This window comes from Chryseobacterium viscerum, from assembly GCF_002899945.2.
GTDB lineage: Bacteria > Bacteroidota > Bacteroidia > Flavobacteriales > Weeksellaceae > Chryseobacterium > Chryseobacterium viscerum.
In genome coordinates this window covers 1-57,671 of sequence record NZ_PPEG02000013.1, presented here as the reverse complement: position 1 = coordinate 57,671, position 57,671 = coordinate 1, and the positions used below count along the sequence as shown (strand labels likewise).

The following is a 57,671-nucleotide window of genomic DNA, read 5'->3' as shown; positions in this document are numbered from 1 at the left end:
AAAAGCCAAGTGTTGCACGAGAGATCGCACAATTGTTAAATGCCAACGAAAGAAAAGACGGTTACCTGGAGGGCAACGGTTACTGCATAACCTGGGCATTAGGTCATTTGGTGTCATTGGGAATGCCGGAAGATCATGGTATGAGAGGCTTTGACAAAGCCTCTTTACCTATCTTTCCCGATCCATTCCTGTTGATCTCAAGACCCATTAAAAAACAAAACCACAAAGGTTACCAGCCTGATCCTTCCGCACTCAAACAATTAAAGATCATACAAAATATCATCAATAGATGCGACAGCATTATTGTAGCTACCGATGCGGGAAGGGAAGGAGAGCTGATATTCCGATACATCTATCAATATCTCCGATGCAACAAACCATTTGAACGATTGTGGATCAGTTCCCTTACTGAAAAAGCCATACAAGACGGTTTCAAAAAGCTTCAGCCGGGTTCAGCGTTCGAAGGTTTGTATCAGGCTGCAAAGGCCAGAAGCGAAGCCGACTGGCTGGTTGGGATCAATGCCACCCAGGCATTGAGCATTGCTGCTAACCAAGATGTGTATTCTTTAGGCAGGGTACAGACCCCGACACTGGCTTTGATCTGCAAGAGATTTGAAGACCATCAAAATTTCAAACAGAAGAAATACTTCCAGATCCAGTTAAAGCACCGAAAAGAATACCTGGATTTCACCAGCCAGTCAACTGAACAATGGGAAGACAAAAAACAGGCAGAGCATATCCTAAGATCCATAGAAAGAGAGGGCAGGGCTACTGTTGAAGATGTCTCTGTTAAAACTTTAACAGAACAATCGCCCTTACTTTTTGACCTGACAGAACTTCAGAAGGAAGCCAACAGAAAGCTATGTCTGTCAGCCGATGAGGTTTTGCAGACCGCACAAGGACTTTATGAAAAGAGATTCATCACCTATCCACGAACCGGAAGTAAATACATTCCCGAAGACCTTTGGGCAGAGATCCCGGAGCTGGTCAGAATTCTGAATACCGTCGATCAATTCAAACCTGCCATTTCAAACCTGAAATTCGGCAATTTTAACAAGCGTATGGTCAATAATCTCAAAGTAACTGATCACCACGGACTGTTGATCACCACAAAAATACCATCTGCACTCACTGCAACCGAGAAAGCCATTTACGATATGATTGCCTACCGTTTACTGGAATCCCTTTCGGAACATTGTTCCAAACAAGTCAGCCAAATCACTATTAAAGTTCATCATTATGAGTTCAGCATCAAAGGATCAAAAATACTGACTAAAGGCTGGCGAGCCATCAAAGGGATTCTTTCCGAGCAGAACAATAATACATATAAAAACGAAAACTGCAACAGCAATGACAACATCAATAACGTCGAAGAAAGACTTATTGAACTTCCTGAATTGAAAATCGGGGATGAGCTGAAAATTTCGCAAGCTGATCTAAAAGAAAAAACGACCCAAGCGCCCAAACTGTACAATGAGGCAGATTTGTTGTCAGCTATGGAAAATGCAGGAAGATCAATCGAAGACAAAGAAGCGCAGAAAGCCATTGCAAATATCGGTATCGGAACACCCGCCACCAGAGCTTCGATCATTGAAACGCTGCTCAGCAGAAACTACATTACCAGAAAAAACAAAGCTTTAGTACCAACCGAAAAAGGAATCAAAGTTTATCACCTTGTCAAAGACCAAAAGATCGCCAATGTACAGATGACCACAGAGTGGGAGATGGCATTGGACAAGATTGAAAAAGGCGAGCTCAGCTCAAAACAATTCATCACCGATATCAAAAACTACACAAGAGAAATTACTAAAGAACTATTATCACTATCCATCCTACAAGAAAATATCCCCGAACTCAAATGCCCAAAATGCCAGAAGCTGAACCTCATTATCAAAGACAAAATAATCAAATGTCCTGATGACCAATGCAACTGGATGCAGTTCAGAACTGTTTGTGGAATACAGCTCAGCATACAGCAGATTACTTCACTCATCAACAATGGAAAAACCCCGCTCATTAAAAATATGAAGGCCAAGAACGGCAAAAAGTTCAGTGCCTATATTGTTTTGAAAGATGACCACAAAACCATATTTGAATTCCCGGATCACTAAATTTATTTTAAAAATTAGTATCTTAGAAATAAAAATCATGAAAGTGTTTTTATGTTACCAGCACGGATCGGTAGTGATCAAATGGAACCTCCCATTCTTTCCCCGTATAGGAGAATATATTTCAACCACTGAACTTTTATCGGAGAAAGAATTCAAACAGCTGGGTACAAAAAAAGATTACCTCAAGATCATCAACATCTCATGGTTTCTTTATAAAGATAGCAAGCAGTCTGCAGTGGAAATTCTATTAGAGTAATAAGCTACCTCGAGTACTTTAATTTTGGTTGTGGAAATATATTTATCCGGATATTGTAAAATTATTACATCATATGATCTGCAAATATTATCATTAAAGATACCCCCTTAAGATAACAGATCGCTCAACATTTTTAAATAATGATCTTGATTTTGCTCAGCAACGAAGAATATTATAAATTCATGGAGTGCTGTCTCAAAATTATCTTTGTTGGCGGCAAATAATTCCTGTACAGTCGTATCAGAGTCGATGATACAAATGATACCGTCAAAATCAGCGATTTTATAGTCCAAGATATTCGTGACAGGATTAACACGAAAGAAAAATGCATCGACATAAAGCGATAATTTAGACTTGGAGGCACTCATTAAGTCATCAAGCATTCCTTTGGTGAACTCTTCAAAATTTGCTATCTCATTAATCTTGGAATCATAAACAAATCGTTCCGCTTCACTATGGATTAATTTTTTTTCGCGCATTTTATCATTGTTAATCCTTGAGGAATCAGCCACAAGAGTGTCAAATTCAAAATCCTTGCAAAATTCCAATTCCTGATCAGTAACATCTTCTTTATTAATAACCTTCATTAATATTGAGCCGCAATGAGGTGAAGACCGGACTGTATTGGGACTGACGAAGTAGCCATCATCAGGGTTAGAATTTAAATTTTCAGTTTCAAGGGTATTTTCATCGTACAAGTCAAGAAACGATAATGTTTTCATCGTTGATTGCGACAATGATTCGTAAATCTTAACAATCCTTGGTGCTGCACGAGGATGTATTGATCTTTTATGAATAACGTTTCTGACCTTGTTGTTTGTAGATAAAGTGACTTTAAATACATTCCAATGGTTACCGTTACCGATTTTTTCTTCTTTGATAATCATGTTATTCTAGCTTGGTATATTAATTATACTTTTCTTTATTAATAAGTAAACAAAAATACATAAGTCCTCAATATCAATATTCAGTATTTTCACTACACCTTCTATCGGGGAAACTTTTCCAGAGCTTTATACAAGTGCTCTATCTTTGACTATTAACAATAAAAAATTTAAATTATGTCAAAGAAACCAATGACCAAAGAGGATGCTGCTAGAATTCAGTCAGCAGAAGCCAAGAAATCAGGAGGCGCAGTCAAGAAGGATAGTTTTGCGGCAAGAGCGACCAGCTCGGCCAGTAAAAATTCTAAAAAGTAATTGAAAAAGGGTTTATCTTTAGGTAAACCTTTTTTATGTATCAGCTACTTCTGGAAAAATTGGATGCCAACAGTCATTCAATGGATGATCCGAAATTTAACCATTACAGCTCGGAGCTGTACAATATATTTTTAGAAGGGGAGTGGAAGACCTTCCGCCCCATTTTTCCTGAAAGTTTCAGGCAACTGCAACACGATCTGAATGCTGCCTTTAATCACATGGAAAATTCCGTACCTGACAACTCTATTGATATAAGCTTAGATATGAAACATCTTTCTGCAATCATAGAGCAGTATGACAATTTAAAAACAATTCTATCAAACTATCATCAATATGCCAGTCTTTTTATACAGATGATCCTCTTTCAGAAAATCTGCCTATTAGGCATCATATCTATACAGAATAAAAAATTGACGTATCAATCACAAGATGTTCTCAATTTCCTGGATAAGAAGATCCGATTCAGTCAGAGCTTTATCGCTAAAGAATGGGAAGTTGACAATGATACGCTGTCCAAATGGTTTGAAATTCAGTATGGCACCAATATTTTTGCCAACAGAAAAAAAATTAAACTCTCCGAATACATTTCGATCTTTAAAGATCTTTTTATCCTTGAAGAGCATATGACTGATAGCACATCTGGCCACTTGATCGAAGCTGATCTTATGGATTTTTACAATTCACTGGCATTAAAAGGCAAGACTTATAGTAAGAAAGATATTATCGAAGAATGCTTTAATCCTGAAGAAAAACTATCGACGCATCAATATGAGCAGGCTAGAATTGCGCTTGAAAAAAGATTCTCTTTTTATTCGCACGTCAATAAATATCCTGTATCTATAGCTTTTCAAATGATATCAGAACTAAAAAAGATTTGCTAATTATCATTTTCTACTTGCAGAATTAAGGTTTTCCGGATCTTTTTTTGATTTCCAACATATGAGTTTCCCAGTCCGTATATTCCAGTTCTGATCTCAATTTCTCAATATAATCAACTCCGTCCTGTGTCAATCTACCTACAAAATCCAGCTGTTCAAATTTTACTTTTTTTAATAGAAAAGCAGGTACGAAATAAGATTCCGGATAATCCGCAGATTTGCCATAGCCAATTTCGTGACCAGGTTCAAAATGATTCTCTTCAAAACGCTTATTGTCGTACATCGGATTATCAGAGCAGGTGATCATAATACCATTAATATCAATTCCCGAGTCCTCCCAAAATACAAACGAATGATTAAAAGATTTTTTATGATAATCTTTTTGGAACTCTTTCTTTAGTCTGTAAATTTCACCTCTTTTCATATGTATTAGCTTTAGTGTCCTTGTTGGTTAATTTTAGCTTTCGTATAAAATGATTTAACTGCCTAAGTAAACTACTTTGGTAAGTGTGCAACCAATTCCACTTCCAATTTAGAATCCGGCATATATAATCTTTGCACCTGTACCCAAGTTGCCGCTGGAAAATCATTATTGTAGAATTTCTTGCGAACATTATTGTATTTTTTCATTGCCTCGATGTCTGTAGTGTATAAGTTTTCCTTCACGACGTTATCAAACGTAGCTCCATAGTTTGCCAGCACAGCTTTTAAATTATTGTAAACGGAAGTGATTCCTTCAGGTGTAATATTATTCGTCACAACACCGGAAATATAGATAACATTATCCACTTTGACAGCCTGAGCATATCCAGCGTTGCTATCCTGTGTTTTACTATTCCAATGCCATTTCTCTTTGTGGATTTTATTCTCTTGTGAAAACACGTTGCAGAAAGCCAAAAAAAAGCTGATCATTAAGATATTTCGCATAATTTATATTTCCGTTGAAGTTAAGCATATATATTTGGAATGTTACAAAAAAAGCAGCCCTAAAGCTGCTAATTCCATTCATCCTTTGTTAATCTCCCTTCTCATGTTCATGAGGTTTTAGTTTTGGATGTTTAGGTTGATTTGGAGGTGTGACTCTCCTTCTTTTGTCGGGCTCGCCATCTGGTTTTTTCGGTTTAGGTCCCGGCTTGATTGCTTCGATCGTGCTCATAGCAAAAAGAATTGGTTAATACTTATTGATGATATCAAAACAGATTAATATCAGCCTCAAAAGTAAACCTGTATTTTATAAATTCTTTACGGAAAACCGTATTGAATTTTGTTATACGTAAAATAAGATGTTCTGCAATCAACAATTTATAATAGCATTACCTTCTTCTCGGAGTACTTCTGGTAAGTGGTCTAACATAGGTACCATCCTTTCGGGTATAGCCCTTGACACTTACCGATCCTCCGGAACTCGATCCTGAATTATAGCTGGAACCTGAGTTAACTGTTGGAGAAGTATATGATGATGTCTTGGTAGAGTTGCTGTATGTTGAATGCTGAGGATTATTAGCCCATCCACAATAATTTCCCCATTTGATCTTCCTATTATAATTTTTTCTGTTGGGTTTGGATGATAAATATACCTTTGTGCCTTTAGGAATAACTGTGGTATAAGTTTCGCTGTTACTGCTGGAATAGAGTGGTGTGTCTTCCTGTAGCAGGACAGTTTAATAATTTGTACAGGAAATTAAAGAGAATATTAATAAAAGATAAAGTAATGATTTTTTAATTGTAAATAATTTTTATATCTACAAATCTAAAACTACTTCAAATTAATTTATTACGGTTTTCCGTATTCAAGAAAATTTTAAAATTACATTTCTTTTAAATTTTCAGTCAACCTCTCTTTCTCTCCACTCTCTGCAGTTGAAAATCTCAACGGAGGTATTTGATATTGAGCCAAAATCTGATTCTTCATAAAATCTCTTTCTGCTTGCTTGATTTCTTTTATCTAGTGAGCGTAAATATCATCTAAATCTTTAATGAAATAATTATCATTATGTACCTCTTTGATTGGATTATCAAATAGCAAAAAAGCTTTAATTTCAGGTTCAAGAATTATACTTTCTTTTGTCAAAGCAGAAGACTTGATCTTCTCCCGTAGCTGCATAAGAAGTCTTCCCAGTGCATTTTGCCCTTGAAGTAAATTGGGATTTATGGGTTTAGCTCCCCAGATATCATCCTTTTTAGAAAACTCAACAATAGTTTTGTCACCGGTACTTAATAACAATTTAGAAAATGTATCAAAATTCTGTATCAGTTTTACCTCAAGACACCATTTCATGACTTTGAATTTAACGCTGTCCCAATCCTGTCGGCTGTATTTTTGATATTTTCTACTGACAGCTTTTGCGTCCATTGGATTCTTAGTTTCAATAATTTCATTTTGAATCAATGGAAACAATGGAAATTTACAAGCTTGGTAAAGAATTTCGGAACTTTGAATATTGACCTCGTTAATGAACAGAGAATATCCCGGAGCCATATTAGAAAGGCCTCCAAACTTGTTCTCAGTTTTTGCAAAACTTAAGATTTCTTTAGTATTGTATTCTCTAATGCTCGGATTCATAGTGCTAAATTAAACATTTTTTATTTATCCTCTATTGGTTACGGGAAAAAGTGGTTTCCACTGATGCCCCGGAACCTCCCACCAATATACCAACGGGCAATTATTAGGGATATTCCTCCATGTGAAAAAATGTGTTCCCAAACCAAAAATCTTATAGGCCGGATTAATGAGTCCTAGTGGTCTCAGATTAGGTTTGATCACACCCTCTATTCCGTTAATAATATCAATACCTGCTTCGGTGATAACATCTTCATATTTGATCCTGTTGTTCGGGTTGGTAAAAAAGGTCTCCTCTGCCGGGTTCGTTCTGCTTCTGTATGCATAATCCTCATATTTCGTTGCCGAAAGGCTCTCCAAGTAACTGTTGATCTTGATATTACTGCCCTTGACAGGTTTGGCAATATTCAGTTTTTGGTCAGCAAATTTTGCGTGGTTTTCAATATCATAGTTAGAGTACCAGTTGATCTTTTTACTTACTTTGTCTCCAAAAGTTTTAATGATTCTAAAATTCTGAAAAGAAAATCCCCATTGGTGCAGGCCAAAAACACTTATTGATAACGTGATCTCGCTCAGGGAAACTTTATCCGCGAAAGTTCTATCTTGGCTATCCTTCTGTCCTAAAAATTCTAATATATGTCGTCCGATTGTACTTCCTGAAGCTAAAATGTCATCGAAGTAGATATAATGTTTTTTAGGGAATGTAAGATAATCTCTGTAGGATACAGAATATTGTTCATCAAGTATTTCGTCCAGCAACTCCAAGATAGCCGGCTGACTTTTATGAGACTGCTGAAGATCCAAAAATTCAGTATCCATTAAAAACTGTGTCACGTTGGAGTAGCCATATAGTCTCAAGTATTTTCCAAGATGGCTCTTAACATGTTTTTTAGCCTTTTCACGAGAGATATACACTTCCGAAATGAAATTGTCAAGTTCCGTCAGTACCAGGGTACTGTTATCTGCAAATTGCTCTGCCCAATCCAAAATCTTTTCTGGAGTGATTTCAATCTTATCATGATTCCGATAGTCTTTTACAACTTCATAAATTCGATCAGCCAGCTCTTGCATAAATGGATTTCTTTTATTCAAAAATAATGAAAAAATGGTAGATCCCCAAGCTAGTATATTATCTACTTACTTATTTTACATAAATGGATTTTTATTTTCAATCAAAATCTGATGCGGCGCTATTATTTCTTATTGCAGGAAATAATGGATACCAATCATTATGTCCCCACCAGAATACCAGAGGGCAAGTATTTGAAACATTTCTCCAAGTAAAAAAATGTGTCCCGGTCCCTAATGTCATGTTGCTAGGATTTGTCATTCCCAGTGGCCTTAGACTATCAGCAGAAATGTGATCAATCGATTTCATTATCGCGAAGCCTTTGTCAAGCAGTATATTTTCATATCGTATCCTGTTTACAGCAGATGAAAAAAAAGTTTCCTCTTTTGGAAATTCAGGATTTCTAAATGCAAACTTCTCATTTCTGTAACCGTGCTCATTATTTAGTTCATCTTCTATAAACTTCAAAACCTCATGACCAATGGCAGACTCAAGAGGATATATGTGATTAAATTTAGGATTTGGATTGAACCAGTTTATATTAGGATTATTTTCTATCTCAGATACGTGATAAAATTTAATTCTACCATTAATCTTTGTCTCCAATTTCTGTTCGATCGTGAAAGGAACATTAGCAGATGCCCATGTATGTAGGATTACAAACGAGGCTATAATTTTAATATCGCTATTTAAAAATTCTTCTTTTCCATATCTATTTATTTCTTCCAGTAGGTCTTCCCTAAAAGTTCCGCCAGAAGCCAATACATCATCGGCATAATACCACTGTTTCACATTCCCGGTACCGCAGTCCGATAGAGATCTGCCATATTTATCGTTAAGAACTTCATCAATGAAGCCCAAAAATATGGTCTGACTTTTTCCTGCCGGCTGACAATCTAAAAACTTTGTTTCATCAAAAAAAAGATTGATGTCCTTATAGCCGTAATCTTTGCTGATAATATCGAATGCTGTTGATATAACTTTCAGAGTATGTTCTTTGCTCAAATATGACTTAGGGATCACATGCAGCAGCTCGTCCACGAGAAATTCCCTGTCTGATTCCTCGAACTGTTCAAGCCATTTATTGAAATGTTCAGCATTCAGCTCAGTGCGGTAGGCACGACCCATATCTTCCGTTCGATAGTTTCCTATTACAGAAATTATTTTGTCAATCTTTTCTCTCATCTGTCCTTGTTTATTTATTATAACAAAGTCAAAAATATGAATGTATAACTTTTTAATAATCAGTATAAATACTGAATTTTTAGATTGATGTGATCAGCTCTTCATCTTAATATATCTTGAGGTAAAATACATTGCAGATTTTCATATAAAATTGTAAATCTGGATTAGGTACTGTCAATGTATTCATAAAATATAAAATGAACTCTTCCAAATGTGTGGAAGAGCTCATTTTATAGATAATTGTATTTATATAAGAGATAGCAATCATTTAAAATAAAGGCGTTATGAATAGTTAAATCCTGTTATTCTATTTTGACACATCCATTTAAATCTCTAGGTCTTTTACTTTTAAGCAGATAGCAAAATTCTTCATTATCTGGAATTCCAATATAGTTACTATCATTATCATCTAATAACTCATTTTCTTTGATAAGGCGTTTTTTCCAATTGGGGAATGTGTCTGGGAACGTAAATTTTTCAAGCAACTGCTTTAAATCTTCGTCAATCAAATTTAAAATCAAGGCTTTTATGTAATCTTTAAATTCAGAATTAATTATATATTCTATTTCTCTGAAATTGTCAATAATTCTTCTTTTATTACATTGGGCAACATTCCAGTAAGACCACCAATAATTATAAAATGAGTACTCGTTATCTACATTTGTTGCTAAAAGTGCTCTTCTTAAGTCATTATTTAAGAACTCATCGGACTGAAAATATTGTAGGACAACATTTTTTATTTGTGTTAAGAATACTTCATTCATACTAGATGGATTCCCATCATAATTAATACAGTAAAAAATAAAGGAAATTCTACCTCTTAATAAGTCTGTATCTTCAAATTGATATAAAACAGTTTTTAAATTTGGTCTCTCTTGAAATATTTTTGCCTTAATTCTCTCTTCTTCAATTTGTTCTTTGGCAAATGTAGAATTGATTGTAAAACTTGAGTTACTAAGGTTTTTGTAGATATCGTCGCATCCATTTGCCAGTTCATTAATCAGAAAGACAACTCCATCAAATGTCTGCGGACTTCTGATTATATCAGGTCTTTTTCCACTTTTTTCAATATCACCTCGAGAAACTATATTCCTAACAACTCTCATCCATTCAGAGTACTTTTCAATATTATATTCGTTACACCTCCTAAAATATTCTATCTGCGCGAATAGTAGCACCTTGTGTGTATACGAGGAACCTTTGCTATCGTTTACAATTTTTGAAATAAAACCCTCGACAACAGAATGTCTAAAAAACGGAATTTTAAGTTCAAATTTTTTAATTGCTTCGTAGTTGACCGACAACAAGTTGAGAATTTCTTTGATGTATTCAAAATCTTTTTTGTTCATCCATTGTGAAGTAAGATTATTGGAATCAGCCTGCAAGTTTGAGATGATATGAATTCTTTCTTCTGTTTCTTTATCTCTCAAAATAGATTGCCTTATCATTAAAATTGTTGAAAATAAATTCAACATAGCAGAATCAATATTGTTATTCTGCCTGAAATTATTCCAAAAGAAATCTGTCCAAATTGTATCAATTTTGTATTCAAACTTCTCAATATAGTTTATATTTTCCTCCCAATTTTCATCGTTTATTTTTTTCTCTAGTGTAGCTTTAAAATTTTCAAATGTTGTTAAAAGCTTACCTCTGGCATTCATTTTGATATATAGGTCATCTGATAATCCAATATTTTCGAGATTTACAAAATAAAATTTTATCAATGAGTCTTTATTGGATAGTTTCTGCCACAAATCTTCTATGTCGTTAAACATTTTATGAATATCATCGATTGTTCTTAGCATAGCTTCAATCGTAGGATCTTTTTTCCAAGATAGATAAAACCACGGTGAATTAATGATTTGATCACTAGGTCTTATGTCTTTATCAAGTTCTATATCGTTAGTTACTAACGACTGGCAAAAATTTCTTGAAGAAATTCTCGTTTCGTACGTAAATTTCGATAACAACGATGCAACATCATCAGCTATTGTCCTTGACGCATACCAATGTAATAAGAACAATGTCGTCAAACGTTGTTGTCCGTCTAATGGCTGAAAAGTATTATTATCTACAACACTTCCGTAAACAAAATCTAACATGAGATTTTCTTCATTCAGCAAACTTTCATGGAGTGCCTTCAAAAATAAATATCTTATTTTTTGTTTATCCTGTCTGCCTTGTGCATAATCTCGTTGGATGATTGGAATTTCTATTGAGTACATGTTTATTAAATCAACAAAACTCAAAATCTGTCCTTGGTACTGTACTTCTTCCATGTATTAGCTTAAATAATTTTCTAGAATATTGTGTAGGTCTTTTTCGTAATTATCCCTATCGTCTCGAGTCCAAAATGTCATTTTTGGAGGATATTCGCTAAAATATTTTAGAAAAACATTTTTTGTGCAAACAGGTATAAAAACTCCTTGTTTGTCTCTGTCAATAATTGTTTTTCTTTTTACTGGAAATAAAGCATTTTTGTAACCTCTGTTAGTAGCTGAATCTAATAGTGTTAAATTTGATATATCATTTATATCATCATCATCTCCCATTTTTTGATTAAAGTAATCAATAATTTTATAGTATAATTCAGAAAATGCTTTTTCGTTAGCTTCATCTTCTGGGGACCATTTGTTAATATTATTTTTTAATTCTAAACTAATGGCATCATCATCTTCAATAAACATATTTGCATCCACTAACCACTGATTTCTATTATGTTCAGGAATTTTTTCTTTAATTGACGCAATGTGTTCTATATCCCAATTTTCATTTTTGAACAAATCGAAAGGAAAATACGCATTATCTTTTTCGCTATTCAACATTGTTAATATATTGTATAGTAAAAGGGTTTTTTTTACATTTTTCGAGTCAGCATATTGGAGTTCGCTTATTTCAATGTTTCTAAAATCATCCTTGATTTTCTCATCTATATAATCTTTGAAGCGCGATTTTGTATAGCTATCAGATTCTTCGTATAAATCTTTAATATCAATCAATTCGCTACTTATTAGGTAACCAATTTTATGATATAAATCTCTTTCATTATACCATTCACTAAATCTTTGATAGTACCTCTTAATTTCTTCCCAATTAGCTACAAGTTCTTCGTGATTACCTTTACTGAACTTTTTGTTAAAAAATCTAAAAGTCGAATATGGATCATTTATATCTTTTTCAGTATTCATTAAATCAAAAATAAATTCTATGCGATTTGAGGATTTTTGCTTTTGGTTAAGAAAAAACCAAAATTTATTGTCTTGCAAAGAAAATTCAATATTATCCCACTCCGTAGCAATCTCAAGTTGACGCAATCTTAACTTATTTTCATTATTGTTGAAATTGGAACTATTTAAAAATAGAGCTTTTATTAGTTCAGCATTAGTCAATGGTATTTTACCTATATTAATTCTAGTAAATATCGATATTGCATCTTCCTCATTACTCAGATACCAGATTATTTTAGAATTAAACTTTAGTTTAGAACGAAAAGCACCTTTGTCAAAATTGTCAGTTTGGTTTTCGAACCAATCACATATGGTCTTGTATGCAGTAGATATATAAAAGAAATCTATATTTGAATTGTCAATACTTTGTTCTGTTAAAGTTTTTAAAAATTCCCCAGAACCTTCTCTAGTTTTATAAACAATCTCAAATAATTTATCCCGCCTATTTTCAACAAAATCCTGATTCAAATAATATAAGATCAGGTATATAGTCGTTAATCTTTGTTGACCATCGATTACCTCAAAACTATCTTCGTTTATATTCTTTAAGACAACTGGTTGTAAACAGTACCACGTTTTATCTTCAAGATTTTCATCTATTAGTCTTGGAACAAAATCGTTTATATCATTTAGTAACTCTGTTACTTCTTTACTTCCCCATTTATATCCCCTTTGGTATGATGGAATATGAAAAGTAAATTTTTGAATTTCATTTATAGTTTTAAGTTCTAAAATATTTTGCATTTATTATGTTTTTAATATTACACAGTTCTCCTATTTAAAATCTTTATCTAACAGACATCAAACTCTTAAAAAAAAATAGTAAACTCATTAGAGACTATTATTTTTTCAGTACCAGCATATTTACAAAAACACAATAAATCTACGGCGGATATATTTATCAAAATATCAGGATTATTTAATATGTCTAAAAAAAAGCGATTCTGCCAAAAACTTTTAAGTAGGAAATAAAATCACAAGAAATATGTAGTTCTCAATAATGTTCGAAATATAACTTATAAAATTATTAAATAGGTGTCAATTATTTATATTATTTAGATTTGTGCCTTCATAAATTTCATTAATATCTAAAAGCAAATTTGAGTTTCTTGGATAAAAGTTGTCAATTTGCCCTCTAAGCGCAAAAAAGTCAAGATGTGCTCGGAGAGTTTCTTCTTTTATAATATCCCAACTCCAAGGCGTTACTGAAATTATACTCTGGCTATCGTTAATCCAATTATTGGTTTTTTGAAATTCGAGTCTTGTTGTAACTTGGTCAAAAATTTTATTGTCCGATCGTCTAATTACAAAAGACGTAATTACCATAAATTGCGAATCATTATTATCAATTTCGAAAGCGCAATAATAATGCTTCTTGAATTCTTGTATTGTCATTAGTTTTTTCTTAATTCAATAAATATACAAAGTTTTAACACATAAACTTAATTATCGTCCCTAAATTATAAATTTAATGAAAATAGAGGGTATTTGAGTAAAAATCACTAAATACCATAAACAGAAGAAGTTCTTGATCAATGTTCCGAGCGTTACTACAAAGAAATTACTAAATAATAAGTAAATCCTGACTATGTCAGGATTTTGAGTATAAAATATTTTAATAAAAAATTTCCTGTGAGAACACCTAAGGATGCTCTTGCAAGTAAATTTGTATTTCCTTCTCTGAAATATTATCAAATTCTTTACTGAAATCAGTCATTGTAAAACCCATTCCTTCAACTATGCTAATTAAGGTCACAGCCTTTGGAGATGTATGTCCGTTTAATGTATCATTGATTGTCGCTTTGCGTAGTAAAGCATTTGAAGCAACTCCGTGATAGCTGTACACAATTTTATTACCCCTAATTTCTTTTTGTAGTTTTTTACCGTTCTCCAAAAGTTTTTTCAAGGACAAAATTATTTTAATCTTGTAAATAGTTTCTTCAGTATTCACAACTGCAATTAACAATTTCAAAAAAAAAATATCGTTACGCTATGGCGTACCGATATTTTTTGTATATTTGAATTTATAGTTAACAGCCAAAATTTGTTAACTTTGCGATACTTCAAAGAATATTAGAAGCTATTGCTTAGAATCTTGTATTAGAAAACTGGTAATTTTTAGGAAACAAGAGGATAAGTATTAAGCTCACGACCTAGGCGTGAGCTCTCTTATCTGTTTCCAAGGTATACCAGTACCCCTAATACGGATAATGTAGAGTTTCACGCTGTTTTTTCAATGCTGTTCGCCCTGCCTCTATATTACAATCTAAGCCCGCTTCCTAAAACATAGTATCAGATTATACGATACAATAGGAAGGTACAACCTATTGCGGCTTTCAATAGCTCACACGGGACACAGATTTCATTCATATTAAATACTTTCCGGTGCCTTGCGGTCACTGCTTTAGATCCTCACCAGTCCTTTTTCATACCAAAAGGCATCAGGAAAGTTTTTATCCATCGATGAAGCCATCACATTAATTACAAAAATAAAAAACAAAAAAGCCCCTTCCCATACAGTTTGACGACATAGGGAAAGAGCCGATCAGTAATTAATTTAACGATTAAAAACCTTTTACAAATCTATGAAAAATTCCTATTACAAGATAGGAGGTATTTTCTTTGGCCTTATGCTGAGCACAGTCAGCACCAATATAAAAGCCCAAACACGCACCATTTCCGGTACCGTTACCGCATTCAACAAACCCCTTTCAGGAGTAAGCATCTCCCAAGAAGGCAGCGATCAGGTAACGACCACCAGCGAAAACGGAACCTACACACTAAAGGTTTCAGCAGAAAATCCCATCCTATTGTTCAGACATCCTGATTATGCTGAAGAACGAATTACAGCCACCAATCAGACCGTCGTCAATATCAGCTTAGAACAAAAAGTAAAGGGAATCGAAGAAGTTATTCTCAACGCCGGCTACTACAAGGTTAAAGACAAAGAAAGAACCGGTAGTATCGCCAAAGTTTCAGCAAAAGACATAGAAAATCAACCCGTGACCAATGTCCTGTCAGCAGCACAGGGTAGAATGGCAGGGGTAAGCATCACGCAGAATTCAGGCACGCCGGGTGGTGGCTTTGATGTTCAGATCAGGGGAAAGAACAGTCTGCGGTCAGCAGGAAACGCACCTCTGTATGTTTTGGATGGGATACCGGTTGGAGGAGAAATGGCCTCCCAGTTCTCAGCGCAAATACTTCCTGCGAGCAGTATCAACCCACTGAACAGCATTAATCCCAACGATATTGAAAGTCTTGAGATCTTAAAGGATGCAGATGCTACGGCAATCTACGGATCAAGAGGTGCCAACGGCGTTATCCTGATCACTACAAAGAAAGGGAAATCGGGAAAACTAAGTCTTCATTTCGGGACTGCTTATTCTGTGAGTTCGGTAATTAATAAGCTAAAGATGCTGAATACCGCAGATTACACCCATATGCGTACAACGGCTTATCAAAATGACGGCATCGCAAACTATCCGCCCAATGCATATGACATCAACGGGATTTGGGATTTAAACAGGAATACAGATTGGGGAAAAACTCTGATCGGCAATACCGCAGATGCTTTTAATTCACATCTTTCATTAAGTGGCGGAAATGAAAGAACCAGTTTTTTAGTAAGCTACGCCCACAGCGAACAGTCAACCGTTTTTTCACCGGAATATAAATACAAAACCAATAATCTTTCCAGCAGCCTTAAACATACTTCTTCTGATAACCGTTTTCAGCTGAATGTATCCAATAGGTTCTCTACGCAGAATAATAATGTGGTTAGTGAAGATATTACCAAAAGATCACTGTTGCTGTCACCCAATGCACCTCAGCTTTATGGTGAAAACGGAAACATCAATTGGGAAAACAATACATTCAATAACCCGATTGCGATCTATACAACGACCTATTCCAATCAGAATATCCAGTTTCTCAATAATATCAATGCACAATATGAACTGTTGGATGATCTTGTATTACAATTAAATGGAGGTATTAATTATCAATCTTTTGACGAGCGGTCCTTAAAACCTAATACCATGTACAATCCGGCAACGGTACAAGGGCAATCCAGTGCGTATTCCCAGTCCTCTAAAAATAACCAGGACCGGTTTTCATTTATTCTTGAACCCCAGCTGAACTGGCAATTTAAGAAAAACAAGCACAAGCTTGATGTACTGGTAGGTACCACTTTCCAACGAGAAACCAATGAACAGGGTTCTGTGATCGGGGTTGGGTTTGAAAGTAATGTATTCCTTGAAAACATCGGCGCAGCACAGACTAAAATTATTTCAGATCAGATCAGGACAGAATACAGGTATGCTGCTTTCTATGGAAGGCTGAATTATCAGTTTGCGGGGAAATATATTTTAAATATGACCGGCAGGAGGGACGGAAGCAGCCGTTTCGGACCGAACAATAAATTTGCCAACTTTGGTGCGTTGGGTGCCGCATGGATATTTTCGGAGGAAAATTTTCTGAAAGGTAAAAAATGGCTGAGCTTTGGGAAACTGCGTTCCAGTATTGGAAGTGCCGGCAGTGACAACATTGGGGATTATGGATATCTGGATACCTATACTGTATCATCTTCAACCTACAACACAAGTACAGGTCTAAATCCTTCACGCCTCTATAATCCAAGCTACAGTTGGGAAAAAACAGTGAAGGCAGAGGCCGCTTTGGAATTGGGATTTTTAAAGAACAGGATCAATCTTGTAGCGGCCTGGTATCGGAATCGATCGTCAAATCAATTGGTCGGATATCAACTGCCTGCTACCACAGGATTTTCAAGTGTTTTGGCGAACCTTGATGCCACGGTGGAAAATTCAGGGTGGGAATTCGAACTGAATATTAAACCGTTAGCTGGAAAGGATCTTCAGTGGGAAATGGGTTTCAACATCAGCTTCCCGAAAAATAAACTGATCTCGTTTCCGGGTCTCGAAGGTTCGACCTATGCCAACAGCTATATTATTGGTCAGCCGACGTCGATTGTAAAGTTGTATCAGTATGAAGGGATCAATCCAGCTACGGGGATCTATCAGTTTATGGATTTTAACGGCGACGGCAAAATTTCAAGCCCTAATGACAGGCAGTCTGTTGCCAATATTGGCGTGCAGTATTTCGGAGGCTGGACTAATTCGCTGCGCTATAAAAATTGGAACCTGTCCTTTATGTTTCAGTTTGTCAAACAGAAAAACTGGAATTACAATAACATCATGCCGATTCCGGGATCGATGAACAATCAGCCGTCGGAAGTACTGAATGTATGGTCGTTGGAAAATCCACAGGGTTACTATATGCCATACTCGTCAGGAAGCAATGGCGTAAAAAATCAGGCACAGGTATTTTTTACAGGCAGTACTGCTTCGGTCTCTGATGCCTCTTTTATCAGATTGAAAAACATAGAACTCGGTTATCAGCTTCCTTTAGACAACAGCATCTTTAAAAGCGTTAAAGTTTACTTTCAGGGACAGAACTTATTGACGTTCACTGACTATTTCGGAATAGACCCAGAGTTTAGAACTATCGGTTATCTGCCACCGCTTAAAACGTATTCTTTAGGAATTCTGGTCTCATTATAACTTAAAATCATTAAAAATGAAAAATTCTAAAACTTATAGCAAACAGCATACGATGATTAATCTGGGACTGGTCATCATACTATTTTTTTCAAGCTTGGCGTGCGAACAGTTGCTTGAGGTGGAGGTTCCTTCAAATCAGATCGGAAAAGATGAGGTGTTTAAAGATGTCCAGACGGCTAATGCGGCATTGGCAGGTCTCTACGCAGGTCTGCGTGACAAATCATTTATTGCAGGGAATGTAGCAGGACCATTGTTGGGTATTTACACCGATGACCTTATCAGCTATGCTCTTACAGACACCGATGGGACTTTCGCTCTTTACAACAATCAGCAGATTGATACCAATACCTCAGTTTTTACCTTATGGTCAAATTCTTACCAGCATATCTATGCTGCGAATGCAATCATAGAAGGGGTCACGAATTCATCTTTTAGTGCTGCTGATAAAAACAGGATAAAAGGGGAAGCATTACTGGTTAGGTCTATGCAGTTGTTTTATCTCCAGCAGCTTTTCGGCGATATCCCTTATCCCTTAAGCACGGATTATACCATTAACCAGTCATTGCCAAAGGTCAATGCGAACGAGGTCTTGTTAAAATTAGAAACTGACCTTTTCGAATGCACCAATCTCTTAGCCGATGATTATAAAAATAGCGAAAGAATATACCCCAACCGTAAGGTTGCCCAGCTCATGCTGGCAAAAACATATATGCTTGAGCAAAAATGGGCACAGGCTGAAGAGTTGTTGAAGAAAATTGTGGTAAGCCCACTCTATATTTTTCAAAATGATATCACGAAAGTGTTCACAAAGTCCTCAGCTCATATCCTCTGGCAACTAAAGCCTCAGAATAGCACAGATCCTACAAGGGAAGCACTATTGTACTATTTTTCAGGAATTGCCCCTAGTTCTTATGCCTTATCTCCAAGTCTTATCAGTTCATTTGCTCCCAATGACCTTCGGAAGCAGAACTGGACTGTGATGGTCAATTTTAATGGTAATTCGTGGTATAGGGCAGAGAAATATAAAAATAGAACCAACAACAGCACGGAATATTCCGTTGTATTTCGATTGGAAGAAGTCTATTTGTTGCTGGCTGAAACATTGGCACAGCAAAATAAATCAACTGAAGCATTATCGTACATAAACCCCACAAGACAAAGAGCAGGGCTAAATGTGTTGCAACCACCGATCGCTCAAAATGATCTGTTGAATCATATATTGCTTGAAAGCCGAAAGGAATTTTTTGCTGAAATGGGACACCGTTTTCTGGATTTAAAGAGAGCAGGAAAGCTATCGGAACTTTCGGTAGTAAAACCTAATTGGAATAGCTTTCACAGTTTGTGGCCACTTCCCCAAAAAGAACTGTTGCTCAATCCTAACCTTAATCCTCAGAATAATGGATACTAAGATTTGGAGATGGTTCTTTCTAGGTATGATATTAATTGAAATATCCTGCTTTGCAGCGGTGAAGAAAGACTCGCTAAAAGCTGATGCAAAATTCTATACTATCAGTTTACTGAAAGCATCGGAAAGCGGGCATTGGTTAGTAGCGAGCAAAATGTATAAGAACAATAATGACACGGTTGTGGTTTTGGGAACCCAAAAATTTTATTCTAAATCAGTTGTGGCAAACTTTACAAAAATGAACCAATTTTCTTTTTTGCAAGGAGACAGGCTGTTGGCTTCCGGAAATGGAATGGCGGTCCTTTATGATCTTAAAACCGGAAGGCGGGAAAAATGTGATGTTACTTTTCAGGGAACAAAAAAAGATATTAAAGAAAGCGGGATGATCAATGATGGAAAGGAGTATTATTTGTTGACTAATGACGGTATTTTGAATATATATAATTCGGCAAATGCACTGACTTATCAAATTGATAGTGTAAATGGTCTGAAGATCAATAATGTCAAATCCCAGCTGTTTATCATTAAAAATTTAGATGTAGGAGAAAAAATCATTCAGTATTCAAATGGCAGGCTTACCGATATTTACAGGACTTCAAACCTGATCAGACAATCTGAATTCAGCTATTCCGGAAATTTTCTTTTGCTAAAGGAAGAGATTATTGAACAAAACACACCAAGAGCCGGACTTCAAAAGATTGTTTTTATGAATGTTGAAAATGGGACGGTGGAATTTCCCGACATTCCCGCTCTTGACCGGAAAGATTTTGTACGCTTTACAGAAATTCAGGACGGAAAGGCAATGATGGTTACCGCTATAGAACATATTCCTGTTTCTGAAAAAACAGTGGATATATGGTATGGAAATGATGGAAATCTGGAAGAGAAACAATATGGTAAATTTAAGTATAGGCACTGGATTTGGAAAGCCTCTGATCAATCCACATACCTCATACCGAAGGATCGGTTTTCAGTTCATTTCAGTTTAGATAACCCTGATTATTTCATAGCCTTTAATGGGGATGAGCTTCAGAATTATAATACGCTGTTTCCTATGATTAATGCTTACCTGTATGACAGGAAGAATAATCACTACCGTAACCTTGGTGTGATGTATCCTGAAATCATAACCTCTTCCAACGGAGAATATTTTCTATACAGGAACAAAGAAGATTTTTGGACCTTGGTTCATCTTGAAAATTCATTTACAAAACAACTACCGAAAAAAGGTCTGCGAAGGCCTAGGTTTAGCAGCGACAGTCAGTCCGTTATTTTTGAAAATGATACCAGTCTTTGGCAGTATAATATTTTAGAAGATGAAATGACAGAGGTGGATTATAGCACGGACTACCAATTAAAAATGGTGACAAAACGTGACAAGAACCTTTATCCTCAATCGGGATATGAGTTCTTCAGCAGGAATATAGATCTTACTAATCCTATTTTTGTAATGGCTAGCAAAAAAGGGAGTCCGGAGCAGATATTTTTGAACTGGAAAGACGGGAAACTTGAAAAAATCCTACATGTTGCTGATTCTAACATTAAATGGGCAGAGCTCAATAATTCGCAAGATTATTACTTTTATATTGAAGAAAGCCTCCATATTCCACCAAGAATTATGTATAGAGATAGAAAAAGAAGGGAGGCGAAAATTATTTTCGAAAGTAATAAACACGACCATAGCTCTTCCTTGATACGAAGGGATATAAAGGAATACAAAAGTTCTACCGGACAGATTTTGAAAGGTATTTTATATTATCCGATAGGCTATCACAAAAATAAAAAATATCCAATGGTAGTTCATATTTATGAAATACAGAGTAAAAATGCCAATCAATATCTATCGCCTTTAAACAGTTTCCCAATCGGATTTTCCATCAGAAAATTATTGGAGGAAGGTTATTTTGTGTATTTACCAGACATTGTCAATGATTCGAAAGAAGTGGGATATTCAGCTTTACATTGTGTCAACAAAGCAATGGATGCGGTCAAACAAACTCCCGGTATCAATATGGAGCAAGTAGGTTTGATAGGACACTCCTTTGGAGGTTACCAAACCAATTTTATCGCCACTCACTCTGATCGGTTCAAGGCTTATGTTTCCGGTGCCGGAGCTGCTGATATCATAAGGATGTATTTTTCATATAATTATACGTCACTAGGTCCCTTTTATTGGCAGTTTGAAGAAGGTCAATACAAAATGCATGCTTCCTTTGCGAACGACAAAAAATTATTTACTGATAATAATCCGATACAAAATGTTGAGAATGTTAATGCACCTATATTATTGTGGACAGGAAAAAATGATCAGCGCATTGTATGGGATCAGACGATGGAATTTTACATTGGTCTTAAGAAAAATAATAAAGAAGTTATTGCATTATTTTATCCCGGTCAGGCTCACAGTTTTACAGCGGGTTCTAAAGCAGAAATGGATTTGGCTTTGAAAATATTAAATTGGTGGGATTATTTTTTGAAAGGAAACGAAAATTTTCCCTGGATACAAAAACAAATAAAGAAGGATGCTAAATAGCATCCTTCAATGGTCTAGGGTTGAATTTCATACAAGTCCGCAACACACATTGAGCCGTTGAGCTGCTTCAGATTATATGAGGCCGAACCCTCAACATAGGTACATACAGCACCTGTATTGATAGTTTCACAGTCTTTAGGAGTTTCCACACATGGCGCTTCTCCCGCGTTGCCAATTCTAAAACCGTTGACAACTGTTTTAGCTGAGTTGCTTGATGCTAACGCAGCTCCTGTACCCATAATGATAAGGGCTACAGGAATAAAAAACTTTTTCATAATAACTAAGTTTTGGTAATGCTTACTCTTGGATCAGGTTTTCAGCTTCCCCTGTTTTAAAATATTTAGTATCAGATTTTCTGTACTGGTACCTTAGTAATTTGCTGCCGGTAATTGCATACAAATAATGATCAGTGACCAAAATTTGTGATACTGGCTTGTTATTGAAATGGTCAATGTAAAAACTGCCTACATATTCTTGCTTGTTGGTTTTATAGATGTCAAAGACTGTAGCATTTTTCCAGTGTTCCCTTGATTCATGTTTTCCCATAAGATTTGATTGGTTAAATACCAATAAACCGTTTGTTGTGATTTTTGAGTTAACTTTCAGGGGAGGTGATGACATCTTGGTCCTGCCATCTGAGAGCTTGTGGGCTGTAATGCGTGCTTTGCTAACTGTATCAATTGTTTTCATCCTGTTTTTCAATTTTAAATAATCATCCATAACGAGAAATTGATTTCTGTAGGCATACATATAAATGATGCTTTTGGTTTTATAATCGACCATTAACTGTCCGTCTGAATCAAATACGCCATCAATCTGCTTTTCTAATAAAGATGGTAAAACGGTGACTTTTGACTTGGCCTTTAGATCAAGGATTCCCAATTCATATTCTCCTGTTTTTCCGCTTCTGATCCTAATTGCAAAGCGAGAGCTGTCAATGATAGCGAACTGATTAAAAAATACATCATTGAAACTTACCGTCGAGACTTTATCAGAAGAGAGTTCTCCACGATAAATAATAGGTACACTTCCATCATATAGAAAGAAATTGCTTCCCTTAACTCCCAAGCGCAGATTATGAAAAGTGTAAGCTGTATGATCAGGCTTTATTGGTCTATTTTCCAAATTGGTCAAATCCGTTGTTATTGATGTTAAGGTGAGCGGAGCTAAGGGGCTTCCTAAAAATAATCTTTTGTCGTTGCTTCCTGCAAAATAAAAATGCTCGTTTGCTAAATCAATTGTTTTGTCTTCAATCAATGGATGTGTCAGATATCTGCGGGTAAAATTGTTGTCACTTTTAATCATGTATTCTGAAGAGTAATACAGGTAAATCACTGAAAAGCTGCTAACCAAAATAATAACAATAACACGGATTCCATAGCTGAACATCCTGGTACTATCATTATTCTCTTGCAGAATGATGCCTATTAATGTCAGGACAACACAGACCATATTAAATACGAGATGCTCCGTCCATCCAAGTTTTTCCAGTATTCCACCACACGAGCAGGGTACAAAGTCACTAAAATTAAGAATAAGGTAGATATAAATTGTAAATGCCACCATCAGGGCCATTGAAGCATATAATCCTATTTTTTTGATTCGAGGTATGGACAATAGTAAAACGATAATTAGTTCTACAATGATGACCAGATAGGAAATAAAGGCAGCATAAGAACTTAGCAACGGGGACTGTGCAATCTGAACCTGGAAGTTTTCAAAATCCAGCAGTTTACTCACGCTCGCATAAATAAACAACACAATAAAAAAATAGGAAACAGCTTTGATAAAAATACTTTGAAAATTTTTCATGGCTTTTTATTAATAAGTTTAACAGACTTGAATCAATCTCCATTTGATTTTCCTTCCACAATAGTCAGGCATTTTCTCGCCTTTGAATAAGGTGATTGTCGTTCTAAAATTCCCCATACTCTCCCAGATTCCGCTTTCCGGACATGGTAAGCCTGTGACAACTGATATGGAGGTAAGGGGAATCATAGGTCATATAAATTGATTAATTATTCGGAACAAGCCGCCAGTTGTCACCATCTCTTACCGGCGGGTCAGGATCAACAATTTCTTCTGATGTTTTGGCAGAATCTCCTTTCATCATCATCATTGTTTTTTCTATCTGATCAGATCGATCATCACGTACATTGATTTCCTCATCTCGATGGGTACAGTTTTGCATAAAAACTGAAGCTATCGTTATACTAAAAAGTGGGATAAACTTTTTCATTTTTAATTTTTTTGGTTGGTTATCCCGGCCGGATTGTATTAGAATTCTGAAGCCAAAGTTATCCGGCTGAAGCCACGAAAAAAACTACTCTACGGACCCATTTTAAAATAGATACGTCTCAATTTTAAAATTGATACAGGGATAAATAGCCTGTAAAGCCTTATAGATCGTGGATTGTAGCATATCAGTTATAATAAGCTTGCAACGCCTTTAAAACTGTCTTATTTAAACACAAAATGTTTAATTTTGAAATGGTGAGGTTCTAATAATCAGTATATGAAAAAGTTAAATTACTTTCTCGTCCTATTTTCTGCATTTTCACACCTGCTATTTTCCCAGCAAAAAAAAGAAAGGACTTTCAGTGAGATCAGAAAACACTACGAAAAAATGACCATTGATGACGTGGATGCGATGCCCTATGTGAAATTGTATATCACTAAGGCAAAAAAAGAAAATAACGTTCAGAGATTAATTCAGGGATACAGGGATGGAAGGCAGTTTGACAGCCATAATAAAATCAAGTATGCTGACAGTGCCTTAGCGGTCAGCATAAAGTACGGAACCAGTGATGACATCAGCAAAGATCATTTAAGTAAAGGAATCATCCACTATTTCTATCAAAAAAAATATAAGCTCGCATTGGATCAATATCTAAAAGCTTATCAATATTCAAAAGGATCAGAGGATAAGTATAATCATTATAAAGTGATCTATCATCTGGGGATCGTCAAAGAACATTTGGGATACTATGATGAAGCCCTGGAACATTTTCAGGACTGTGTTACTTTTTATTCTTCAAAACCAAAGCATATCCTTCATCATAATGAGCAGTTCAATTACAAAAAGGCTTATTTGAATAGTCTTCACCAAATGACCGTTGTCAACAGATATCTTAAAAACTTTACGAAAAGTGACAGCCTTAGCCGGTTGGGCTATCAATTGACCTTAAATGATCACGATTTTGCACTTGAAAACAGCTATTTTCTTAAATGCATGGGCATCTCAAAATTTCATAAGAAAAATTACGCTGAGGCAAAGAAAGACCTGGAAAGAGCATTGCCTGTTATTTTGAAGCGAAATGACTTTGCCTGGGCTTCAGTCATTTATTACCATTTAGGTAAGATCTCCGAAGCTCAAAATAATCCAAGTCAAGCCATCCATTACTATAGTGAAATAGACAGAATCTTCGAAAAGCATGAATTCATACTACCTGAAGTTTACAGGAGTTATCATTATCTCATTGAATATTATAAAAATAAAAATATTGATGAGAGCAAACAGCTTTACTACACCAATCAACTTCTTAAAGCTGACAGTGCGATCTCAAAAGATTACCCTTACCTGTCATCAAAACTTCATAATGATTATGACCGCAAAACATTGATCGATCAAAAAGATGATATAGAAATGGCAGGCAAAAGAAAAATATTGTTTGCAAAGGTCCTCATATTCTGTGGAACAATTGTCATTGGTCTTCTTATCGTCCGTTACAGTAAAGACCGGAAAATAAAAAAACAATATGATCTGCTTCAAAAAAGAATATCTGACGGTACTTATATTCTCAAAGACATTATACAAGATGAAACTGTTGAAGACACATCAAGGAAAACATCTTTGACACCAGAAATGAGCATTGAGATCAGAGAAAAACTTGAAAAATTTGAACTGGAAAAACAATTTCTAAAGAAAGGACTGAACGAAAAGGACGTTGCAGTAAAGCTGTCAACCAATTCCCATTATCTGTCGGTCTACATCAACGAACACAAGGGAATGAACTTCAACAAGTATATAGCGGAGCTCAGGATCAACTATATTACCAACCTGCTCAATACCAATAACATGTATCTCCACTTCACCATTGAGGCGTTGGCTAAGGAGTGCGGCATCGCATCCCGCCAGAATTTCTCGAATCTTTTTTTTGATATCAATGGCATACGTCCGACTGATTACATCAGGAAGCGCAAACAGGAATTGGGAATCGGTTGATAGTGGCATGAATAAAGGATTTTTTGTAATTTTCTAAAAAAAGGACATGGTAACAAGAACTATTTTTAGAAAGATCGCTCAATTGTATGACGAATTAGAGTTAAGGATCAACGAAGTGTATGACGATGATGAAGACATGGTCAAGGTCGCAGAGCGTTCACTGATACTGATCGATGAATCCATCAGAAAGTTAAAGGAGATGATCACCAACCATCATTTTGAAACCATTGCAGAAGAGGTTCATTTCTTCAAAAAACTAAAGCCTCAGTTCATTTCAAAATTCATCTACTATTCCACAATTTTAGACCTCGAATCACATAAACCAAATGCCGGGAACAAGACCTTGAAAAAATATTACGAGGCAGAACAGGAAAAACTCAAAAGCTTTTATCTGGAACAGGCAGAATTTTACGGCTATTACCGCAGAGAGGCGACCTATCTCGACCATAAGGTATTTGTCAGAAATTCGTACGACCTGAAAATGAAATTATCATTCGGCTTCTACAATTTTGACACCAGCTTCACCACTTCTCACGATCATCTGGTAGCGAGATTCATGGCCAGCCAGCAGATGGACAAATACCTGAAAAAGCAACTTGAAAACTTAAGTGACAATGTCAGAACTAAAACCTTGTCACCATTGGTATGGTCTGCATCCAAGGTCGGACTGATCGAGCTCGTGTACGCCCTATATCAGATGCGCTGTTTCAATGGGGGTAATGTCGAACTCAGTGAGGTCATCAAATTCGTTGAAAGATCTCTGGACACGGATCTGGGCAACTTTCACAAAACGATATTTGAGATCAGGAACCGCAAACAGGGTCCAACGAAATTTCTGTATTTGGTCAGTGACCATCTCAATCAGCACTTCTTAAACACCGAAGGTGAATGATTTTTTTGAAAACCTTAAATGATCTTATCCATTTAAGGTTTTCTTTACTCTTTATTGATCAGATGCTGTAGATCCGGATCATTTGAGATTCTCTCCATTTCATCATTAATGATCATTAGTATATCAGCTTTAATATTCTTATAGTTGGCTGTGATTTCTTCCTGCATACAATCGATTCCTTGCTCATCGACAAACGAACAGATCTGGGGTATTTTTTGATAATTCTTTTCCTCCGAAGAAAGTTTAACGGTGTCAACAACAATCTCTGAATGGAATATTTTCTGTTCTATTCTTTCATCGAAATTATCTGAGACTGCACCGACAAAAAATCCCTGTGTCAAAGTCGAGATCTTGGAGGCCGGGATCAGGCTGTCCAACTGGGTTGAAATGGATGTTGAAGTATCATTTCTATTGATGGAGATGCTTTGTCTTTTCTGCAAAACCTTACCAAATCTCTCTGACAGGGCTTTTGCCGTTTCTCCAACCACTTGTCCGCTGAAAATATTGCCTACCGTGTTCTGGATGACTTTGCTTTCCTTATCGCCATAGTCCCTGGTCAACTGTGAAAAATCCTGAAATCCCAGACAGACAGAAACCTTGTTGCTTCTGGCGGTTGCGATCAGATTATCCAATCCTCTAAAATAGATAGTGGGCAGCTCATCAATAATCACTGAGCTTTTCAGTTGACCTTTTTTATTGATCAGTTTGACAATCCTTGAATTATAAAGTCCCAGAGCTGCTGAATATATATTCTGCCGGTCAGGATTATTGCCTACACATAAAATCTTAGGTTCCTTCGGATTATTGATATCCAACGAAAAGTCATCCCCGGTCATCACCCAATACAATTGTGGGGAGATCATTCGTGACAATGGAATTTTTGCCGAAGCGATCTGCCCTTGAAGTTGATCCTGTGCGCCTCCCTGCCAGGCATCCATAAAAGGGGATAGGTAGTTCTCCAATTCGGAGTAAGAAGTGAGAATCGTAAAAACATCCTCGTATTTTTTGTTCAGCAGTTCTATAGCGTGGGGGAAAGTACAGTATTTACCATCCTCATAAATTTTCAGAAACCAAATGATGGCCGCTAAAAGGATAATCGGGCTTTCCACGAAAAAATCACCCTGCTTTTGGATCCAGCTTCTGTTGAGATTCAGCATAATGGTGTAGGCTGCTTCATAAGCATCAGAGATATCCGTCATGAAAACAGGATTTAAAGGATTACAACGATGGCTTTTTCTAGGATCGTCAAAGTTGATAATGTAAAATTTGGGTTTTATTTGATAGCCTTCAGAATGATGTAAAAGATGATTGTAAGCAATTGTTGAAAGATCATCGAACTTAAAATCGTAGATGTACATAGAGAATCCCTTTTCAATATGCTGCCTGATATAATTATTTACAACAGCATAGGATTTTCCCGATCCAGGCGTACCCAGAACAATGGTAGCGCGAAAAGGATTGACCACATTGATCCATCCCTGATGCCATTTCCCTTGATAATAAAACTTAGTTGGCAGATTGACTGAGTATTCGTTATATAGCAGTTTTGTTTCCTGTTGAAAGCTTTCATTTTCACTATTGAATACATCATCCATTAGATGATGTTTCAGAAGTCTGCTCATCCACACACCAGCCATCATCAAGAAAATATAACCCGAACCAGTTGACAGCATATATAAGGGAAACACAAAGTCCGATGACAGTTTTAAAAGGGGTATGCTAAAAAAGAATAATAAAACACCCAAACCCAAAGCAACATATATTTTGTTCCAGGTGATCTTTTCATTTTTCACCCCTTTGGTCCCAAGGCAACTCAGGCTCAACAAAAGCACTGCAAAAAGTTTTGAATACAGTGGTTTGCTAAATAATCCTGCAGTCCTGTTAAAGTTTTGAAGTATCTTATTGACAAGATTTAAAGTCCAGCAGCGTTCTTCAAAAAAGCTATAGCAAAACCAATATAGGTGCATTAAAACCAGTATGATACTCACAGCCCTCATAAATTCCATTATTTTGGCAAGTCCTCTTAAATCATCTTCTCCCTGCATTATTATCAGAATTTTAATGTTAGGGTCTGAATTTAAAGGTTTTAAGGACTGGCGTTGGAAAATAAGTAGTCGATAACCGTGGGTGGCTCTGCTTGGCTTGGTGATAAATAATGCAGCTTTTTTTACTATTTTTGAATGGTAGTATTTACCAAAAACAAACTATGAACAAAACTGAAATATTAAATAACATTTGTTACACTGAGCTTGTTTACGGCAGAATAAACAAGAAACTTAAAAGTAATTTTTCAAAATCTGAAATTGAAATTATGCTTTTCAATTTAATTCGAGAAACAGACGAGATGTCCTTCCAAAAAGTTGGGAAAAACTTTTATATAACCAATGTGGATAAGAATATTCGAATTACTATTAACTCAAATACTTTCAGAATCATAACTGTTGATAGAGTTGTAAAATAATAACTTAATTATTGGTGCTACGCTTAGAGAGTAGTTGACCTATTACATTCTCCGTTTCTTCTTTTTCTTCATCTTGTTAACAAAATCCTGTTCTTCATAATCTTCGCCTTGTGCTTCTGGAAGTAAACCACCCAATGCTTCTATCAAATCATTGTTACCTTTTTCAGTATTCAAAAAATCGAAAAAATGATAAGGTTTTTCCGTAGTTAAATCTTTCATAACAGTTGACTGAGATATCTTTGCTTGCTGTTGAACAGGTTTTTTAATTTCAGAATTGATGTTATCGTTACAATAATCATTAAAGGTATTAGCAGAAAACTCTTTGCCTAAGCGTGACCCGTTCCAAATACTTTTAGAATGATGATCAATAAAAGTGATGCCATAGATCCTGCCGTTGTCATTTTTACGGACAACAATATCAATTCCCTCTTTTTTCAATTTATTTTTAAATGCTTGTTCATCTTTTGAAGAATGATGAGCTTCAGTAATTGATCTTTTCAAATTTTGTTTGACGAGTTGATCATTACTTTTGTTTTTACAAGCAGTGAAGTGTTTTTCGAGAGCATCGATTCCTGCATTTTTCCCGAACAAAGATGCCTTGAAAGGATTTCCTGTCTTTTTTCCTTGGTCATTTAAAGGAACATAAAGCAATCCTCTTTTTAATTGACCTTGTAATTCTCCTTCCACTTTCTCCACAGTAATATTAAATAGTGAAAGCAAGGCATTGTATTCCCCAAAGGATTGAAATTGGTAGTAGGAGGGTATGTGTCTTATTACAGACGCAATCTGGCTTTTAATATCTCCAGCCTTGTAATCGATCGGTCGAAAGATCTTTTCATTTTGCTGAGACTTTTTCTCAACTGCTGATATAAGCCCGAATTTATTCTCCAGTTCCCGGCAGACTTTCATCGAACGGATCTTTTCAAATTGATCAGAGATCTTTTTTCCTTCTTCATCTACACAAACTGAAACAATATGGATATGGCTGCGGTCAATATCGGTATGCTTGAACACGATGAAAGGCTGATCGCCGTAACCCATATCATTCATATACTGCTCAGCTATTTCTCTATATTGCTCATCAGAGACCTTGTCTTTAGGATCAGGATTTAGGGAAATATGCAGCGTATGCTTTTCGGTATTTCGGTTCGCCAAAAGGTAAGGCTCAAATGATCTCGCTAATTGAGCAACAGAATACTTCCCGTCAGCTGTTTCAATCATTTTGTTCATTAACAGGATTTCTCCTTTTTCCTGTTCCATTTTTAGATTGTTATAGGACAATGTGCCAAAAAGATTACTGCTTCTTCCAATTTTTGCGATCATATTACTCCGGATTTTTCAAATGCTTATGATCAAATTCTTCTGTCAACTGCATCACTTTTTTGAAGATTTCGACCATTTCCAAGGTTTGTTTTTCCAATTTATAGAGGATAGCCGCTGCTTTTTTCTCTGAAAAATTGGTGTATAACAGTTTCACCATCTGATTATAATTGACCCCAACAGCCCGGAACTGGCTGTGAAATGAGGTCAATCGCATATAGAAATCCACCGTTCCCTTATCCACTTTAATGGTCTTGATCGTCTTTTCGAAAATACAAGCTGTTATAAAATGAGCCTTCACTTTCATTCCTGACTGATCAAAAAGTTCAAGAAAGCGGGAATGTTCCTGTTCATTAAATGAGATCGTATATCGAATCTTGGCAGGATCTGCCTTTGGACGGCGTCCTGTCTTTTTCTTTGGTTTACCATTATGTTCACTCATCATTTATCCAATTAAATTTACAAAACATCGACTTCGGAGATTGTTTTCTGCTCCCTGCAAGGGCAAGTTGTTTTGCGCATCCGAAAACGTTTCGAGATGCTCAAAACACAACTTGCCCCTTTCTGGTGAAAGGCTAGACCCACAATACAATAGATTTAATCCAGTAGTACAGGCTCTTCTTCTGTTTAAAGGTTGATAGCTTTAAACCAGTCAACTAAGCTTTGACAAAGTAAACGACAATGCTTCACAGACTCTCTGAAGTTCATAAGGCCAAACAAATCCATTGCGAGTCAAAGACAACCACTTAGAAGCTGAGTGCAGCCGGATGTTATTTATTTGTACCAGAATGTCGGCAGGACTGATGTATGGCAAAATCGTTTGAGTTCTTGAAGGCAGGCATACCAACTTTCCAGACGTTAGTCAGGATATCCGGAAAGCAATAGCACAAGATAAAGATCAGTCAGGCATTCCAACCTGACGGAAGTACAGGATCCTTTCAGGAAAGACCCACTGACTGATTGAATTCTGATCCTACAGTTGGAAGTCAGATATGCTTTCAATTGCCTAAGATTGCAGGAAAGCCGGATATGATTTGAGCCAGCCAGCTGTCACTCTAGAAGTATCGTTAACCAATGTTCAACTAAAAAATCAAAAAAATGGAAACAAAAAAACAACCAGTCATTATCGCCTTTTCCACTCAAAAGGGAGGAGTGGGAAAAAGTACCTTCACAACATTGATCGCCAGTATCCTACATTATCGGATGGGTTACAATGTCGCAGTATTCGACTGTGATTTCCCGCAGTACAGTTTGATACAGATGAGGGATAGGGATCTTAAAACAGTGATGCAAAATGAGGTATTAAAAAAAATGGCCCATAAGCAGTTTACAACCATCAATAAAAAAGCCTATCTTATTTTCCAAAGCAAGACCGATACGGTTTTGCAAGAGCTTGAAGCATATGTGGTTGATTCCGAAGTTGTACCGGATGTCGTTTTTCTGGATCTGCCCGGAACGGTCAATACGGCTGGTATTTTGAGTACACTCGCCAATGTTCACTATATCTTTTCACCCATAACCGCGGATAGGGTTGTCCTTGAAAGTACCCTTAGTTTTACGGATGTCCTGACCAATATCCTGATGAAGAAAAAGCACACTGAGATCAAAAGCATACAGCTGTTCTGGAATCAGGTCGATGGTAGGGAGAAAACACCGCTGTATGAAAATTACAATAAGGTGATCAAAGATCTGGGACTTCAATTGATGGAAACATCGATCACAGACAGTAAGAGATTTCGTAAAGAAGGGGAGACGGTCGCCAAAACCGTTTTCCGTTCAACACTATTACCGGCAGACCCCAAGTTGATGATTTTATGTCGGCTCGACCAGTTTATGGAGGAATTTTTAAGAATTGTAAAATTGTGAAAAGATGGACAGTGATAAAAAGAACAATGAAGACAACAATATCGATGAACAATATTTGATGTCGATCATGGCTGGCAGCACAAAGAAGGAACCACAGACTCATGAACTGGATTCCATAAACGAAAAGGCGATCACTAAACATAAGCTGAAGAACAAAAAAAGTCTTGAAATCACCTACGCTGAGCAGTTTCTCACGCATCACACGATGACCAAGCGTGGTGATAAAAGTATTTATATTCGTCCCGAATATCATGAGCGACTTTCCCGGATCATCCAGATCATTGCCGACGACCAGATCCCTCTGTACGCTTATCTCGACAATGTATTAGCGCATCACTTCGAAACTTTTGAAAAGGAGATCACCGATGATTTCAACAACAAATACCGTCCAATCTTTTAATCTATCATCTTATGGAACAATTTATCATCATAGGGCTTTTACTCATTATTATCTTACTACTGTGTGATAAGAAATTTATAAATAAGCATCCTAAGCAAAAAAGTACTGAAACTCAACTAGCTGTGCCTTCTTTTATAGGTAAAGCAAAGATAGAAGAGAGAAAACCAATGCCATTTGATATCGATCAAGGCCAAGGCGACTCTATCTCGCCTACAGCAGATAATTTTGATTCAGAAACCAAAGAGGAAGTAATTGAAAATACGGCTTCAAAGAAAGAACTTGACGAGATACTGGTCAAAAATAATGATTGGGAAGACGAGGAAGAAGACTGGCAGTATCAGGATGATTCTAAAATCGAAAGCGGTTTTGCCACAGGGGTTACCTTTCAGGAATTGAGTACTGCGGGACAGCTGCTTCAGCAAGATGTGCTGGAGCCTGACTTAGAACAGCAAGCGGTTAACATCATTCAGAAAATTCAGGGAACCGAGCTTTTTGATCTTTTAGAAAATTCATTAGGTGATGCATCAAAGCGAGTTGCAACTTTGCTGAGCCAGAATATTTCGAATGAAGATGAAGACATTTATTCTAAGCGTAAAGATGGTGCAGATGGTTTCGACATTGGGGAATTTGTTTAGTCAGATTCCCCTTTTTGCTCATTGTATGAGATTCATTAAAGATTTTGATATTGAGATTTTTTTTAAAACCTTTTATCTTTTAATTGTTTTCAGCCAGCTTTGATAAATAGGAAACCAAACGCGGTCGCCATTAGATCCGTTGCAAAGTATTATAATACCGCTTTTTGAAGGAAGATCTAACAACAATGCTGCGCTCCATCCGGCATTTTCACCGGTATGACCTATAGTTCGGAAATTTTCATAATTCATAAATCTGTAACCCAGTCCGCTTTCGCCCTCGGTGGAAGAAGGAAGAATAGGCGTTTCCATCAGCTTGATGGTCTCAGGTTTTAGAACTTTAATCAATTGTTTGGGATCTAGGGTAATCGATAGTTCTGCAAAGTGAGCCAGATCTACAATCGTAGTCTGCAATCCTGCTGCCGCTTTTTCAGTGAAGATTCTATTTTTGATGGGATTGCCTAGTTCGTCGTATGCGGTTGCAGAGTTGGCCTTCATCTCTTCTGTCCATTCGTAGTTGGTGTTTTTCATACCAAGTGGCAGGAAGATATTTTGCTTCATATAGTTGGCGAAATCCTGTTTGGTTTTCTCTTCCAAAAGCAGTTGGGCGAGTGTGTAACCACCTCCGGAATATTCCCATTTTGTTCCCGGTTCGCTGATGAGATGTACGGTTTCACCATTGCGTTTTGTTTTACCATTCAATGATTCTTCGAGACTTAGCAATGGAGTTCCTTGATCCGATCCGCCGTAACCGTGAACAGAAAGTCCTGCCGTATGACTCAGCAATCGCCGTAATGTTACTTTAGATTCATCAAATTCAGAGCGGGGCAGATGCCAGCGGGTAAGAGATTGTTCAATAGGATCGTCCAGTTTTACAAGGTCCTTCTCTGTCAATTGCATAAAGCCCCAAGAAGAAACCAGTTTGGAAACAGAACCGATATTGAAAATTGTTTCCGGTGTTACAGGTTTTTTGCTTGCCAGATCCGCATAACCCATCGATTGTACCCATGCGATTTTTCCATCCCGAATTACAGCAACTGCAACGCCGGGAACATTATTTTTTACAGTTAGCTCCTGTCCCAGCCTTTCTATTTCCAGATACAGCGCGTCATTCTTTTTTGAAATAGAATTTTTGGCGGTGTTTGTTGTTGAGCAGGAGAATGTAGTCCCCAATAACACAATAGCTAAGACATTTATCAGGATAACTTTCATTGATTCGTATTTCATATAAGTGATTATTCCAGCCATGTGCTTCAGTATAAAGAACCAATGCATTTCGCTGAAACTCAAATGTCCGAAATAATAATGTCTTCAAAGAAATTATTATCATAAATCTGAAACTAATTAATACATATTAAGACACGCACTACCAAACAATTCCTCTGATTTCCAGTTAATCAAAACAATTAGAGTTCCGTAACACCTTTGCCTCATCAACCCACAGGGTGTGGGGGTGAAGTAACAATTAGTGTGTTTCAGTTATGGAAAAACAAAGAAAAAAACTACTGCTATTAGGTCTGACCTTTTTAGCATTTACGGTTGCCTTTGCCCAGGGTAACGGTACCGCAGGGATCAACGAGGCCACACAAATGGTGACCTCCTATTTTGAACCAGCCACCCAGCTGATTTATGCGATCGGGGCAGTCGTCGGACTGATCGGTGGGGTCAAGGTCTACAACAAGTTCAGCAGTGGTGATCCCGATACGAGCAAGACCGCTGCCAGCTGGTTTGGAGCGTGTATCTTTTTAATTGTAGCTGCAACGATCCTCCGTTCATTCTTCCTTTAAATTTTGTTACGATGAATACTTATCATATCAACAAAGGCATCGGAAGAACGGTCGAGTTCAAAGGATTAAAAGCACAGTACCTGTTCATTTTTGCAGGGGGATTATTGGGGATACTCGTATGTGTGATGGTCATGTACATGGCTGGCGTCAATACCTATGTCTGCCTTACGATTGGCGGAGCAAGTAGTGCCATACTAATCTGGCAGACCTTCTCACTCAACGGAAAATACGGCGAGCACGGACTGATGAAATTGAGTGCTCAAAAGAGGCATCCCAGATACATCATTAGCCGCAAATGCATCTATCGCTACCTGAAAAGTAACCGTCAAAAAGCTTCATCATGAGAAATACCTCCAAAGCCGCAACGCTGGAGAGTAAATTTCCACTGCTTGCGATAGAAAACGACTGCATTATTTCAAAAGATGCGGATGTCACGGTTTGCTTCAAGGTCAGACTTCCAGAACTATTTACGGTAGCATCGGCGGAATATGAAGCGATCCATTCAGCCTGGTTCAAGGCCATTAAGACCCTGCCTGATTTTACGGTCGTCCACAAACAGGACTGGTTTATCAAAGAAAACTACAATCCGGATCTTTCCAGAGAAGACCAAAGTTTTCTGTCCAAATCCTTTGAGCGCCATTTCAATGAGAGGCCTTTCTTAAATCACTACTGTTATCTGTTCATTACGAAAACCAGTAAAGAACGAATGCGGATGCAGAGCAACTTTTCCTCGCTGTGCAAAGGAAAATTGATCCCAAAGGAGATCAAAGACAAGGAGGTGATCAGCAGATTTATGGAGTCCGTCGATCAGTTTGAAAGGATCATGAATGACAGCGGCTATGTCCATCTGGAACGGATGACCGAAGATGAGATTTCAGGAACTGCGGAACAATCTGGAATACTGGAACAATATCTAACCTTATCAAGGGAAGTTAATCCGTCTCTACAAGACATCAAGCTAGGTTCGGAAGAAATGCGTATCGGAAATAACCGGATCAGTATGCATACCTTATCCGATACCGATGATCTGCCTGGTACGGTCTCATCACACAGCCGATATGAAAAATTAAGCACAGACCGAAGTGACTGCCTGCTTTCTTTCGCATCACCCGTAGGACTTCTGTTGAGCTGCAATCATATCTACAATCAATATCTCTTCATCGATCATAGTGATGAAAACCTGATGAAGTTTGAAAAGTCCGCCAGGAATATGCATTCATTGGCGAGATACAGCAGAGCGAACCAGATCAACAAGGAATGGATCGAGAAATACCTCAACGAAGCGCACTCTTACGGTCTTCAATCCATCCGTGCCCATTTCAATATAATGTCGTGGTCTGACAATCCTTCAGAATTGAAACAGCTAAAGAATGATACCGGCAGTGCATTGGCATTGATGGAGTGCAAACCCCGACACAATACTACGGACACGGCAACCTTGTATTGGGCAGGGATTCCCGGAAATGCCGGTGACTTCCCAAGCGAGGAAAGCTTTTACACCTTCATCGAACCGGCCCTCTGTTTTTTCACAGAAGAGACCAACTATCAGGATTCACCTTCACCATTCGGGATCAAGATGGCCGACCGGCTGACGGGAAGACCCATTCATCTGGATATCTCCGATCTTCCGATGAAACAGGGAATTATTACCAATCGTAATAAGTTTATTTTGGGACCTTCAGGAAGCGGAAAGTCATTTTTCACCAACCATATGGTCAGACAATACTATGAACAGGGTGCTCATGTGCTGCTCGTAGATACCGGAAATTCTTACCAGGGCTTGTGCGAGCTGATCAAAGGAAAGACAAAAGGGGAGGACGGTGTGTATTTTAACTATACCGAGGACAATCCGATTGCCTTCAATCCATTTTACACCGATGACGGCGTCTTTGATATTGAAAAAAGAGAAAGTATCAAAACCCTGATCCTCACACTATGGAAAAGGGATGATGAACCACCGACCCGTTCAGAGGAAGTTGCGCTATCCAATGCTGTCAGCGGATATATTGAACAGATCAGGAACAAAAATTCCCATCCCTCATTCAACGGATTCTATGACTATGTGAAAGATGACTACCAGAAAGTTCTGGAATTAAAAAAAGTCAGAGAAAAAGACTTTGATATTGTCAACTTTCTGAATGTTCTCGAACCTTATTACAAAGGCGGCGAATACGATTATCTGTTGAATTCAGAAAAGCAGCTTGACCTGTTGTCCAAACGGTTCATCGTTTTTGAGATCGATGCGATCAAAGACCATAAGATCCTGTTCCCGATCGTGACCATCATCATTATGGAGGTCTTCATTAACAAAATGCGAAGACTGAAAGGGATTAGAAAAATCATCCTCATTGAAGAAGCCTGGAAAGCCATCGCCAAGGAGGGGATGGCCGAGTACATCAAATACCTTTTCAAGACGGTCAGAAAGTTCTTCGGAGAGGCTATAGTAGTAACGCAGGAAGTAGATGACATTATCCAGTCACCGATCGTCAAGGAGAGCATCATCAACAATTCAGACTGTAAGATCCTTTTGGATCAGCGCAAGTATATGAACAAGTTCGATGACATCCAGGCGATGCTGGGATTGACGGATAAAGAAAAAGCACAGGTGCTTTCTATCAATATGAACAATGATCCGAAAAGACTCTACAAAGAAGTCTGGATCGGATTGGGCGGAACGCACTCTGCGGTCTATGCAACAGAAGTTTCCACCGAAGAATATCTGGCATACACTACCGAGGAAACAGAAAAGATGGAGGTGATGAATCTCGCATCTGAACTTAATGGGAATGTGGAAAATGCCATCAAGAGGATCTCTCTCAAGAGAATCAGATCAAACAAAGAAAATTAATTAATCCAATCATTTAAAATTTAACAACAATGAAAAATTTAATTATTAAGACAGCAATGGTAGCCATTTTCGCTACCGCAACCTATGCCAAAGCACAATTCGTGGTAACTGATCCGGCCAATCTCGCTTCCGGAATTCTGAACAGCGCCAATGAAATTGTGCAAACCTCATCAACGGTTTCCAATGTCGTTAAAAATTTCAACGAAGTAAAGAAGGTCTATGAGCAAGGAAAGGAATATTATGATAAACTGAAAGCCATCAACAATCTGGTCAAAGATGCCAGGAAAGTGCAGCAGACCGTCCTAATGGTCGGCGACGTATCAGAAATATACGTTACCAATTTCAGTAAGATGCTCAACGATCCCAACTTCAATGCCCAGGAGCTGACGGCCATTGCGAACGGCTATTCAGCACTACTGACTGAAAGTACGGAACTTTTAAAAGAACTGAAGGAGATCATCACAGCCAATGGGCTTTCGCTCAATGATAAAGAAAGAATGGATGTGATCGACCGGGTTTATAAAGAAGTTAAAGAGTATCATAATCTGGTGCGATACTACACGAACAAGAATATTTCTGTCAGCTATCTCAGAGCGAAAAAACAGAACAATACAAAAAGGGTTCTAGATCTTTATGGTACTTCAAATCAAAAATACTGGTAAGATGGAACCTACTAATCTACACGAAGTACTTCGCTCGGTCTATGATGAGATGATGCCATTGTGTGCCGATATGGCTGCGGTAGCAAAAGGTGTTGCCGGATTGGGCGCACTGTTCTATGTCGCCATCAAGGTATGGCACTCGCTCAGCCGTGCCGAACCGATCGATTTGTTTCCTATGCTGAGACCCTTTGCCATAGGTATATGCATAATGTTCTTTTCAACATTGGTATTAGGTAGTATCAATGGCGTGTTAAGTCCGATCGTTCAGGGAAGTCATTCGATGCTGGAGGATCAGGTTCTGGATCTGAACGACCTCCAGCAAAAAAAAGATCTTCTGGAGCGGGAAGCCATGCTCAGAAATCCCGAAATGGCCTATCTGATATCGGATGAGGAATTCGATAAAAAGTTGGAAGAGCTGGGATGGTCCCCTTCAGACCTGGTGACCATGTCCGGGATGTATATCGAAAGGGAGATGTTCGATATCAAGAAACAGATCAGGGACGGTTTCCGCGAGTTTCTGGAGATCCTATTCCAGTCAGCAGCTTTGGTCATTGATACGATCAGGACCTTCTTTCTCATTGTACTTTCCATATTGGGACCCATTGCGTTTGCAATCTCCGTGTGGGATGGCTTTCAGACCACGCTGACCCAATGGCTCACCAGATATATCAGTGTCTATCTGTGGTTGCCGGTTGCTGATATTTTCAGTGCCATTCTGGCAAAGATCCAATCACTGATCATTGAAAGGGATATTGAGATGCTGGCAGATCCGAACTTCATTCCTGATACTTCTAACACGGTTTACATCATCTATATGATCATCGGGATCATCGGATATTTTACGGTTCCGACAGTTACCGGATGGGTAATTCAGGCAGGAGGTGCCGGTAACTTTATGCGCAATGTCAACCAGACCGCCACAAAATCAGGAAATATTGTGGGAGCAGCAGCAGGCAGTGCCACAGGTAATATCTCAGGCAGATTATTAAAATAAAAATACGATCCAATGGAATTTAAAACTTTAAGAAATATAGAGAGCAGCTTCAAGCAGATCCGCTTATTTACATTCGTTTTTGCGGTGCTCTGTTTTGCCGTGGTAGGCGTAGTCGTTTTTAAGTCCTATCAGTTTGCAGAAGAACAGCGTCAGAAGATTTACGTACTGGATAACGGCAAATCGCTGATGGTGGCTCTGTCACAGGATATGTCGATCAACAGGCCTGTCGAGGCCAGGGAGCATGTAAGGCGTTTTCACGAGCTGTTCTTTACAGTGGCGCCGGATAAAAATGCCATTGAAAGCAATGTTAAAAGGGCTTTCAATCTGGCAGACCAGTCTGCATTCGATTACTACAAAGACCTGCAGGAGAAAGGCTATTACAACCGGATCATCTCAGGGAATATCCAGCAGAGGATAGAGGTTGACAGTGTGGTGGCAGATTTCAATAACTATCCGTATGCAGTGAAGACCTTTGCAAGGCAGTTCATTATCCGATCCAGCAATCTGACGATAAGAAGTCTGATCACTAATTGTTCATTAGTGAATTCGGTGAGGTCAGACAGCAATCCCCAGGGATTTACGATTGAAAAATTCAATGTCCTTGAAAATAAAGATGTTGAAACTGTTGAACGTTAAAATTCAGAACAATGAAAAAAATCAGGGATAAAATAGAGCAGCATATTTTGCTTGCAGACAGAAAATGGAAAGTACTCCCAGCGAAACGCCAGAGGTTTTTCACCAAGCTGTTTTTTGCAGGTTATGCCGTAGTTACTTTACTGGTTCTTATCAGCATATGTATGTCGACTGGAAATAAAACCAATACGATGTCGATCAGTCATATTACGACTATTTCAGATCATACTGCTATGAAAAGATCAGCAAAGGATAACAAAGTGGGTTCAAACATTAAAAAGCAGACCGATGAAAGATTCAAATAAGATCAAGATCACTGAAAGTGATTCACCACCATTGGAACAGGAATCACAAGGCCTTCAAAATTTACGGTGGGAGAGAATAAAGAAACCCCTGATCTATTTTTTGATGGCCGCAATATGTGGCGGTTGCTTCTACCTCATCTTCAAGCCAAAGGATAATAAAGTTACGGAAGATTCAGGCTTTAATGCGGGAATACCACAGGCAAAGGACGATCAGTTGCAATCTGATAAACAGAAGGCTTACGAACAGCAGTTGTTGGAGCAAAAAAATGAAGAGAAGAGAAATACGATAACCACCTTGTCTGATTACTGGAGTGACCCAAACAACCTAAACCAAAATTCTGATCAGGTCACATTGACAGCTAATCCAAATAATTTGACAGCATCCAATCAGAGTGCAGTCAACAGCTATCGAAATGCGCAGCAGACCTTAAGTTCTTTCTACAATAGGGATGATCAGGAAGTGAATAACCTCAGGAAAGAAATATCCAGGTTAAAGAATGAAGCGTTGCAGAACAATGCTGTTACTGCAGGTCTTGGGGTTAATGACCAATTGGAGCTGATGGAAAAATCCTACCAAATGGCTGCGAAATACCTTCCCCAAAGTAACAAGCAGGAAGAACCTGTATCAAAAGAAGAGGATTTGAAGCAGCTTTCTGGGAATAAAGCAGTGCTCACAGCAGTACAACCAGCGCACCTAAATGTCGTTTCGTCATTGTACAGAGAGCCATCAGACAGCGCCTTTCTGGCTGGTCTGAATGATAATAGATTGTTCGGAACTCAGACTGAAACCAAAAACACAAGGTATTCTAAGAATGCGATCAAAGGTCTTGTACAGGAGTCAATGACGATGACCAATGAAAGTACATTATCGATCAGACTTTCTGAAAATATGATTCTAGGACATACAGAAATTCCCGCCGGAATATTGCTGAAAGCCAGCGGCAAATTCCAGGGTGGGAGACTGCAATTGAAAATTTCGTCGATAGAATTTCAGGGCAGCATTTATCCTGTAGAGATCAATGTTCATGACAATGATGGTCAGCTTGGTCTATATGTTCCTTATTCACCGGAGCAAAATGCTGTGACCGACATTGTGGGCAGTATGAGGCAAACTTCTGGTACCAATATTATGATGACGCAGTCGGCAGGTCAGCAGATCGCGGCGGATTTAAGCAGAGGAGTGGTGCAGGGGGTGTCAGGATATTTCCAGAAACGGGTCAGACAACAAAAAGTAAAAGTAAAAGCGGGCCATCAGGTTTTGCTTGTGCCAAAAAAATAATCCATTAAAAAACAATAAAATGAATAAAATAAATAAAATAAAAAGCCATTATCTATTGATGATCGTGTTTGTGTTCTTTTCAAGCAGATCACTGGCTCAGGATTCCGTTGCTTCCTATCTTTCACTGGAGGAAGCTAAGTTGGAACCCTTCAAAATGCAGGTCACCTACAATAAAACCTCGCACCTGATTTTTCCTTCTCCAATCCGATATGTGGACTTGGGGAGTGACCTGCTGGTCGCCAATAAGGCAGAACCTGTTGGAAATGTTCTTCGGATCAAATCGGCAGTCAGGGACTTCGAAGAAGAAACCAATTTTTCGGTGATCACCGAAGACGGAAAGTTCTACAGCTTCGATGCGTTTTACAGTTCATATCCGGAATCACTCAGCTACGATCTGCTAAAACTGCAAAGGGCGGATGAGCGCCGATATTCTCCCGATGTCCTGTTTGAAGATCTGAAAGGAAGTTCGTCCTCTCTGACGGAACTGAGCATGGAAAACCTGTATGAAAAAAGCAGCAAGACCATCAAACACATATCGTCCAGAAGCTATGGAATTCAGTTCTCTGTTCGTGCACTGCATGTGAATGACAATAAATTCTATTTCACCTTACAGCTTAAGAACAGCAGTAATGTCGCATTTGCCATCGATCTGGTAAACTTCAAAATTATCGATAAAAAGAATTTGAAAAGAACGGTCGTTCAGGATAAACTCTTAGAGCCGGTTCGGGTCCATTTTCCGGTGATGACCGCAATTCATCATTCTGACATTTCAGGAGTTTATCTATTGGATCAGTTCACTCTTTTAAAAGATCAGGTCTTGGAAATTGAAGTTCTGGAAAAGAACGGGGGAAGGCATCAAAAGGTTAAGCTTGAAAATAAAGACCTTATCAATGCCATATTGATCAACAGTTTAAACATAAAAACAAACTAAGATGAACAAGATATTTTTAGCCATCATCTTTATTATTACGATGAGTATAGAAACTCTGGCTCAGCAAATGATCCCTAAACAAAAAGGATTCGAAATTTCATATTCAGTATTTCCACAATCTCCTGAAAGGCAAAATTATGCTTTAAATGCAGGTGTTATTTCTTACACTAAAAACGGTAATTATCTCTTCGGATTGGCCGAATACAGCAGAAAGTATTACGAGTATGCCCATTACGACATCCCGATTGATACTTTCCTTTTCAATGGGGGTTACAGTCTCTATGTGTGGGGAGATTTGATGCGGAATGTCAATATCAATCTGGGTTTAGGCGGGCTTGTAGGTTATGAGCAGATCAATAGGGGAAATGAAACGATCTATGATGGCTCTATTATTAATGCAACCGAGAATTTTATTTATGGTGCAAGTGGTAAACTATCTTTAGAAAGTTATCTGACAGACCATTTGGTTTTTTTGGTCAATGGGCAGCTGCGCCATTTGCAGAACAGTCAGCTCGGTGAGTTTCACGCTTTGTTTGGTTTCGGAATGCGATTTAATTTTTAAAAAAGCTTGTAAAATGAAAAATGTAATCAACAAAAAGATCTTGCAACTATATAAGTATTCAATGGCAATTTTCTTAATTAGTTTTGTACTTAATTCCTGTCAGAACAGCGATCTGGAAATTCAACATGATTTTCCTTTTGAAGTCCAAATAATGCCAGTTCCTGGTAAAATAGCTGAGAATGAAACGTTAGAAATTCGCATTTCACTATTGACTTCTTCGAACTTTAATGGAACAATGTACAGTGTTAGGTATTTTCAATATGAAGGAGCTGGTCAACTTCAATATTACAGCGATCCACCATATCTACCGAATGACGAGTATCCATTGAAGCAAAAACAATTCAGACTTTACTATACATCTAAAGTTTCCGAATCCCATCAGTTCAGTATTTGGATCAAAGATAGTTTTGGAAATGAAAGAAGGTTAGATTTTGAATTTGACAATGCATCTTAAAATTTCTAATTAACTTTTAGCGGCTTGGTTTTGTACCAACCTGCTTTTTATGAGGACGTTGAAAGCAAAATCAGGTCAGGATTGTACTGAGTGAAGTCTCAGCACCATTTTACAGGAGATTGCAAATAAAAATGAATTATTTGGGATCTAAAAGAAGACTATCGGGGTTTATCTACAATGTCATTTCAAATTCTGTAGAACAAAAACTGGCTGATTGTAGCTTCTGTGATCTGTTTGCAGGAACAGGAGTAGTAGGAAACTATTTCCATGACAAAGTTAAAAGTATCATTTACAATGATAGGGAATACTAAAGCTTTGTTATTAATAGTGCATTCTTTAGCAAAGTATCAGAAGAGAAATACAGGGCAATTCTTGCGGAATTAAATCAATTAGATGGCAGGGCAGGATTTATATTTAATCAATATTCGGAATGCGGAACAGCTGGTAGGTTATATTTTTCATCTGAAAATGGTCAAAAAATAGATGCCATAAGGATGGATATTGAACGACGATTTGAAAGTTCTGAGATAGATCAAGATTTCTATATCCTTTTATTGGCTACCTTGTTAAAAGCGGTTGATAAAGTTGCTAACACAGCCTCCGTGTACTGTGCTTACCTAAAAACAGTAAAAACAACCGCCACTAAAAATTTACAATTACTTGCTGTTAAAAGAACGGAACTATCACATCCTGACTATCCGGAGATGATGCGTGGTTTGGGAACTTATAGTTGTTCAACGATAGAATACAAGCGATTTCAAAGTAAGTAAGCAATGGGTAATGTAAGGACAGTAGAATATCTTCATCATTTAATAAAACATTAAATCTACACAGGCTCACAACTTTTATGAAGCAGGGAGGTTTTGTGAGGCATAACATAAGAGTTGTATCCCTACTTTTTGCGAAAAGACGTTTCCGACCACCGGAAGGAATTGTCTTTTCGCCCGAATTTGAAAATACACGACAATTCAAATCTTGCCGTGTATTTTATTAATAACACAGTTCATTTATAAATGACCATCGTCCGCAAATGATATATAGGCTGTTGATGTCAGAATACAATGATCGAGTAGTTTAATGTTTAGAAGTTCAGACGCACTTTTTATGCTCTGCGTAATTTTAAGATCTTCAGCAGAAGGTTTCAAATTCCCTGAAGGATGATTGTGTGCCAGTATAACAGCCGAAGCATTACAAAGAAGTGCCGCCTGCATAATGATACGAACATCTACAACTGTGCAAGAAATCCCTGATTCAGAAATTTTTCTGATTCCTAAAACCTTGTTGGCCTGATTAAGATATAGGGCGAAAAAAGATTCCCTGTAATCTATTTCATCATGATCAAAGTGCTGACGGAATACATCCACGGCATCACGTGAACTACCGACTAATTTCTCAGAATTTCCCTTTCTTGAATAACTTAATTTTATCTCGTTGACTATATTAAATTTCATTGATTTTGCTCTTATACGGCAGAGACTTATTTTTCCCGTACTTATTAAAATGGTTTTAATAATGCAACCGCCAGAAAAGGCGGTTGTATTTATTTTTAATTCAGATTGAAAATATCCTGTCCAAACTTTGCAAATCCAGTACACAGTTCAAAAGATTTTTGTGATTTCATCTGCGCAGTACCGCCCATTACAATTGACTGTAATTTCGCTTCATCGTCTTTGTAAGTTTTCACATTCTGATAATAGCCTGTTACGGCATTGTATGCACCAAACAAAGTCCCTTTTGTAGTTTCCATCTGTTGGGTGTCGCTCATCATCGCATAGACAAAAGCATCATCAACGGTATTTTTAAAAACGGTCGATAATTCATCAAAATTTCCTTTCTGCAAATGATTTAAGGTTTCTTTATTGGGGCAAAGTGCCAACTGAATCAGCTTTTTCATTTCATCGTCACCAATCTTGATATTTGCCCAATGATTAAAAGTGCTTTCTAATTCTTTACTCAATGTATTGGCTAAACCCATCACTTTGTGAGCATCTTCCAAGCGTTGTTTTGCCCCTGCGGTGTGCCTGATTCGCACCACATTGCTCATATTTTTTAGTGAAGCGTTTAAAGTATTTTGACAGACAATGCGAACAGGGGTAAATGCGGCGGTGATGCTTCCGCTCCCATCGTGGGAGGTGGTTAGGAAAATATATTTTTCCGTAATATCGTCACCATTTCCAACACGGATATAGTCGGGTAATTTGGCGGTAATGAAAATGCGTTCTCCATTTCCCAAAGCGCCTGCAGTCTCGTATAAGATTCCATCTCCACCGCCTACAATAGAATCGAAAAATGAAAAGGCTTCACGGTTTTGTACGATATGGTAATCTTTTCCGACTACGCCTAAAACGGTGTTATTATCAGTGCGGATATTGGCAAAGTAGTTGGGAACTTCCAATTCTGAATCGGTTATTTCTATTCCGTTGCTATTTTCGATAATGCCTGCACCTTTTGTAAACAGGGGAGATTTTTCGACCTCGTAGTCAAGTCCTGCAAATTTGATGGCTTCTTCACTTGTAGGGTATTCCTGTACGACCTGCCCCAAGTTGTGCCATGCTTTTTCCTTTACGCTGAAAAATGAATATTTTCCTGTTCTGTTGTTGAAGTTTAAATTATGTGCCATGATATTAATATTTAATTGTTAGTGAATTCTGTTTGATGATTTTAAAATGGTAGGTCATCATCTTTTTCGCTGTCGTTGGATTTAGAACTAGAATTAGAAATTTCCTTCGTATCTTTTTTATTCAATTCAGTAAACTTGTTTTCAGTTCTTTTACTACTGCTGTGAACTTTAATCTGTGAGGTGTGGAAATTCAGACCTGCATGGGGTTCTCCGTCTTTTCCTAACCATGCAGAGGTGTAGGCTCTTCCGCTTAATTCTACCAAAGTCCCTTTTGTTAAAAAGTCTGCAACTTTTGGAGAGATCCAATAGGCGCATTCAAAATAGGTGGTCTGTTCGATCCGTTCGCCCTGTTTGTTGCGATAATTGTCATTCGTAGCAATTGAAAAATTAACTACCTGTTTTTCATTTGGCAAGTTGCGCACTTCCGCATCCCTTGTCAGTCTTCCGATAATGTTCATAATCGTAGGTTTTTAAGATTGTACATTTTGATCTGTTCTCAATCTTTTCTCCGTCCTTTCTCTGAAAGGCCCTTGGGCTTCGCTGAATATTTTTCAAAAGAAAAACCGGAAAAAAGAAAGCAGATAATCTTAGCGGGCAAAGGGAAAAAGTCAAAAGGAAACGGAATAATTGGAGGGTACCTTCAGGGAGGAAACCGTTTATGCCGTAGTCTTTTGGCTGGGTGAAGAAATGGATGACCGATATACCTTAGCTGCCTTTTTACCGGTTTATTATGAGAAATATGACTTCTCTTTAAATTATTTTAGTACTACTTTACGTGATCAATATTATTTTTCAATTTGTATTTATAGGGTAAAAAAACTATATTTACATTATTCATTTAAATCTTGAAGACCTATGCAGATCAGTGCTTTTAACGAATATTACGATAAGCTGACCACCGTTGAGAAGAAAAACAGTCCCAAAGAGTTATTTTACAAAGGGGACTTTTCGTTATTGGAAAATGAAAGAAGGGTAGCCGTCGTTGGTTCAAGGAAGGTTTCTGAACTGGGTGTACGAAGAGCAAGGAAGATCGCAAAGCTATTGGTTCAAAATGATATCACTGTCGTTAGCGGTTTAGCGGAAGGAGTTGACTCGATCGCCCATAAAACAGCCATTGAATTTGATGGTCATACCATCGGAGTTATCGGAACACCTCTTGATAAATATTTCCCAGCAGAAAATAAAGAACTTCAGGATTTTATTGCTGAAAATCACCTACTGATCTCGCAGTTCCCGGAAAACTATCCTGTAACACCAAAAAGTTTCCCTATCAGAAACCGAACAATGGCGTTGATAAGCGATGCAACGATCATCATTGAAGCGAGTGAGAAAAGCGGAACCAAGCATCAGGGTTGGGAGGCATTGAGGTTGGGAAGACAGTTGTTTATTATGGAGAATGTCCTTAACGAAAAAATCTCATGGGCAGAAGAAATGCTAAGTTATGGTGCACAGGTATTGACCAATGATAACTTTGAATTTTTGATCGAAAGCATTCCCTATTTAACAACAAAGAAAGAGTATGTCTTTTGAGTTTCTTACTTTTTTGGCCTATTCTCCAAGAGGTAAGTCCGAGATAGAAATTTCTTCAAGGACGGTTGCCGGTTCCTGTAAAAACGGAGATGTAAGCTTCAGTACGAGATTAAGCCAGAGAATAAAAGAAGCCGATCTATCAGAATATTTTGCAAACTCAGCTTTAGTTCCGGTACCAAGAAGTACACCTTTGGTTGAAGGAGCTGTTTTTCCTGCAAGAATCATTTGTGAAACACTTGTCAGTAATAGAGTGGGCGAAAGTGTAGCCGATTGTCTTAAACGCAAGTACGCAATCCCCAAATCAAGTGGACAATTTCATGCAGACACCAGAAATACGGTGCAAGAACATCAGGAAAGTTTAGAAGTAACTCCAATACTAATCACTGAACCAACCATTATTGTGGTTGATGATATTCTAACATTAGGTAGAACATCTATGGCCTCTGCACTAGAACTTAAAAAAGTTTATCCTGATAAGGAGATCAAAATATTCTGTGCTATTCGAACCAGAAGTTGGAAAGATCTGGAAACGATAATTGATGTCAGTAGAGGACGTATGCATCCTGCTGGTAAAGGAGGTGTTCAATTGCCAGATTAGTCTAAGTACTGTACAATTACATTAAATTATGCTGTAGGGACGTAATCAAAAAGTACTTATTAATACTGTGGTTAACCGTAATATTTATAAATGATTAACCGATATCTTTAAACTGCAAAACCTACTTTGATGTTTATAAGGTAATTGATACTCAAATATCATTAAGTTGCAATCCTAAATAAAAATTGTCTGAAAATTATGAAATATTGGGTATAATTCACTTAAATATGGGAATTTATGAATATTTTTTATAAATTCACAATTGAAAAACTAAGTAATCAGTGATGTAACTATGTACACAACCAAATTTGGTCCCTTTAATGGAGATTCTTGGGAGGAACTAATTCAAATCTGCTTGAGATTAAAATATGAATCTGAGCAATATCAATCTATTCCTGCTTCACCGGGTGATTTTGGAATTGAAGGATTTACAAGAACGGGTAAAGTTTTTCAATGTTATTGTCCAGATAATAATATGACTTCTACTACACTTTATGAGAAGCAGCGAGACAAGATTACAAAGGATGTAAATAAACTATCACTTTACCAAGATCGCCTTCTTCAAATTTTCGACGGAACAAAAATAAAAGAATGGATATTTGTTACACCTGAATATCGAATGAAGGAACTTGTTATTCATTGTAATAATAAAGTAGAAGAACTTAGGCAGCTAAACCTTCCCTTTATTGATGATGAATTCAGGGTAATAATACATGATATTGGGAATTTTACCAAGGAAATTCCAATTGCACTGAATGGTGGTTCTCAAAAATTAATGATCAACCCAAAGATTTCTAGTACCGGAACTATGACTTCTTGGAAAGAGCAGGAAAATGAGCTGGTTGGTAACGCAATTAGAAAACATACGAAGAGATTTCCAGCTGATATGAATGGTGTTACAAAAAAAGTCAATGATCTTACGGAAAATACCATTAAAAGCTACTTTGACCGTGAATCGATACTAAGCAGATGGCAACGTCTTCATCCGCAAGATTATGACAAATATTTGATATTAATTTCACAAGTTGAAGAAACTGTGAAAGAACAGTGCATGTTTCCTACTGATAACAACAATGAACTGTATAAAAGTTTACGGACTTTGGTTGATAAGAAACTTAGGGAGAATTTCACGTATTTGGACGATACGACAATAACTAATCTTACAAATGGTGTTATTGCAGATTGGCTATTACGATGTCCATTAGATTTTGAATAGTAATGCAGGGAAAAATACAGGGACTCAGCTTTACTAAAAGAGCCATCCCAATACCAGCTGATTATCGTCCATTATATAAGATTGCACATATTTTGTTAATTTTGCATTTGTCATGTAGATCAGGAAAATCTTCTATGATGAAGCTTCATTTTTTATGCTGGGCAATAAAAACAAAGGCAAATACATCAATTGTCACCGGATGGATTGGAGATAAATTTTCAAGCCACCTTCACATATGGGGGATTGAACCAACAGTGAATCGAGCATTAACTTTTGCAACTGCTGATGATTTGATAGAAAATATAGGAGCAGACTTTGTAATTACCCTTAAAGGAAAGGAGCTTGCAAAGGCTATTTTAAAAAATAAAGAACTATTTGTTCGAGAGAAGGAATTTTTATCAGCAATAGGCAAAAATACTATCACCGAATCACAAATTACACAATTATCTAATAAATTTTTTTAATAGATGTTACAAATTAAAGCTCTTCGACTAGAAATCAATACAACCAATGGATTGTATGGTGCATTCTTTCCTTTTGAATCGGGTCTTAATATTATTAGAGCTAATAATACGAGTGGTAAGAGTACTATTTTTCAATCTATTATTTACGCTTTAGGATTTGAAGAGTTGATTGGAGGAAAAAATGAGAAAACCATGCAGTCGGTTTTAAAAGATGCAGTACTTGATGGAAACCATCAGTATAACGTCTTACAATCATTTATTGTTCTTGAAATTTCTAACGCTGATAAAACAGTTACAATTAGACGTAGCGTCATAAATGAAAATCGAAAGCCTCAGTTGGTAGATGTAATTGATGGTCCTTACCTGACTGATCCTAACAGAAATTATGAAATTAGACAAATGTATATTCATGATAGTGGTGCTGCAACCGACGTCAAATACGGATTTCATGTTTTTCTTGAAGAATTTCTAGGATGGCAAGTACCAAATGTTCTTGATAGTGCAGGAAATAGTACTAAGTTGTATCTTCCTCTTATAGCACCATCTTTTATAGTAGAGCAAAAATCAGGATGGTCGTCTCTTTTTGCCACAATGCCGTTCTATAGGGTGAAGAATGCTGAAGAAAGGGTGATTGAATTTTTGCTCAATCTTGATGTTTTCCAAAATGAACAGGCTAAAATCTCATTAAATATACAAAAGCAAACTGTAATTGCCCGTTGGCAATCTTTATACAGTGAATTCGTTAGATTAGGTGATCGAAGTAGTGGAGAATTAACAGGTATTACGGAATCTCCGGCTATTATTAACAATATTTCTGATGTGTATTTTCGGTTTCTTAGAAATGAAAAATATTATTTGGTTAGCGAACTGCTAGAAAATCTTCAAACTGAATATCATCAATTATCAAAACAAACAGAAGTAACGGTTGGAGAAAACGTTGAAAAAAATCAATCTCGTTTGAAGGTGTTAAATGAAAACTTAGTTAGATACACATATACTCTTGAAAAATGGGAAAATGAAAGTTTTATAGAAAAAGATCAACTTAAGCAGTATATTAGACAAAAGAGAAATATTGAAGAGGATTTGATTAACAATAAATCCGCCAGAAAAATGCTAAATCTTGGAGCTGCAGTAGAATCTCCATTAGCAAATAATCAATGCCCAACTTGTAATCAGGAAATAAATGCAACTTTATTGCCAGCCGAGGTAGATCAAGTACCTATGGATGTTGAAAAGAATATTGTATTTCTTACAGCTCAACTCAAAATGCTTGAGACATTCGTTGTAGGTGAAAGAAAAAAGGTAATTGGGAACGAAAGAAAGCTCAATGATCTCCGCGATCAAATTCAAGATTTAAGACAACAAATTAGAAGTATTAAGAAAGATCTTGTTTCTGATGAAAGGCTTCCGTCAGAAGAACTTATCGAGAGAAAAATTAATATAAAAAAACTAATTATTGTTTATGAAAATTTGGTTGAGACGGCAGACGGTCTAAAAACTCAACTTAAATTGCTTTCAAAAGAGTGGGAGAGATTAAAAGGTGTTGAATCTAACTTGGGAGGTGATTTCTTTACGGCTAATGATAATGAAAAAATAAAATTTCTAGAGAATCGCTTCATAGCATTACTGACTCTTTTTAACTATCAAAGTAAAGACAAAAATTCAATTCGAATTTCTCGTGATAAGTACACTCCTGTAATTGAAATACGGCTTCCCAACGAAAGACCTAAATCTTATGATATTCGATTCGACTCATCAGGAAGTGATCATATAAGATGTATGTGGGCATATTACATTGCCCTTTTAGAAACTTCTTATAATATGAATGGGAATCACCCTCTTTTACTGATTTTTGATGAACCACAACAGCAATCAGCTTCTACAAAGGATTTTCATGAATTTTTAAAAGAGCTATCTATTCAAAAAGAAGGACAAAGTATTGTTTTTGCTTCATTTCAAAATTCCCAAGTGGATTTTAAGGCGGCAACAAAAGGATTGAATTTTAATGAAATAGAAGGGAATGGAAGATTTATTTCCAAAGTAGATAGTTTTTAAAATAAATGCGAAAATAAGCTTATCCCAAAACTCTTTTTACAAATTCCTTATGTTCTTCAATTCGATGATTACGTCTTTGTACAACAGCTTTTAATTCCGTGGAGAAGTCTTCTACAGGATTCCAGTCGTTGTATTTTTTCTTCTTAATACCATATTTCTCAGACAGTAAGATGCAGAAAACTCTAAATGCTAAATATCGGGCGTTCTTTTCGGCTTCTTTATTTGTAGTCCAATATGATTGAAACCAAGAAATCCCAGATCCAACTAACACGCCTACTAATCCAAAAATTGCTTCAGTCATCAGTTTAAATTTGAATTACAAGATAACAAATTAATAAATTACAAAAACATCATTAATATTTAAAACATATTTTGAAACATTTTTAACAAAAGTCTCAAGAATTACCTATGCTGTAGTTAGTTTTTTCATTCTCGAGATGAATGCATTTTAATGCCATATATATCAATTTACTACATGTTAAAATTTCTTTTTTATCCATTTTGTTAATTTGTGTAATCAGATGCTTTTTCCAAATAATTGATTGATGATAATTTTGCAATTTCATTCAAATCTTCTACAAAAGTGTTCGAAAATTGTACCTCTGGGTCGCTTAACGGGAATATATTTTTACTAATAAAATGCTATTATTATATTAGTTAGATCAAAAAAAATGTATTTTAGCTTGAGAATTATAATTGCTATATGTCTGTTATTTGAATAGTAAAAATATTTGTAGGAAAACCTATATTTTTTTGTGGCAAAATCGTGGCATAGATGACCTTACAGTTTTTAAAAAATAGATTTGATAGGAGTTTTTTAAGATAGGTTCGAATCCCTCTCTCTCCATAGTATAGTCAAGTCTTGTTGTTGATCCAGCATCATGTTTCTTTCTTGATAAATTTATCTCTGTATTTGAGAGCCTATCTACTAGAAAAAAGGCCGTTTTAACTAAATAGTTGCCATTGTCAAAATACTTTGTGCCTAATTTTTAGCCAATTATTTTCCTATCATTACTCCATTTCCTGATTCTCTAGAAGATACCAGAACCTTCAATTTCTTTTTAGAGTCAGTTGTTACGAAAATCAACCAGTTTAAAATAGATCAGTTCAATCAAGAAAAAAAATAAAGCAAAGACAGACATTCCTCTTTTACCAAAAGCTTTGGAGCTGCTTGAGAAATATAAGAGCCACCCTGAATGTATTTCACGTTGTTCAGTACTTCCTGTTAAATCAAATCAGAAGATGAATGATTACTTGAAAGAGATTGGTGTACTATGTGGTATTATCAGCGAACTAAATACTCATAAAGCCAGACATACTTTTGCAAGTACAGTTACCCTTAATAATAGTATTTCAATTCATGTGGTCAAAGAAATGTTGGGGCATAGTTCCGTTAAGCAAACAGAACATTATGCAACTACGGAACAGGAAACAGTAATTAGGGTATTTGTGTTCTCAACGAGGAAGAGGGAACTATAACCAAAAGACCTCCTTGACATTTTTCCACTACACTTAGACACAACATTGTTTCTGTTTTTTCGGTTCCAGTTGGCATTACAATAACTGCGGGTTTTGTGGAAATACTCCAATGAGCTTGAATTGAATGTATAGCTCCAATTTGGGGTGGTCTTAAACCAAACTGTACTATGCTCCCTTGTTGGTTTTTAACTTCTTTCTTATATTTAAATGCATTCTTCCAGGTTTCAACTATATTTTCAGATGTTGGCATTCTAATATATTCAGCTTTCTTTTTACATTTTGACAGTATTGAAATTGTTAATTTCTCACCCTCGTCTTCGAGGGTAAATGCAGCATCATAGTTTTGTGGAACTTGACTTTTAATAATCGATATAAAATATTTCGACCCATTTTCTGATATAAATTCATATCCGGAATAAGATCCAAAATTGTATTTTCTCAAAATCCCTTGTTCTGACCCAATATAATACTCTTTTTTATTACCTTTTATAGTTTCTATAAAAGAACAATTAAAGGATATTTTTACTTTCTCCTCAGGAAACAGGCAGTTCATAAGCTTATTGCTTTTTAATATTTTGTGTTTATACTTTAGTATACCTCATTGTCTAAAATTCTAAACAATATTTATTGCTACAATTTAATCAAAAAAAATATTTTATGGGGACAATATAGTTTAATGCACAAATTTTAATTCTAGCATTGCTTTTAGGTAAAAAACATTCGAAGGTTTAATTCAAAAAAGAACCTTCACACTAATTCTATAAACATCAATTTATGGTACATTAAAGTATATCATATCCGTCATCAATAAAACCATAATATGGAAAGCTGTAAGGATGTATTGGGGCTATGACTAGTAAAGAATGAAAACATTGCTTTTTGGATGATTGTGCTCACTGATTTGCACACCAGAGATGTTCAGGATATTCTAATCACATGTGCCGATAACCTTGGGTGGTTTTACTCAAACCATTCGTTCGGTATTTTCCCCAATTTAATACTCAGATTTGTGTGGTTCATCAGATTCGTAATACCTGCAAGTATGTGGTATGGAAGGATAAAAAGCCGTTTGCTGAGGATATGAAGCCTATTTATTCAATTCCAAATAAACAAACAAAAGAAACTGAGCTCACAACATTTGAGCTGAAGTGGGGAACAAAATATTCTTATGCGATCCGAAGCCGGAGTATAAATTGAGATGCTCTAACAGCATTTTTGAGTTCCCATTGGAAATCAGGAAAATCATTTATACAACTAATTTAATTGAGAATTTGAATGGAAAGATTATGGAATACACCAAAAACAAAATGTCTTTCCCAACAGATGAGGCTTTAAAAAATCTGTTTACCTGACCTTAATGGAAGCCACTAAAAAATGGACGATGCCGATTCATAACTGGGTATTGATTATAAATCAGTTTATTGCTATTTTTGAACAAGAGTCTAAGGTCTGATACCTTATAACCCAAATTTCATTTACACAGATTTATGTACACCATCGTACATTTAATTAGGATAATTAAATAACCATTGCCTCCTGTATATTCAATTTTTCAAAATAATTACTTAAGTTAACGATACGTTCATCATCAACAGGATTGATATATTTCAGAAACATATTTTCTGTACTGTGACCTGTTGCAGCAATTAAAAGGGAAGTCGGAATCTTGCTATAAAAGTTTGTTGCAAAACTTCTTCTTCCAATATGGCTCGTAATAGCTTGCCATTTTTCGATTAGAATACTCTTCACTCGATGTCCTATTCGCTTTCGGACTCTAATAGTGGTCTGTATTTCAGCAATCAGCGCAATCTTCCTTATTTTTTTGTTGTATTCATTAAGTTCTATGTTTTTCGGGAACGTATTGTGATATTGTTTAATGATATCTATAACTGCAGGATGCAGAGGGAGAGTGATTTCTTTCTTTGTTTTCTTTTGTACAAATCTTATACATGATTTGCCTTTTATTTCTAAAATGTTGTCTGTTGAAAAATTAATAAAATCGGAATATCGTTGCCCTGTATAGCAGCTTATTATGAGCCAGTCTCTTGCATCTTTCAATTCTTCAGGAATAGTCATTTTTTTTATCTTTTTGATCTCAGTTTCATTAAGTGTAATAATTTCCCGACTTTGCTTTTCCCTTTTTAGTTCAATTTCACGGATACAAGTTCTGATGCCTTTTCTTTCTGCAAAATTAAGTATAGTTTTTACAAAATGTATCGTTCTATACAGTGTATTTTCGCTGTACAGTTCTTCTTTTCCAAAAACCATGAAATTTCTTACGAAATCTGCATCTACTTGACCAATTTGTAAATTTTTCTTTATATATCCTTCAAATCGTTGGATTAGGTTAAAAAATACCTGATATCTTTTTCGTGTTGATTCGCAGATTAGTTCAGATCGCTGGGTAATATATTGTTCTATATAATATAGCAAGGATCCTTCTGTAAGTTTTTTTTCATCATCATTACAAATTTTGAAGATCTGTCTGTAAAGGCTTCGATGTGTTATTGGTCTACTTTTACTTCTTTTTTCATTAATGTATGATGTTATTTTAATTCTAACCTTATCTAATAAGTAGTTAATTTTTTTATATTTTTTAATATAAATATTTACAGGTCTTTGTTTATCATCATCCCAGTGTTCTTTTTTTATTCTTAAAGGAGTGTGGAAATCGTAACGGATACCAGTCTTGGTATCTATGATTTTGAGTTTGATGTTCTTCGATGCCCCAGAATGGGTTAAAGAGAAATTAAATGTCATGGTTTTTTTGCTTAACTAATTAACAGTTAGCTAATTTAGTAATAAAAAAATAGTCCAATAAAGACTATTATTTGTACAAATATATACCTTTTTTTTAAATATCCAAAATTTATGTTAAAAACACTAAAGTTTATTAAATCTCTATTTGTCAGTAATTAAAATATTTCAAAAAAACCTTCAATGTATTTCACTATTTTTTGAAAAAAAGACAAATATTACTTATGTTTTTTTTGTTTTTTGTAGAAAACACTCTGGTTTTGATGCAAATATGAGAAATAATAGTCTTTATTGGACTATTATAAAATTGAGCTGTGAAAATACAAATGAACTATATAGATGGTAGCCGAGATATTTCCAAAAAAGGAAATATTCTTGGCTTTTGTATTCCTGTTAGTGATGAATGGTTAAGAATTTCTAAACATGATATTGTATGTGGAAAATTAATGCATTGGCGTTATGCATAATCTAGGAGTGTTTATTCATGTCGAATTGGTTTAGTTTATGATATTTTCAATCGACTTACTCGATTATCATGTCGTTGTATAATACAAACTTTTAAAATATAGAATATATGAAAAAAAAATTTTTAATTGGAATAATGAGCTTAACAGGATGTTTTGTTCTGGCTCAGGTGGGTATCAATACCCAGGTTCCTCAATCTACATTAGATGTAGTTGCTAAAACAACAGATGGTTC

53 protein-coding genes and 3 pseudogenes (1 of these 56 running past the window's edge) are annotated in these 57,671 nt (G+C 36.5%); 33 read left to right on the top strand and 23 right to left on the bottom strand.

From position 1 onward, the window contains the following. Positions 1-2,111: the 3' portion of a type IA DNA topoisomerase gene (locus C1634_RS24460; RefSeq protein WP_109739295.1), read on the top strand. It extends 19 nt beyond the left edge of the window; only the last 2,111 of its 2,130 coding nucleotides appear in the window; its start codon lies off the left edge, out of view; its stop codon occupies positions 2,109-2,111. Positions 2,112-2,148: 37 nt separating this feature from the next. After that, positions 2,149-2,367: a hypothetical protein gene (locus tag C1634_RS24455; RefSeq protein WP_103231190.1), complete on the top strand. Its 219-nt coding sequence runs from the start codon at positions 2,149-2,151 to the stop codon at positions 2,365-2,367. 107 nt (positions 2,368-2,474) lie between these two features. Here the strand turns inward: C1634_RS24455 and C1634_RS24450 are convergent, their stop codons facing one another. Continuing rightward, positions 2,475-3,254: a hypothetical protein gene (locus tag C1634_RS24450; protein WP_103231191.1), complete on the bottom strand. Its 780-nt coding sequence runs from the start codon at positions 3,252-3,254 to the stop codon at positions 2,475-2,477. A 174-nt stretch (positions 3,255-3,428) separates the two neighbouring features. Here C1634_RS24450 and C1634_RS24445 point away from each other — a divergent pair, with 174 nt between their 5' ends. Together C1634_RS24445 and C1634_RS24440 are read left to right on the top strand one after the other, a co-directional pair. Then, positions 3,429-3,566, top strand: a complete 138-nt coding sequence (locus tag C1634_RS24445) for a hypothetical protein (protein ID WP_103231192.1) — start codon at positions 3,429-3,431, stop codon at positions 3,564-3,566. Between the two features lie 35 nt (positions 3,567-3,601). After that, the gene (locus C1634_RS24440) at positions 3,602-4,447 is read left to right on the top strand and encodes a hypothetical protein (RefSeq protein ID WP_109739294.1); all 846 of its coding nucleotides are present in this window, start codon (positions 3,602-3,604) and stop codon (positions 4,445-4,447) included. Between the two features lie 22 nt (positions 4,448-4,469). Here the strand turns inward: C1634_RS24440 and C1634_RS24435 are convergent, their stop codons facing one another. From C1634_RS24435 to C1634_RS24395, 9 genes are all read right to left on the bottom strand, one after another. After that, positions 4,470-4,868, bottom strand: coding sequence for a hypothetical protein (locus C1634_RS24435; RefSeq protein ID WP_103231194.1), 399 nt, complete (start codon positions 4,866-4,868; stop codon positions 4,470-4,472). A 71-nt stretch (positions 4,869-4,939) separates the two neighbouring features. Next, positions 4,940-5,371 (bottom strand): RidA family protein, encoded by a 432-nt coding sequence (locus tag C1634_RS24430; protein ID WP_103231195.1) that lies wholly within the window; start codon positions 5,369-5,371, stop codon positions 4,940-4,942. 1,018 nt (positions 5,372-6,389) lie between these two features. After that, positions 6,390-7,007, bottom strand: a complete 618-nt coding sequence (locus C1634_RS24425; protein WP_103231196.1) for an NADAR family protein — start codon at positions 7,005-7,007, stop codon at positions 6,390-6,392. A 24-nt stretch (positions 7,008-7,031) separates the two neighbouring features. Further along, entirely contained in the window at positions 7,032-8,075 is a 1,044-nt protein-coding gene (locus C1634_RS24420; protein ID WP_103231197.1) for a phosphoribosyltransferase-like protein, read from the bottom strand. Positions 8,076-8,172: 97 nt separating this feature from the next. After that, the gene (locus tag C1634_RS24415; protein WP_103231198.1) at positions 8,173-9,258 is read right to left on the bottom strand and encodes a phosphoribosyltransferase-like protein; all 1,086 of its coding nucleotides are present in this window, start codon (positions 9,256-9,258) and stop codon (positions 8,173-8,175) included. 302 nt (positions 9,259-9,560) lie between these two features. Further along, entirely contained in the window at positions 9,561-11,537 is a 1,977-nt protein-coding gene (locus C1634_RS24410; RefSeq protein ID WP_103231199.1) for a DUF262 domain-containing protein, read from the bottom strand. Positions 11,538-11,540: 3 nt separating this feature from the next. Further along, positions 11,541-13,229 (bottom strand): DUF262 domain-containing protein, encoded by a 1,689-nt coding sequence (locus C1634_RS24405; protein ID WP_103231200.1) that lies wholly within the window; start codon positions 13,227-13,229, stop codon positions 11,541-11,543. A 294-nt stretch (positions 13,230-13,523) separates the two neighbouring features. After that, entirely contained in the window at positions 13,524-13,880 is a 357-nt protein-coding gene (locus tag C1634_RS24400) for a hypothetical protein (protein WP_103231201.1), read from the bottom strand. 247 nt (positions 13,881-14,127) lie between these two features. After that, positions 14,128-14,436, bottom strand: coding sequence for a hypothetical protein (locus tag C1634_RS24395; RefSeq protein WP_123921567.1), 309 nt, complete (start codon positions 14,434-14,436; stop codon positions 14,128-14,130). Between the two features lie 634 nt (positions 14,437-15,070). On the opposite strand from C1634_RS24395, the gene C1634_RS24390 reads away from it, so the two are divergent. Genes C1634_RS24390 through C1634_RS24380 form a run of 3 tightly spaced genes read left to right on the top strand, consistent with a single transcriptional unit; the run spans position 15,071 to position 22,002 of the window. Beyond that, a complete protein-coding gene (locus C1634_RS24390; RefSeq protein WP_103231203.1) occupies positions 15,071-18,064 on the top strand; it encodes a SusC/RagA family TonB-linked outer membrane protein in 2,994 nt (997 codons plus the stop codon). 16 nt (positions 18,065-18,080) lie between these two features. After that, positions 18,081-19,472: a RagB/SusD family nutrient uptake outer membrane protein gene (locus C1634_RS24385; RefSeq protein ID WP_103231204.1), complete on the top strand. Its 1,392-nt coding sequence runs from the start codon at positions 18,081-18,083 to the stop codon at positions 19,470-19,472. Next, on the top strand, positions 19,462-22,002 hold the full coding sequence (locus tag C1634_RS24380) for an alpha/beta hydrolase family protein (protein WP_103231205.1): 2,541 nt from the start codon (positions 19,462-19,464) through the stop codon (positions 22,000-22,002). The genes C1634_RS24385 and C1634_RS24380 overlap by 11 nt, the downstream gene beginning before the upstream one ends. Positions 22,003-22,016: 14 nt before the next feature. On the opposite strand, the gene C1634_RS24375 is transcribed toward C1634_RS24380, so the two are convergent. From C1634_RS24375 to C1634_RS24365, 3 genes are all read right to left on the bottom strand, one after another. After that, positions 22,017-22,277 carry a DUF6520 family protein gene (locus C1634_RS24375; protein WP_103231206.1) on the bottom strand — a complete coding sequence of 87 codons (261 nt, stop codon included), beginning with the start codon at positions 22,275-22,277 and terminating at the stop codon, positions 22,017-22,019. Between the two features lie 22 nt (positions 22,278-22,299). Next, positions 22,300-23,814, bottom strand: a complete 1,515-nt coding sequence (locus C1634_RS24370) for a DoxX family protein (RefSeq protein WP_103231207.1) — start codon at positions 23,812-23,814, stop codon at positions 22,300-22,302. Between the two features lie 202 nt (positions 23,815-24,016). Further along, the gene (locus tag C1634_RS24365) at positions 24,017-24,241 is read right to left on the bottom strand and encodes a hypothetical protein (RefSeq protein ID WP_103231208.1); all 225 of its coding nucleotides are present in this window, start codon (positions 24,239-24,241) and stop codon (positions 24,017-24,019) included. Positions 24,242-24,517: 276 nt separating this feature from the next. Here C1634_RS24365 and C1634_RS24360 point away from each other — a divergent pair, with 276 nt between their 5' ends. Then, positions 24,518-26,227 (top strand): helix-turn-helix domain-containing protein, encoded by a 1,710-nt coding sequence (locus C1634_RS24360; protein WP_103231209.1) that lies wholly within the window; start codon positions 24,518-24,520, stop codon positions 26,225-26,227. 46 nt (positions 26,228-26,273) lie between these two features. Further along, complete coding sequence (locus tag C1634_RS24355; protein ID WP_103231210.1) at positions 26,274-27,119, top strand: RteC domain-containing protein; 846 nt, start codon at positions 26,274-26,276, stop codon at positions 27,117-27,119. Between the two features lie 44 nt (positions 27,120-27,163). On the opposite strand, the gene mobC is transcribed toward C1634_RS24355, so the two are convergent. Then, positions 27,164-29,164, bottom strand: a complete 2,001-nt coding sequence (gene mobC / locus C1634_RS24350) for a conjugal transfer protein MobC (protein ID WP_109739292.1) — start codon at positions 29,162-29,164, stop codon at positions 27,164-27,166. Positions 29,165-29,325: 161 nt separating this feature from the next. Here mobC and C1634_RS24345 point away from each other — a divergent pair, with 161 nt between their 5' ends. Then, positions 29,326-29,580: a DUF3781 domain-containing protein gene (locus C1634_RS24345; RefSeq protein WP_103231238.1), complete on the top strand. Its 255-nt coding sequence runs from the start codon at positions 29,326-29,328 to the stop codon at positions 29,578-29,580. Positions 29,581-29,622: 42 nt separating this feature from the next. Here the strand turns inward: C1634_RS24345 and mobB are convergent, their stop codons facing one another. Together mobB and mobA are read right to left on the bottom strand one after the other, a co-directional pair. Next, the gene (gene mobB / locus C1634_RS24340) at positions 29,623-30,903 is read right to left on the bottom strand and encodes a conjugal transfer protein MobB (protein WP_103231212.1); all 1,281 of its coding nucleotides are present in this window, start codon (positions 30,901-30,903) and stop codon (positions 29,623-29,625) included. A 1-nt stretch (position 30,904) separates the two neighbouring features. Next, on the bottom strand, positions 30,905-31,342 hold the full coding sequence (mobA, locus tag C1634_RS24335; protein ID WP_103231213.1) for a conjugal transfer protein MobA: 438 nt from the start codon (positions 31,340-31,342) through the stop codon (positions 30,905-30,907). A gap of 656 nt (positions 31,343-31,998) precedes the next feature. Here mobA and C1634_RS24330 point away from each other — a divergent pair. The 3 genes from C1634_RS24330 to C1634_RS24320 all read left to right on the top strand — a co-directional run bounded on the left by C1634_RS24330 (position 31,999) and on the right by C1634_RS24320 (position 33,801). Then, a complete protein-coding gene (locus C1634_RS24330; protein WP_103231214.1) occupies positions 31,999-32,766 on the top strand; it encodes a ParA family protein in 768 nt (255 codons plus the stop codon). A gap of 67 nt (positions 32,767-32,833) precedes the next feature. Beyond that, positions 32,834-33,166 carry a DUF3408 domain-containing protein gene (locus C1634_RS24325; RefSeq protein ID WP_228410154.1) on the top strand — a complete coding sequence of 111 codons (333 nt, stop codon included), beginning with the start codon at positions 32,834-32,836 and terminating at the stop codon, positions 33,164-33,166. 11 nt (positions 33,167-33,177) lie between these two features. Further along, positions 33,178-33,801 (top strand): hypothetical protein, encoded by a 624-nt coding sequence (locus C1634_RS24320; protein ID WP_103231216.1) that lies wholly within the window; start codon positions 33,178-33,180, stop codon positions 33,799-33,801. A 72-nt stretch (positions 33,802-33,873) separates the two neighbouring features. Here the strand turns inward: C1634_RS24320 and C1634_RS24315 are convergent, their stop codons facing one another. After that, positions 33,874-35,025: a serine hydrolase domain-containing protein gene (locus C1634_RS24315; protein ID WP_165835400.1), complete on the bottom strand. Its 1,152-nt coding sequence runs from the start codon at positions 35,023-35,025 to the stop codon at positions 33,874-33,876. Positions 35,026-35,279: 254 nt separating this feature from the next. Here C1634_RS24315 and C1634_RS24310 point away from each other — a divergent pair, with 254 nt between their 5' ends. The 12 genes and pseudogenes from C1634_RS24310 (at position 35,280) to C1634_RS24250 (ending at position 45,023) form a co-directional block, all read left to right on the top strand. Beyond that, on the top strand, positions 35,280-35,585 hold the full coding sequence (locus tag C1634_RS24310) for a DUF4134 domain-containing protein (RefSeq protein ID WP_103231218.1): 306 nt from the start codon (positions 35,280-35,282) through the stop codon (positions 35,583-35,585). Between the two features lie 11 nt (positions 35,586-35,596). Beyond that, positions 35,597-35,929 (top strand): DUF4133 domain-containing protein, encoded by a 333-nt coding sequence (locus tag C1634_RS24305; RefSeq protein WP_103231219.1) that lies wholly within the window; start codon positions 35,597-35,599, stop codon positions 35,927-35,929. Further along, the gene (locus C1634_RS24300) at positions 35,926-38,433 is read left to right on the top strand and encodes a TraG family conjugative transposon ATPase (protein WP_109739291.1); all 2,508 of its coding nucleotides are present in this window, start codon (positions 35,926-35,928) and stop codon (positions 38,431-38,433) included. Before C1634_RS24305 ends, C1634_RS24300 begins: the two co-directional genes overlap by 4 nt. A 29-nt stretch (positions 38,434-38,462) precedes the next feature. Further along, positions 38,463-39,095 carry a DUF4141 domain-containing protein gene (locus C1634_RS24295; protein ID WP_103231221.1) on the top strand — a complete coding sequence of 211 codons (633 nt, stop codon included), beginning with the start codon at positions 38,463-38,465 and terminating at the stop codon, positions 39,093-39,095. 1 nt (position 39,096) lies between these two features. Beyond that, positions 39,097-40,089, top strand: coding sequence for a conjugative transposon protein TraJ (gene traJ / locus C1634_RS24290; protein WP_103231222.1), 993 nt, complete (start codon positions 39,097-39,099; stop codon positions 40,087-40,089). 12 nt (positions 40,090-40,101) lie between these two features. Continuing rightward, a complete protein-coding gene (gene traK / locus C1634_RS24285) occupies positions 40,102-40,725 on the top strand; it encodes a conjugative transposon protein TraK (protein WP_103231223.1) in 624 nt (207 codons plus the stop codon). Between the two features lie 11 nt (positions 40,726-40,736). Then, on the top strand, positions 40,737-41,027 hold the full coding sequence (locus C1634_RS24280; RefSeq protein ID WP_103231224.1) for a hypothetical protein: 291 nt from the start codon (positions 40,737-40,739) through the stop codon (positions 41,025-41,027). Continuing rightward, the gene (traM, locus tag C1634_RS24275; RefSeq protein WP_109739290.1) at positions 41,011-42,306 is read left to right on the top strand and encodes a conjugative transposon protein TraM; all 1,296 of its coding nucleotides are present in this window, start codon (positions 41,011-41,013) and stop codon (positions 42,304-42,306) included. Before C1634_RS24280 ends, traM begins: the two co-directional genes overlap by 17 nt. Positions 42,307-42,334: 28 nt before the next feature. Then, positions 42,335-43,237 carry a conjugative transposon protein TraN gene (traN, locus tag C1634_RS24270; protein WP_449397356.1) on the top strand — a complete coding sequence of 301 codons (903 nt, stop codon included), beginning with the start codon at positions 42,335-42,337 and terminating at the stop codon, positions 43,235-43,237. A 1-nt stretch (position 43,238) separates the two neighbouring features. Then, on the top strand, positions 43,239-43,799 hold the full coding sequence (locus C1634_RS24265) for a conjugal transfer protein TraO (RefSeq protein ID WP_103231226.1): 561 nt from the start codon (positions 43,239-43,241) through the stop codon (positions 43,797-43,799). Between the two features lie 13 nt (positions 43,800-43,812). Beyond that, positions 43,813-44,253, top strand: coding sequence for a TraQ conjugal transfer family protein (locus C1634_RS24260; protein WP_103231240.1), 441 nt, complete (start codon positions 43,813-43,815; stop codon positions 44,251-44,253). 131 nt (positions 44,254-44,384) lie between these two features. After that, positions 44,385-45,023 (top strand): annotated as a pseudogene (locus C1634_RS24250) (DNA adenine methylase). A 237-nt stretch (positions 45,024-45,260) separates the two neighbouring features. Here C1634_RS24250 and C1634_RS24245 read toward each other — a convergent pair. The 3 genes from C1634_RS24245 to C1634_RS24235 form a co-directional block, all read right to left on the bottom strand. Next, positions 45,261-45,704, bottom strand: coding sequence for a JAB domain-containing protein (locus C1634_RS24245; RefSeq protein ID WP_103231229.1), 444 nt, complete (start codon positions 45,702-45,704; stop codon positions 45,261-45,263). A gap of 95 nt (positions 45,705-45,799) precedes the next feature. Next, positions 45,800-46,873 (bottom strand): DUF932 domain-containing protein, encoded by a 1,074-nt coding sequence (locus C1634_RS24240; RefSeq protein ID WP_109739289.1) that lies wholly within the window; start codon positions 46,871-46,873, stop codon positions 45,800-45,802. Positions 46,874-46,914: 41 nt separating this feature from the next. Further along, positions 46,915-47,331 (bottom strand): single-stranded DNA-binding protein, encoded by a 417-nt coding sequence (locus C1634_RS24235; RefSeq protein ID WP_103231231.1) that lies wholly within the window; start codon positions 47,329-47,331, stop codon positions 46,915-46,917. 397 nt (positions 47,332-47,728) lie between these two features. Between C1634_RS24235 and C1634_RS24230 the strand changes: the two genes are divergently transcribed. The 5 genes from C1634_RS24230 (at position 47,729) to C1634_RS24210 (ending at position 52,736) form a co-directional block, all read left to right on the top strand. Next, positions 47,729-48,403 (top strand): DNA-processing protein DprA, encoded by a 675-nt coding sequence (locus C1634_RS24230; RefSeq protein ID WP_103231233.1) that lies wholly within the window; start codon positions 47,729-47,731, stop codon positions 48,401-48,403. Continuing rightward, positions 48,393-49,001 carry a phosphoribosyltransferase gene (locus C1634_RS24225; protein ID WP_109739288.1) on the top strand — a complete coding sequence of 203 codons (609 nt, stop codon included), beginning with the start codon at positions 48,393-48,395 and terminating at the stop codon, positions 48,999-49,001. Before C1634_RS24230 ends, C1634_RS24225 begins: the two co-directional genes overlap by 11 nt. Positions 49,002-49,293: 292 nt before the next feature. Further along, a complete protein-coding gene (locus C1634_RS24220) occupies positions 49,294-50,217 on the top strand; it encodes a hypothetical protein (protein WP_109739287.1) in 924 nt (307 codons plus the stop codon). 2 nt (positions 50,218-50,219) lie between these two features. Further along, on the top strand, positions 50,220-50,681 hold the full coding sequence (locus C1634_RS24215; protein WP_103235503.1) for a hypothetical protein: 462 nt from the start codon (positions 50,220-50,222) through the stop codon (positions 50,679-50,681). 3 nt (positions 50,682-50,684) lie between these two features. Then, entirely contained in the window at positions 50,685-52,736 is a 2,052-nt protein-coding gene (locus C1634_RS24210) for an AAA family ATPase (RefSeq protein WP_103235504.1), read from the top strand. Positions 52,737-52,755: 19 nt separating this feature from the next. Here the strand turns inward: C1634_RS24210 and C1634_RS24205 are convergent, their stop codons facing one another. Then, positions 52,756-53,037, bottom strand: a complete 282-nt coding sequence (locus C1634_RS24205) for a hypothetical protein (RefSeq protein WP_109739286.1) — start codon at positions 53,035-53,037, stop codon at positions 52,756-52,758. An 812-nt stretch (positions 53,038-53,849) separates the two neighbouring features. On the opposite strand from C1634_RS24205, the pseudogene C1634_RS24200 reads away from it, so the two are divergent. Further along, positions 53,850-54,173 (top strand): annotated as a pseudogene (locus tag C1634_RS24200) (tyrosine-type recombinase/integrase); the annotation flags it as partial. Position 54,174: 1 nt separating this feature from the next. Here the strand turns inward: C1634_RS24200 and C1634_RS24195 are convergent. Further along, positions 54,175-54,768, bottom strand: coding sequence for a DEAD/DEAH box helicase family protein (locus tag C1634_RS24195; RefSeq protein WP_185145157.1), 594 nt, complete (start codon positions 54,766-54,768; stop codon positions 54,175-54,177). Between the two features lie 279 nt (positions 54,769-55,047). Between C1634_RS24195 and C1634_RS26355 the strand changes: the two are divergent. Then, a pseudogene (locus C1634_RS26355) lies at positions 55,048-55,668 on the top strand (IS256 family transposase); the annotation flags it as partial. Between the two features lie 65 nt (positions 55,669-55,733). On the opposite strand, the gene C1634_RS24180 reads toward C1634_RS26355, so the two are convergent. Then, complete coding sequence (locus C1634_RS24180) at positions 55,734-56,975, bottom strand: phage integrase SAM-like domain-containing protein (protein ID WP_103235409.1); 1,242 nt, start codon at positions 56,973-56,975, stop codon at positions 55,734-55,736. 323 nt (positions 56,976-57,298) lie between these two features. Between C1634_RS24180 and C1634_RS26175 the strand changes: the two genes are divergently transcribed. Beyond that, positions 57,299-57,439, top strand: a complete 141-nt coding sequence (locus C1634_RS26175) for a hypothetical protein (RefSeq protein ID WP_165835397.1) — start codon at positions 57,299-57,301, stop codon at positions 57,437-57,439. The last annotated feature ends 232 nt before the right edge of the window (positions 57,440-57,671 follow it).

Coding starts and splice junctions, on each gene's coding strand:
- C1634_RS24420 (WP_103231197.1), bottom strand. CDS start 8,075: ATGCAAGAGCTGGCTGATCGAATTTATGAAGTTGTAAAAGACTATCGG.
- C1634_RS24330 (WP_103231214.1), top strand. CDS start 31,999: ATGGAAACAAAAAAACAACCAGTCATTATCGCCTTTTCCACTCAAAAG.
- traM (WP_109739290.1), top strand. CDS start 41,011: ATGAAAGATTCAAATAAGATCAAGATCACTGAAAGTGATTCACCACCA.
- C1634_RS24245 (WP_103231229.1), bottom strand. CDS start 45,704: ATGAAATTTAATATAGTCAACGAGATAAAATTAAGTTATTCAAGAAAG.
- C1634_RS24295 (WP_103231221.1), top strand. CDS start 38,463: ATGAAAAATTTAATTATTAAGACAGCAATGGTAGCCATTTTCGCTACC.
- traK (WP_103231223.1), top strand. CDS start 40,102: ATGGAATTTAAAACTTTAAGAAATATAGAGAGCAGCTTCAAGCAGATC.
- C1634_RS24385 (WP_103231204.1), top strand. CDS start 18,081: ATGAAAAATTCTAAAACTTATAGCAAACAGCATACGATGATTAATCTG.
- C1634_RS24310 (WP_103231218.1), top strand. CDS start 35,280: ATGGAAAAACAAAGAAAAAAACTACTGCTATTAGGTCTGACCTTTTTA.
- C1634_RS24410 (WP_103231199.1), bottom strand. CDS start 11,537: ATGGAAGAAGTACAGTACCAAGGACAGATTTTGAGTTTTGTTGATTTA.
- C1634_RS24225 (WP_109739288.1), top strand. CDS start 48,393: ATGTCTTTTGAGTTTCTTACTTTTTTGGCCTATTCTCCAAGAGGTAAG.
- C1634_RS24390 (WP_103231203.1), top strand. CDS start 15,071: ATGAAAAATTCCTATTACAAGATAGGAGGTATTTTCTTTGGCCTTATG.
- C1634_RS24325 (WP_228410154.1), top strand. CDS start 32,834: ATGGCTGGCAGCACAAAGAAGGAACCACAGACTCATGAACTGGATTCC.
- C1634_RS24265 (WP_103231226.1), top strand. CDS start 43,239: ATGAACAAGATATTTTTAGCCATCATCTTTATTATTACGATGAGTATA.
- C1634_RS24435 (WP_103231194.1), bottom strand. CDS start 4,868: ATGAAAAGAGGTGAAATTTACAGACTAAAGAAAGAGTTCCAAAAAGAT.
- C1634_RS24345 (WP_103231238.1), top strand. CDS start 29,326: ATGAACAAAACTGAAATATTAAATAACATTTGTTACACTGAGCTTGTT.
- C1634_RS24445 (WP_103231192.1), top strand. CDS start 3,429: ATGTCAAAGAAACCAATGACCAAAGAGGATGCTGCTAGAATTCAGTCA.
- C1634_RS24230 (WP_103231233.1), top strand. CDS start 47,729: ATGCAGATCAGTGCTTTTAACGAATATTACGATAAGCTGACCACCGTT.
- C1634_RS24300 (WP_109739291.1), top strand. CDS start 35,926: ATGAGAAATACCTCCAAAGCCGCAACGCTGGAGAGTAAATTTCCACTG.
- mobC (WP_109739292.1), bottom strand. CDS start 29,164: ATGCAGGGAGAAGATGATTTAAGAGGACTTGCCAAAATAATGGAATTT.
- C1634_RS24195 (WP_185145157.1), bottom strand. CDS start 54,768: ATGAACTGCCTGTTTCCTGAGGAGAAAGTAAAAATATCCTTTAATTGT.
- C1634_RS24210 (WP_103235504.1), top strand. CDS start 50,685: ATGTTACAAATTAAAGCTCTTCGACTAGAAATCAATACAACCAATGGA.
- C1634_RS24400 (WP_103231201.1), bottom strand. CDS start 13,880: ATGACAATACAAGAATTCAAGAAGCATTATTATTGCGCTTTCGAAATT.
- C1634_RS24180 (WP_103235409.1), bottom strand. CDS start 56,975: ATGACATTTAATTTCTCTTTAACCCATTCTGGGGCATCGAAGAACATC.
- C1634_RS24365 (WP_103231208.1), bottom strand. CDS start 24,241: ATGAAAAAGTTTATCCCACTTTTTAGTATAACGATAGCTTCAGTTTTT.
- C1634_RS24375 (WP_103231206.1), bottom strand. CDS start 22,277: ATGAAAAAGTTTTTTATTCCTGTAGCCCTTATCATTATGGGTACAGGA.
- C1634_RS24260 (WP_103231240.1), top strand. CDS start 43,813: ATGAAAAATGTAATCAACAAAAAGATCTTGCAACTATATAAGTATTCA.
- C1634_RS24305 (WP_103231219.1), top strand. CDS start 35,597: ATGAATACTTATCATATCAACAAAGGCATCGGAAGAACGGTCGAGTTC.
- C1634_RS24415 (WP_103231198.1), bottom strand. CDS start 9,258: ATGAGAGAAAAGATTGACAAAATAATTTCTGTAATAGGAAACTATCGA.
- C1634_RS24380 (WP_103231205.1), top strand. CDS start 19,462: ATGGATACTAAGATTTGGAGATGGTTCTTTCTAGGTATGATATTAATT.
- C1634_RS24315 (WP_165835400.1), bottom strand. CDS start 35,025: ATGAAATACGAATCAATGAAAGTTATCCTGATAAATGTCTTAGCTATT.
- C1634_RS24240 (WP_109739289.1), bottom strand. CDS start 46,873: ATGGCACATAATTTAAACTTCAACAACAGAACAGGAAAATATTCATTT.
- mobB (WP_103231212.1), bottom strand. CDS start 30,903: ATGATCGCAAAAATTGGAAGAAGCAGTAATCTTTTTGGCACATTGTCC.
- C1634_RS24320 (WP_103231216.1), top strand. CDS start 33,178: ATGGAACAATTTATCATCATAGGGCTTTTACTCATTATTATCTTACTA.
- C1634_RS24425 (WP_103231196.1), bottom strand. CDS start 7,007: ATGAATCCGAGCATTAGAGAATACAATACTAAAGAAATCTTAAGTTTT.
- C1634_RS24370 (WP_103231207.1), bottom strand. CDS start 23,814: ATGAAAAATTTTCAAAGTATTTTTATCAAAGCTGTTTCCTATTTTTTT.
- C1634_RS24280 (WP_103231224.1), top strand. CDS start 40,737: ATGAAAAAAATCAGGGATAAAATAGAGCAGCATATTTTGCTTGCAGAC.
- C1634_RS24430 (WP_103231195.1), bottom strand. CDS start 5,371: ATGCGAAATATCTTAATGATCAGCTTTTTTTTGGCTTTCTGCAACGTG.
- traJ (WP_103231222.1), top strand. CDS start 39,097: ATGGAACCTACTAATCTACACGAAGTACTTCGCTCGGTCTATGATGAG.
- C1634_RS24215 (WP_103235503.1), top strand. CDS start 50,220: ATGCAGGGAAAAATACAGGGACTCAGCTTTACTAAAAGAGCCATCCCA.
- C1634_RS24235 (WP_103231231.1), bottom strand. CDS start 47,331: ATGAACATTATCGGAAGACTGACAAGGGATGCGGAAGTGCGCAACTTG.
- C1634_RS24455 (WP_103231190.1), top strand. CDS start 2,149: ATGAAAGTGTTTTTATGTTACCAGCACGGATCGGTAGTGATCAAATGG.
- C1634_RS26175 (WP_165835397.1), top strand. CDS start 57,299: ATGAACTATATAGATGGTAGCCGAGATATTTCCAAAAAAGGAAATATT.
- C1634_RS24360 (WP_103231209.1), top strand. CDS start 24,518: ATGAAAAAGTTAAATTACTTTCTCGTCCTATTTTCTGCATTTTCACAC.
- C1634_RS24450 (WP_103231191.1), bottom strand. CDS start 3,254: ATGATTATCAAAGAAGAAAAAATCGGTAACGGTAACCATTGGAATGTA.
- C1634_RS24405 (WP_103231200.1), bottom strand. CDS start 13,229: ATGCAAAATATTTTAGAACTTAAAACTATAAATGAAATTCAAAAATTT.
- C1634_RS24220 (WP_109739287.1), top strand. CDS start 49,294: ATGTACACAACCAAATTTGGTCCCTTTAATGGAGATTCTTGGGAGGAA.
- C1634_RS24205 (WP_109739286.1), bottom strand. CDS start 53,037: ATGACTGAAGCAATTTTTGGATTAGTAGGCGTGTTAGTTGGATCTGGG.
- mobA (WP_103231213.1), bottom strand. CDS start 31,342: ATGAGTGAACATAATGGTAAACCAAAGAAAAAGACAGGACGCCGTCCA.
- C1634_RS24440 (WP_109739294.1), top strand. CDS start 3,602: ATGTATCAGCTACTTCTGGAAAAATTGGATGCCAACAGTCATTCAATG.
- C1634_RS24355 (WP_103231210.1), top strand. CDS start 26,274: ATGGTAACAAGAACTATTTTTAGAAAGATCGCTCAATTGTATGACGAA.